General features: G+C 71.0%; 50 protein-coding genes and 1 tRNA gene (2 of these 51 running past the window's edge). 26 read left to right on the top strand and 25 right to left on the bottom strand.

Annotation, left to right across the window (positions count from 1 at the left end; genetic code table 11):
- The 6 genes from ACFU8W_RS27845 to ACFU8W_RS27820 form a co-directional block, all read right to left on the bottom strand.
- Positions 1–452: the 5' portion of a spermidine synthase gene (locus ACFU8W_RS27845; protein ID WP_384042544.1), read on the bottom strand. The gene continues 241 nt to the left of window position 1, outside the view; only the first 452 of its 693 coding nucleotides appear in the window; it begins with the start codon at positions 450–452; its stop codon lies beyond the left edge, outside the window.
- Positions 453–565: 113 nt separating this feature from the next.
- On the bottom strand, positions 566–1174 hold the full coding sequence (locus tag ACFU8W_RS27840) for a hypothetical protein (protein WP_384042541.1): 609 nt from the start codon (positions 1172–1174) through the stop codon (positions 566–568).
- Entirely contained in the window at positions 1171–2478 is a 1308-nt protein-coding gene (locus ACFU8W_RS27835; RefSeq protein ID WP_384042538.1) for a hypothetical protein, read from the bottom strand. The genes ACFU8W_RS27840 and ACFU8W_RS27835 overlap by 4 nt, the downstream gene beginning before the upstream one ends.
- Positions 2475–3278 carry an ABC transporter ATP-binding protein gene (locus tag ACFU8W_RS27830; protein ID WP_384042535.1) on the bottom strand — a complete coding sequence of 268 codons (804 nt, stop codon included), beginning with the start codon at positions 3276–3278 and terminating at the stop codon, positions 2475–2477. The genes ACFU8W_RS27835 and ACFU8W_RS27830 overlap by 4 nt, the downstream gene beginning before the upstream one ends.
- Before the next feature lie 10 nt (positions 3279–3288).
- Positions 3289–4233 carry a hypothetical protein gene (locus ACFU8W_RS27825; RefSeq protein WP_384042533.1) on the bottom strand — a complete coding sequence of 315 codons (945 nt, stop codon included), beginning with the start codon at positions 4231–4233 and terminating at the stop codon, positions 3289–3291.
- Positions 4230–4829, bottom strand: coding sequence for an RNA polymerase sigma factor (locus ACFU8W_RS27820; protein ID WP_384042530.1), 600 nt, complete (start codon positions 4827–4829; stop codon positions 4230–4232). The genes ACFU8W_RS27825 and ACFU8W_RS27820 overlap by 4 nt, the downstream gene beginning before the upstream one ends.
- Before the next feature lie 152 nt (positions 4830–4981).
- On the opposite strand from ACFU8W_RS27820, the gene ACFU8W_RS27815 reads away from it, so the two are divergent.
- Entirely contained in the window at positions 4982–5773 is a 792-nt protein-coding gene (locus tag ACFU8W_RS27815; RefSeq protein WP_384042527.1) for a rhomboid-like protein, read from the top strand.
- Here the strand turns inward: ACFU8W_RS27815 and ACFU8W_RS27810 are convergent.
- Positions 5724–6071: a hypothetical protein gene (locus ACFU8W_RS27810; RefSeq protein ID WP_384042524.1), complete on the bottom strand. Its 348-nt coding sequence runs from the start codon at positions 6069–6071 to the stop codon at positions 5724–5726. The two genes, ACFU8W_RS27815 and ACFU8W_RS27810, sit on opposite strands and share 50 nt — an antisense overlap.
- 160 nt (positions 6072–6231) lie before the next feature.
- Between ACFU8W_RS27810 and lon the strand changes: the two genes are divergently transcribed.
- A complete protein-coding gene (gene lon, locus ACFU8W_RS27805) occupies positions 6232–8652 on the top strand; it encodes an endopeptidase La (protein WP_384042521.1) in 2421 nt (806 codons plus the stop codon).
- Positions 8653–8967: 315 nt separating this feature from the next.
- On the opposite strand, the gene ACFU8W_RS27800 is transcribed toward lon, so the two are convergent.
- Both ACFU8W_RS27800 and ACFU8W_RS27795 read right to left on the bottom strand, forming a co-directional pair.
- The gene (locus ACFU8W_RS27800; RefSeq protein WP_384042605.1) at positions 8968–9648 is read right to left on the bottom strand and encodes a polysaccharide deacetylase family protein; all 681 of its coding nucleotides are present in this window, start codon (positions 9646–9648) and stop codon (positions 8968–8970) included.
- 255 nt (positions 9649–9903) lie between these two features.
- Positions 9904–10755, bottom strand: coding sequence for a lysozyme (locus ACFU8W_RS27795; RefSeq protein WP_345510358.1), 852 nt, complete (start codon positions 10753–10755; stop codon positions 9904–9906).
- A gap of 226 nt (positions 10756–10981) precedes the next feature.
- Here ACFU8W_RS27795 and ACFU8W_RS27790 point away from each other — a divergent pair, with 226 nt between their 5' ends.
- A complete protein-coding gene (locus tag ACFU8W_RS27790; RefSeq protein WP_384042517.1) occupies positions 10982–11479 on the top strand; it encodes a MarR family winged helix-turn-helix transcriptional regulator in 498 nt (165 codons plus the stop codon).
- Positions 11480–11599: 120 nt separating this feature from the next.
- Here the strand turns inward: ACFU8W_RS27790 and ACFU8W_RS27785 are convergent, their stop codons facing one another.
- Positions 11600–12385, bottom strand: a complete 786-nt coding sequence (locus ACFU8W_RS27785) for a hypothetical protein (protein ID WP_384042514.1) — start codon at positions 12383–12385, stop codon at positions 11600–11602.
- A gap of 366 nt (positions 12386–12751) precedes the next feature.
- Here ACFU8W_RS27785 and ACFU8W_RS27780 point away from each other — a divergent pair, with 366 nt between their 5' ends.
- From ACFU8W_RS27780 to ACFU8W_RS27760, 5 genes are read left to right on the top strand one after another with little or no spacing between them, the layout of a single operon-like run.
- Positions 12752–15718: a nitrate- and nitrite sensing domain-containing protein gene (locus ACFU8W_RS27780; RefSeq protein ID WP_384042512.1), complete on the top strand. Its 2967-nt coding sequence runs from the start codon at positions 12752–12754 to the stop codon at positions 15716–15718.
- On the top strand, positions 15715–16197 hold the full coding sequence (locus tag ACFU8W_RS27775) for a roadblock/LC7 domain-containing protein (RefSeq protein ID WP_384042509.1): 483 nt from the start codon (positions 15715–15717) through the stop codon (positions 16195–16197). Before ACFU8W_RS27780 ends, ACFU8W_RS27775 begins: the two co-directional genes overlap by 4 nt.
- Positions 16194–16607, top strand: a complete 414-nt coding sequence (locus tag ACFU8W_RS27770; protein WP_345510353.1) for a DUF742 domain-containing protein — start codon at positions 16194–16196, stop codon at positions 16605–16607. Before ACFU8W_RS27775 ends, ACFU8W_RS27770 begins: the two co-directional genes overlap by 4 nt.
- Positions 16588–17238, top strand: a complete 651-nt coding sequence (locus ACFU8W_RS27765) for an ATP/GTP-binding protein (protein ID WP_345510351.1) — start codon at positions 16588–16590, stop codon at positions 17236–17238. The genes ACFU8W_RS27770 and ACFU8W_RS27765 overlap by 20 nt, the downstream gene beginning before the upstream one ends.
- Positions 17239–17282: 44 nt before the next feature.
- On the top strand, positions 17283–18527 hold the full coding sequence (locus tag ACFU8W_RS27760; RefSeq protein WP_345510350.1) for a styrene monooxygenase/indole monooxygenase family protein: 1245 nt from the start codon (positions 17283–17285) through the stop codon (positions 18525–18527).
- Positions 18528–18629: 102 nt separating this feature from the next.
- On the opposite strand, the gene ACFU8W_RS27755 is transcribed toward ACFU8W_RS27760, so the two are convergent.
- The 5 genes from ACFU8W_RS27755 to ACFU8W_RS27735 form a co-directional block, all read right to left on the bottom strand.
- Positions 18630–19790: an NlpC/P60 family protein gene (locus ACFU8W_RS27755; protein ID WP_384042504.1), complete on the bottom strand. Its 1161-nt coding sequence runs from the start codon at positions 19788–19790 to the stop codon at positions 18630–18632.
- A 192-nt stretch (positions 19791–19982) separates the two neighbouring features.
- Complete coding sequence (locus ACFU8W_RS27750; protein ID WP_384042501.1) at positions 19983–22571, bottom strand: PQQ-binding-like beta-propeller repeat protein; 2589 nt, start codon at positions 22569–22571, stop codon at positions 19983–19985.
- Between the two features lie 249 nt (positions 22572–22820).
- Entirely contained in the window at positions 22821–23087 is a 267-nt protein-coding gene (locus tag ACFU8W_RS27745; RefSeq protein WP_327244355.1) for a hypothetical protein, read from the bottom strand.
- 33 nt (positions 23088–23120) lie between these two features.
- Positions 23121–23873, bottom strand: coding sequence for a TetR/AcrR family transcriptional regulator (locus tag ACFU8W_RS27740; RefSeq protein WP_384042497.1), 753 nt, complete (start codon positions 23871–23873; stop codon positions 23121–23123).
- 87 nt (positions 23874–23960) lie between these two features.
- Complete coding sequence (locus tag ACFU8W_RS27735; protein ID WP_266981509.1) at positions 23961–24896, bottom strand: diiron oxygenase; 936 nt, start codon at positions 24894–24896, stop codon at positions 23961–23963.
- 178 nt (positions 24897–25074) lie between these two features.
- Here ACFU8W_RS27735 and ACFU8W_RS27730 point away from each other — a divergent pair, with 178 nt between their 5' ends.
- Positions 25075–26184, top strand: coding sequence for a ferritin-like domain-containing protein (locus tag ACFU8W_RS27730; RefSeq protein ID WP_345510343.1), 1110 nt, complete (start codon positions 25075–25077; stop codon positions 26182–26184).
- A 295-nt stretch (positions 26185–26479) separates the two neighbouring features.
- On the opposite strand, the gene ACFU8W_RS27725 is transcribed toward ACFU8W_RS27730, so the two are convergent.
- The 8 genes from ACFU8W_RS27725 to ligD all read right to left on the bottom strand — a co-directional run bounded on the left by ACFU8W_RS27725 (position 26480) and on the right by ligD (position 35635).
- Entirely contained in the window at positions 26480–26959 is a 480-nt protein-coding gene (locus tag ACFU8W_RS27725) for a DUF3291 domain-containing protein (RefSeq protein WP_384042492.1), read from the bottom strand.
- 87 nt (positions 26960–27046) lie between these two features.
- Positions 27047–28504 carry a penicillin-binding transpeptidase domain-containing protein gene (locus tag ACFU8W_RS27720; protein ID WP_384042489.1) on the bottom strand — a complete coding sequence of 486 codons (1458 nt, stop codon included), beginning with the start codon at positions 28502–28504 and terminating at the stop codon, positions 27047–27049.
- On the bottom strand, positions 28501–29880 hold the full coding sequence (locus tag ACFU8W_RS27715) for an FtsW/RodA/SpoVE family cell cycle protein (RefSeq protein ID WP_384042486.1): 1380 nt from the start codon (positions 29878–29880) through the stop codon (positions 28501–28503). The genes ACFU8W_RS27720 and ACFU8W_RS27715 overlap by 4 nt, the downstream gene beginning before the upstream one ends.
- Positions 29881–29935: 55 nt before the next feature.
- Positions 29936–31261 (bottom strand): ATP-binding protein, encoded by a 1326-nt coding sequence (locus ACFU8W_RS27710; protein ID WP_384042484.1) that lies wholly within the window; start codon positions 31259–31261, stop codon positions 29936–29938.
- Complete coding sequence (locus tag ACFU8W_RS27705; RefSeq protein WP_384042481.1) at positions 31258–32019, bottom strand: hypothetical protein; 762 nt, start codon at positions 32017–32019, stop codon at positions 31258–31260. Before ACFU8W_RS27705 ends, ACFU8W_RS27710 begins: the two co-directional genes overlap by 4 nt.
- A 115-nt stretch (positions 32020–32134) precedes the next feature.
- Positions 32135–32452, bottom strand: coding sequence for a zinc-ribbon domain-containing protein (locus ACFU8W_RS27700; RefSeq protein WP_345510338.1), 318 nt, complete (start codon positions 32450–32452; stop codon positions 32135–32137).
- A complete protein-coding gene (locus tag ACFU8W_RS27695) occupies positions 32449–34608 on the bottom strand; it encodes a HEAT repeat domain-containing protein (RefSeq protein WP_384042477.1) in 2160 nt (719 codons plus the stop codon). Before ACFU8W_RS27695 ends, ACFU8W_RS27700 begins: the two co-directional genes overlap by 4 nt.
- Before the next feature lie 139 nt (positions 34609–34747).
- Positions 34748–35635 (bottom strand): non-homologous end-joining DNA ligase, encoded by an 888-nt coding sequence (ligD, locus tag ACFU8W_RS27690; protein ID WP_384042474.1) that lies wholly within the window; start codon positions 35633–35635, stop codon positions 34748–34750.
- A 70-nt stretch (positions 35636–35705) separates the two neighbouring features.
- Between ligD and ACFU8W_RS27685 the strand changes: the two genes are divergently transcribed.
- Positions 35706–36764, top strand: coding sequence for a Ku protein (locus ACFU8W_RS27685; protein ID WP_384042470.1), 1059 nt, complete (start codon positions 35706–35708; stop codon positions 36762–36764).
- 126 nt (positions 36765–36890) lie between these two features.
- Here the strand turns inward: ACFU8W_RS27685 and ACFU8W_RS27680 are convergent, their stop codons facing one another.
- Positions 36891–38840, bottom strand: coding sequence for a protease pro-enzyme activation domain-containing protein (locus tag ACFU8W_RS27680; protein WP_384042467.1), 1950 nt, complete (start codon positions 38838–38840; stop codon positions 36891–36893).
- 545 nt (positions 38841–39385) lie between these two features.
- Between ACFU8W_RS27680 and glyA (ACFU8W_RS27675) the strand changes: the two genes are divergently transcribed.
- Positions 39386–40684, top strand: a complete 1299-nt coding sequence (gene glyA, locus ACFU8W_RS27675) for a serine hydroxymethyltransferase (protein ID WP_384042463.1) — start codon at positions 39386–39388, stop codon at positions 40682–40684.
- Between the two features lie 276 nt (positions 40685–40960).
- On the opposite strand, the gene ACFU8W_RS27670 is transcribed toward glyA (ACFU8W_RS27675), so the two are convergent.
- Positions 40961–41032, bottom strand: a tRNA-Arg gene (locus ACFU8W_RS27670).
- A 207-nt stretch (positions 41033–41239) separates the two neighbouring features.
- On the opposite strand from ACFU8W_RS27670, the gene ACFU8W_RS27665 reads away from it, so the two are divergent.
- The 15 genes from ACFU8W_RS27665 to ACFU8W_RS27595 form a co-directional block, all read left to right on the top strand.
- The gene (locus ACFU8W_RS27665) at positions 41240–41722 is read left to right on the top strand and encodes a response regulator (RefSeq protein ID WP_384042460.1); all 483 of its coding nucleotides are present in this window, start codon (positions 41240–41242) and stop codon (positions 41720–41722) included.
- A gap of 55 nt (positions 41723–41777) precedes the next feature.
- The gene (nrtL, locus tag ACFU8W_RS27660) at positions 41778–42842 is read left to right on the top strand and encodes an ArgS-related anticodon-binding protein NrtL (protein ID WP_384042457.1); all 1065 of its coding nucleotides are present in this window, start codon (positions 41778–41780) and stop codon (positions 42840–42842) included.
- 26 nt (positions 42843–42868) lie between these two features.
- On the top strand, positions 42869–44260 hold the full coding sequence (lysA, locus tag ACFU8W_RS27655; protein WP_384042454.1) for a diaminopimelate decarboxylase: 1392 nt from the start codon (positions 42869–42871) through the stop codon (positions 44258–44260).
- A gap of 96 nt (positions 44261–44356) precedes the next feature.
- Positions 44357–45712: a homoserine dehydrogenase gene (locus tag ACFU8W_RS27650; protein ID WP_384042451.1), complete on the top strand. Its 1356-nt coding sequence runs from the start codon at positions 44357–44359 to the stop codon at positions 45710–45712.
- Between the two features lie 6 nt (positions 45713–45718).
- A complete protein-coding gene (thrC, locus tag ACFU8W_RS27645) occupies positions 45719–46789 on the top strand; it encodes a threonine synthase (protein WP_384042449.1) in 1071 nt (356 codons plus the stop codon).
- 259 nt (positions 46790–47048) lie between these two features.
- Complete coding sequence (thrB, locus tag ACFU8W_RS27640; RefSeq protein ID WP_345510317.1) at positions 47049–47966, top strand: homoserine kinase; 918 nt, start codon at positions 47049–47051, stop codon at positions 47964–47966.
- Between the two features lie 384 nt (positions 47967–48350).
- Positions 48351–50351, top strand: a complete 2001-nt coding sequence (gene rho / locus ACFU8W_RS27635; RefSeq protein ID WP_384042445.1) for a transcription termination factor Rho — start codon at positions 48351–48353, stop codon at positions 50349–50351.
- A 371-nt stretch (positions 50352–50722) separates the two neighbouring features.
- Positions 50723–51826: an LCP family protein gene (locus ACFU8W_RS27630; RefSeq protein WP_384042442.1), complete on the top strand. Its 1104-nt coding sequence runs from the start codon at positions 50723–50725 to the stop codon at positions 51824–51826.
- 182 nt (positions 51827–52008) lie between these two features.
- Positions 52009–52233, top strand: a complete 225-nt coding sequence (gene rpmE, locus ACFU8W_RS27625; RefSeq protein ID WP_019764351.1) for a 50S ribosomal protein L31 — start codon at positions 52009–52011, stop codon at positions 52231–52233.
- Positions 52234–52416: 183 nt separating this feature from the next.
- Positions 52417–53493: a peptide chain release factor 1 gene (gene prfA / locus ACFU8W_RS27620; RefSeq protein ID WP_345510314.1), complete on the top strand. Its 1077-nt coding sequence runs from the start codon at positions 52417–52419 to the stop codon at positions 53491–53493.
- Positions 53494–53533: 40 nt separating this feature from the next.
- The gene (gene prmC, locus ACFU8W_RS27615; RefSeq protein ID WP_384042438.1) at positions 53534–54379 is read left to right on the top strand and encodes a peptide chain release factor N(5)-glutamine methyltransferase; all 846 of its coding nucleotides are present in this window, start codon (positions 53534–53536) and stop codon (positions 54377–54379) included.
- A gap of 64 nt (positions 54380–54443) precedes the next feature.
- Positions 54444–55091, top strand: coding sequence for an L-threonylcarbamoyladenylate synthase (locus ACFU8W_RS27610; RefSeq protein ID WP_327244332.1), 648 nt, complete (start codon positions 54444–54446; stop codon positions 55089–55091).
- Positions 55088–55729 carry a protein-tyrosine-phosphatase gene (locus tag ACFU8W_RS27605; protein WP_266981456.1) on the top strand — a complete coding sequence of 214 codons (642 nt, stop codon included), beginning with the start codon at positions 55088–55090 and terminating at the stop codon, positions 55727–55729. The genes ACFU8W_RS27610 and ACFU8W_RS27605 overlap by 4 nt, the downstream gene beginning before the upstream one ends.
- 82 nt (positions 55730–55811) lie before the next feature.
- Positions 55812–57077 (top strand): serine hydroxymethyltransferase, encoded by a 1266-nt coding sequence (gene glyA, locus ACFU8W_RS27600; protein WP_345510310.1) that lies wholly within the window; start codon positions 55812–55814, stop codon positions 57075–57077.
- Positions 57078–57169: 92 nt separating this feature from the next.
- Positions 57170–57671, top strand: the 5' end (the start) of a protein-coding gene (locus ACFU8W_RS27595) for an MraY family glycosyltransferase (protein ID WP_384042433.1). It continues 875 nt past the right edge of the window; only the first 502 of its 1377 coding nucleotides appear in the window; it begins with the start codon at positions 57170–57172; its stop codon lies off the right edge, out of view.

Here is a 57671-nt window from a genome sequence, read left to right as displayed (position 1 = left end):
ATGTCCAGGCACAGTGCGTCGTAACGGTCCGTAGTCGTACGGAGGTACGCAACCAGATCCGTCGCCAGGATCTCGGTCCGCGGATCGGCGAGCGCGGCACCGGTGATCCGGGCCAGCGGACCACCCCGGTGCCAGTCGATGATCGCCTGCTCCCGTTCGACGACCGCGATCCGCCCCCAGCGCGGTTCGGCTGCGGCGTGGGAGAGGGAGAAGCCGACCCCGAGACCGCCGATCAGCACCGCCGGGTCCGGCCGTCCGGCGGGCAGTGCGGCAAGCGCCGCGTCGATCAGCAGCCGCTCGGAGCGACCGTCCGCGGTGTCCATCAGGAAGCAGCCGTTGGCGATGATCTCGAAGTCGTCACCCCGCTCCCGCAGGACGACCTCCCCGTACGGTCCTTCGCGGCGGTCGAGCGTGACGGGGCTGTGGGCGGTGTGGCGGTCGGCGGTGGGCATGTCCTCGGTCTCCGGTGGAGGGTGGGTGAGTCCCTGCCATCCTTGCCCGGCCGCGCGGCCGGGACCAGCGAATTGCCGGATCGGTACGGGGCGCGGAGAGGCGAAAGGCGTGGTCACACGGGCTCCGGCCGTGCGCCGCGCACCACGAGGAGCACCACGCCTGTCACGTACGCCGCCACTGCCACCGCCCACGCCGTCCCCTGCGGCCCCGGCTGCATCGGCCAGGCCCAGACGGCGGCCGCGCCACCCGGGGTGCGGGGCGCCGCCAGGTAGACGGCGCCGCCGTAGACCGTCATCGGCAGCCAGCTCAGCCGGGCACCGATCAGCGCCGCCGACCCGGCCGCCACCCCGGTCGCCCCGAGCATGTTGCGCACCATCCCCGGCGCGCCGAACGCCTCCGGATGCCCCGGCACCGCCAGTGCGAGTGCTCCGGTGACGAACACGGTGAGGGTCAGCAGATGCAGCAGCCGGCGCGGCCACCAGGGGCGTACGGCGGTCCGGTCCAGCTCGGCGGTGTGCGCGTGCATGCCGGTGGAGATCGCGGCGGAGGCGAGCAGCGGGGCGAGCACCAGGACCGGGACGCGCCCGGTGTGGTCGAAGCGGTCCTGCAGCCGGTCCGCGGCCCAGGCGGCGACGAGCACGATGCCGGCCAGGGCGGCGGTGGTGAGCGGGAGGGCGCGCGAGCGGATGTAGAGGAGCGGTCCCGGCGCGGTTCCGTTCACAGGGCCGGCACCTCCGCTGGGTCGCAGCTCTCCCGGGAAGCCAGGTAGCGGCCGAGCCAGGCCCTGCGACCGGTGTCCGGCATGGCTTCGAGACGACCCAGGAGGCCCTTGACCTGTGGGTTCCGGACGGCGGGGTCGTTCACGGGAACCAGCCACTCCTGTACCGCGGAGTCGGTGCGGTGCAGGCGCCGGTATTCCTTGCTCTCTTTTCCGGTCCCCTCCGACGGGCAGTCCCGCCTCATCAGGTTGGCGGCGGCGCCCTGCGCGTACGCACGGGGATCGAGCAGCTTGTTGCGCACGACGTCCCAGCCGAGCGTCAGGCGCGACAGCGGTACTTCGCCGCCGTCGGGGCGTGCACCGTTCTCCACGTACTGGGTCGGTGCGTTCGGGACCCCGTCCAGCCGGGAGAGCATGCCGCTCAGGGCGTCCGACACCTGCGTCAGCATCGGGCCGTCGTGCCCGTTCACACAGATCTGCGGGACGCCGTCCGTGCAGATCCGGCGGGCCACCGTGGGGTCGTCCCGCCACAGCTCCTCGCCGGTCCGGACGATGAGCGACCCGGCGGCGACCGCCACGACGAGCGGTACGACGGCGAGCACCTGGCGCCGTGCCGCGTACCCGAGCAGCACGGTGAGGGCGAGACCGCCCAGCCAGGCCACCATGACCGGGGCGAACCACCACACCGGGACGGATAGTTCGACCTGCTCGCCCGGACCCAGAAAGCGGAACTCCGACTCCAGATAGGTGGGGACGCCCAGCCCGACGTATGTGCAGACCGCCAGGACCGGTGCGGTCAGCCGCCACGGCGACAGTCGCCCGACGACGAAGCCGACCAGTGCGATCGACGCCAGCAGGGAGCTGTCGGAGACGGTGAGGGAGAGGGACGGACCGCGGCCGGTCGCGTACGGCAGGTTCGCGGCCACCAGCACCGCCAGCGCCACGAGATACCCCACCGCTGCCCACAGGGCGACGGGCGCCGCCGCCGTCACGGCCCGGCGCAGCCGGCTGCGGGGGACGGCGGACAGCAGCTCGGTGGTGCGGGCGCGGCGTTCGCGGCCGCCCTGCCAGCAGGCGGCTGCCGCTGTGAGCGGACCGCAGAGCAGCGCGTTCGAGGAGCGCAGCAGCGACTGGGTCTCGCCCCAATCGCCCTGCCACTGGTCCGCCCTCGCGCCCAGGGTGACGAGGAGGGTGAGCGCGACGGCCGCGCCGGTCCACGGCGGGATGCCACGGCGCAGTTCGGTGCGCAGCGGCGTACCGGAGGCCGCGGTGCCCACGTCCCGGATGCGGGTCAGGGTCCCGGTCATCGGCCTGCCACCGCCGTGCGGTGAGCGCGTAGCGCGGCGGTGTAGCCCCGCTCGATCGAGTTGTCGCCGAGGCTGTCGCCCGCTCCGTTGCTGCCGATCGCGGTGAGTTCGGCGGTGGTGCCGCGGTAGGCGATCCGGCCCGCCTCGACGAGCGTCACCTCGGTGCAGGCCGCTGCGACATCCTCGACGAGGTGCGTGGAGACGATCACCGTGGACGTCTCGCCCAGCTCACGCAGCAGCGCCCGGAACTCGACACGCTGCTCCGGGTCGAGGCCGGCGGTCGGCTCGTCCAGCAGCAGGAGGTCCGGATCGTTGACGATCGCCTGCGCGATGCCGACGCGCCGCACCATGCCGCCCGACAGGGTCTTCACCTTCGCATCGATCCTGTCGATCAGCCCGACCCGTGCCACGGCCCGTTCGACCGCCTCCGGGACCTGAGCGGCGGGCATCTCCTTGAGCCAGGCGACATAGCTGACGAACTCGCGGACGGTGAAGCCCGGGTAGTAGCCGAACTCCTGGGGCAGATAGCCGAGACGACGTCGGACGGCCGAGCGGCTGCGGTGGTCCGTCACCGCGCCGACCTCGCTGCCCAGCAGCTCGACCCTGCCGCCGGAAGGTGCGGCGACGGTCGCGAGGACCCGGATCAGAGAGGTCTTGCCCGCCCCGTTCGGCCCCAGCAGGCCATGGACCCCGGGAGCGAAATCGAGGTCGACGGCGTCCAGCGCGGTCCTCTTGCGGTGGCGGACCGTCAGCCCGCTGACGCGGACGGTACGGGCGTTTCGGACCGTCACGGTGCTCATGCGTTCACGCTCACAGCTTCTCCAGGTGGTCGAAGGAACGACGGCGTACGGTCAGCAGCGCGGCGCACAGCAGCGCCCCCGCCGCCCAGCCGCTCTGCGCGAAAGGCCCGGCGAAGTACCGGGCCGCCCCGTCGGCCAGGGCGTCCGGGTCCAGGGCCGGCGTCCCGGCGGACGGCACGACGACGGCAAGGGCCCAGGCCGCGGTGACCGACGAGGCGCCGGTACGGCATCCGGCGTACGAACCCAGCGCCAGCGCGGCCAGGGTCATGGCGAGGGCCGGCACCAACCAGGCGACCGCACCGGGCGCACCCGCCGAGGCGGGCAGTACCGCCCCCGCCGCGGTCAGCAGCGGGACGCTCACGCCGAGGACCGCGCCGGTCCTGATCAGCAGGAGCCGCAGCCCGCCGGACGGGGTGGAGGCGGCGAGTTCGTACACCGGATCCGCGCGCCGCCCGTACGAGACGCCGACCCCGGCGAGCGGCAGCACCGGTGCGATCAGGAGCAGCAGCGGACGGGCCGGGAGACCGGCCTCCGCCCCGGTCCCGCTCCGGGCGCCGTACGCGAGGGCGACGGCCGCGGCCACCACCAGCAGCACGGCCACCAGCCACGGGCCACGCAGCGCGGGTCCGGCGGCGCGGAGAACGGGGGAGAGGAGAGGAACACGGTGGTGGCGGGGTGCGGACGGGGGCACGGATGCCGGGGCCCGAGTGGGTCCCCGCACCGCGGCCGGTCCGCGGACCGCCTCCGTCCCGCCCGCCGCCACGGCGAGCACCGCCGTCCGCACGTCGTCGACCACTGCCGCCGCGGCCCCCTGCCCGCGTACTGCCGCCGACACCCGCGCCGCGCATCCCCCGCACACCTCGATGTGCTTCTCCAGGGACCAGGCATCGGTCTCCGCCAACGTGCCGGACGCGTACCGCCGCGCCGGCTCCTCGCCCACATGCCAGCCCGTCATGCCATGCCTCCCAGCGGTTCGCCGCCCGGCGTCAGCCGGTCCAGGGCGGCGCGCAGTTCGCGTCTGGCGCGCATCGCCCGGGTCTTGACCGTGCCCTCGGGCAGGCCGAGGAGCTGTGCGGTCTCGCGGGTCGTCAAGCCGTCGATGACCGTCGCGCGCAGGACCTCCCGCAGTTCGGGCGAGATCCGGTCCAGTGCCGCGCCCACGTCCGCGTACTCCAGACCGGCCAGCACCCGTTCCTCCGCGGACGGGGCGACGGCGGACCAGTCGGTGCCCCCGGTCTGCTCGGCCCGGGTGGCGCGTTCGGTCCGGGCCTCGGCGCGCCGGGCGTCGACCAGGCGGCGTGCGGCGATCACCCACAGCCAGCCGCCCGCCTGCCCGCCGCGGTGTGCGCCGGCGGACCGCCACGCGGTGACGAACGTGTCCTGCAGTACTTCCCTCACCGTCTCCGGGTCCGCGCACCGGCGGCTCAGCCGGGCGAACAACCAGCCGGCATGCCGGTCGTAGAGCGCGGCGAGGGCCGCCGCATCCCCCTGTGCGACGGCGCGCAGCAGCGCGTTGTCGTCATCGGTCCGGTTCTCCCCCGAGGGGCGCATCAGCCTCACATCCCCTCTATCGGGCCGCGGCCCCTCGCCGGTTCACCGTGTGGCATGCGCCATAGACGGTGCGGACATGATCGCGGAGGGTTGGGTGTTGTTCTTCGGGGGCGTGAGAAAGCCGGGGGCGTGAGATAAGGGAGTCCGGCGGGGTGCACCGGAGTACGCACGGGGCAGCACAGGTACGAAGTGACACGGCCCCGCTGCTCGACGCCGTCCCGGGGCAGCGGTGTACGGAGCGGGCGGCCCCCGTACCGCCGGTCGACCCGCCCGCCCGGTCCCGGTTGTGGAGGCTGCTGCCGACGCCTGCCGGGACACCGTTCACCTTCTGCTATCTGCTGGTGCTCGTCGCGACGTCCCTGTTCACCGCGTACGCCGATCCGGACACCGTCTCCGCCGTGCTGCGCGGATCGAGCACCGACGTCTCGCATCTCACGCGGACGCCGCTGCTCGTTCTCGTCGCCAGCGCCCTGTGGATCACGGGCGGGCTCACCTCTCCGTACGTTCTCGGCTTCGCCCTCGTCCTGACCGCCCTGGAGCGGCGCATCGGCGGGTGGCGCACCGCCGGGGTCTTCCTGCTCGGGCATGTGGTGGCGACGCTCGCCACGGAGATCCCGGTCGGGATCTCCGTGGTGGCCGGCCATCTGCCGGAGACCTCGCTGCACCGGCTCGACTACGGCATCAGCTTCGGTCTGATGGCGAGCGTCGGCGCGCTCGCCGGACTGCTCACCCCACTGGTCCGTGCCCTGGTGCTGGGCGGCGTCGGGGTGATGCTGGCGCACGATCTGCTCGTGTTCACCGATCCGCTCAGCGGCTGGGGGCATCCGCTCGCCCTGCTGCTCGGGGTGGCCTGCTGGCCACTTCTGCACCGGCGCGAGGGTCTGGTCGGTGCGGTCATGGGCGCGGGGCCTTCCCGTCGTCGATCAGGTCGGACGAGTCGTTGAGGGCCGCCTCGACGGACCGGGCCGTGGCCCGGTCGGCCTCGGTGGGTTCGGCGCGCGGGGCGAGCAGTGGGTCCAGACCGAAGACACCGGGAATGGCCGTGCCGCGCGGAATGCTGCCGTAGAGGCAGGCGCTGTGCAGTTGCGTGGCGTCGAATGCGTCGGCGATCCGGGCGCGGGCCCCTTCGACCACTGGGGTGAACGTCGCCGGCAGGCGGCTCAGCGAGGCTTCACGTCGGATCGTCCCGTCGGCGGCCAGTCCTTTGTCGCCGGGAGATCCCCGTCGGCCGCTGTCGGTCATCCGGGCACCGTGCCGGGTCCGCGCCGCGGCTGCCGAGTGGTTTTCGCAGGTGACGGGCTGGTGGAAGAAGATCGCTGAGAGCGAACACAGCCTCGGGAACATATAGTCGCTCAGGAGCATTGAGTCTGCATAGCTCAACTTGACTGCCGAAGGGGAGATCATGGCTACTGAGTCCAATGCGGTCACTCCGCTCACCTTGCCTGTGCTGCCGCTCGACGACGAGGTCGTGCTGCCCGGAATGGTGGTTCCTCTGGACCTGTCCGACACCGATGTCCGGGCCGCCGTCGAGGCTGCCCAGGCCGCCGCCCGTCCGGGTGGTGGCAAGCCCGAGGTGCTGCTGGTGCCGCGGATCGACGGGACCTACACCGGGACCGGTGTACTCGGTACCGTCGAGCAGGTCGGCCGGCTCTCCGACGGGGACCCGGGCGCCCTCATCCGTGGCCGTGACCGTGTGAGGATCGGTGCCGGAACCACCGGACCCGGGGCCGCGCTCTGGGTCGAGGGAACCCGCGTGGACGTCTCGGCTCCCGAGCCGCTCCCCGGCGCCGCCGCCGAGCTGGTCAAGGAGTACAAGGCCCTTGCCACCAGCTGGCTGAAGAAGCGCGGTGCCTGGCAGGTCGTGGACCGGGTCCAGCAGATCGACGACATCTCCGCACTCGCCGACAACTCCGGCTACTCACCGTTCCTCACCACCGCCCAGAAGGTGCAGCTCCTGGAGACCGCCGACGCGGTCGCCCGGCTGAAGCTCGCCATCCAGTGGCTCGGCGAACACCTCGCCGAACAGGACGTCGCCGAGTCCATCGCCAAGGACGTCCAGGAGGGCGTCGACAAGCAGCAGCGCGAGTTCCTGCTGCGGCGCCAGCTGGAAGCCGTACGCAAGGAGCTGTCCGAGCTCAACGGCGACGCGGAGGACGAGTCCGACGACTACCGGGCGCGCGTCGAGTCCGCCGATCTTCCCGAGCACGTCCGTGAGGCCGCGCTCAAGGAGGTCGACAAGCTGGAGCGCTCGTCCGACCAGAGCCCCGAGGGCTCCTGGATCCGAACCTGGCTGGACACCGTCCTCGAACTGCCGTGGACCGAACGGACCGAGGACGCGTACGACATCCGCGCCGCCAAGGAGATCCTCGACGCCGAGCACGCGGGCCTGGAGGACGTGAAGGAGCGGATCACCGAGTACCTCGCGGTGCGCAAGCGCCGTGCCGCACGCGGCCTCGGGGTCGTGGGCGGGCGTCGGGGCGGTGCGGTGCTGGCCCTCGTCGGACCGCCCGGCGTCGGCAAGACGTCCCTCGGTGAGAGCGTCGCGCACGCCATGGGCCGCAAGTTCGTCCGCGTCGCGCTCGGCGGTGTGCGGGACGAGGCGGAGATCCGAGGCCACCGGCGCACGTACGTCGGTGCGCTCCCCGGACGCATCGTCCGCGCCATCAAGGAGGCCGGTTCCATGAACCCGGTCGTCCTGCTCGACGAGATCGACAAGGTCGGCTCCGACTTCCGCGGCGACCCGGCCGCGGCGCTCCTCGAAGTGCTCGACCCGGCCCAGAACCACACCTTCCGCGACCACTACCTGGAGGTCGAACTCGACCTCAGCGACGTCGTCTTCCTGGCCACCGCCAACGTCCTGGAAGCCATCCCGGAGGCGCTGCTCGACCGCATGGAGCTGGTGAGGCTCGACGGCTACACCGAGGACGAGAAGGTCGTCATCGCCCGCGACCACCTGCTCCCGCGCCAGCTGGAGCGTGCCGGTCTGGAGAAGGGTGAGGTGACGCTCGACGAGTCGGCGCTGCGCAAGCTGGCCGGCGAGTACACCCGTGAGGCGGGCGTACGCAATCTGGAGCGGGCCGTCGCCCGGCTCCTCCGCAAGGTCGCGGCCCAGCACGAACTGGGCGACCGGGAGCTCCCGTTCACCGTCACCGACGAGGACCTGAGGGGTCTCGTCGGACGGCCGCACCACGTCCCCGAGTCCGCCCAGGACCCGGCCGAGCGCCGGACCGCGGTGCCGGGCGTGGCGACCGGACTGGCGGTGACCGGCGCCGGTGGTGACGTGCTGTACGTCGAGGCGTCGCTGGCCGACCCGGAGACCGGCGCGGCCGGACTGACCCTCACCGGTCAGCTCGGCGACGTCATGAAGGAGTCCGCGCAGATCGCGCTGAGCTTCCTGCGCTCGCACGGCGCCGAGCTGGAACTGCCCGTCGCCGACCTCAAGGACCGGGGAGCGCACATCCACTTCCCGGCGGGCGCGGTACCCAAGGACGGTCCGAGTGCCGGTATCACGATGACGACGGCGCTGGCCTCGCTGCTCTCCGGACGGCTGGTCCGTACGGACGTGGCGATGACCGGTGAGGTGTCGCTGACGGGACGGGTGCTGCCGATCGGCGGGCTGAAGCAGAAGCTGCTGGCCGCCCACCGGGCCGGTATCACCACCGTGGTGATCCCCAAGCGGAACGAGGCCGATCTGGACGACGTCCCGGCCGAGGTCCTGGAGAAGCTGGAGGTCCACCCGGTGACGGATGTCCGACAGGTGCTGGAGATCGCCCTCGCTCCGGCCACGGCCGGGGCGGAGGAGAGGATCCCGGCCGCGGCGTGAGCGCCATGGCGTGACGGGCGTGGCATGACGTGCGCGGCCGGTCGGACGGCCCGCGCCACCCGGAAGGGAGGTGCGGGCCGTTCCGCGTATCCGGGTGCGCGGACGTGCTGTTCCGCGTCCGGGCGGGACGCGGAAGGGCCACGCTGCTCCCGTGGACCGGCACGCCGCGGTCCGTCGGTCGGACCGCGGTCCCCGTGGACTCCGTGGTGCGGCCGGTGGGCGAGGCGGCGGACGAAGCGGCAGCTCGTGCGGCGCCGGGTGACCCCAAGGGCACCGCTGCACCGGTGATGGGCCCCTGAGCGTGACCGGCCGCACTCAGGGGCGGTAGACGGTCCCCGGCACCGGCTCCGCCGGGGCCATCAGCTGCGGGACCGTCACCAGGGTGTAGCCGCGCTCCTTCAGCGCGTCGATGATGCCCGGCACCGCGGGCACGGTCCCCTTGTAGATGTCGTGCAGCAGGATGACGCCGTCCTTGCTCGCCCGGTCGAGTATCCGCTTCTTGATCAGCGCGGAGTCGGTCGTCGAGTAGTCCTTGGCGGTGGCGCTCCAGAGGATCTGCGAGAGCCCCAGGTCCTTGCAGATGCCGGAGACCGTGTCGTCGGTACGTCCCTGCGGCGGACGCATCAGCCGCGGCTTCCTGCCGGTGATCTTCGCTATCGCGTCCTGCGTCTTCTCCAGCTCGGCACGTATGTCGGCGGGCTTCCGGTCCGTCAGGATCTTGTGCGACCACGTGTGGTTGGCCACCTCGTGGCCCTCCGCCTCGATGCGGCGCACCGTGTCGGGGTGCTTCAGCACGTGGTTCTTGCCGAGCAGGAAGAAGGTGGCGTGCACCTTCTTCTCCTTGAGGATGTCCAGCAGGTGCGGGGTGTCCTCGCCGGGCCCCGCGTCGAAGGTCAGCGCGATGCACTTCGCCTTGCGGCAGTCCACGGGGCCGAACGAGCCCTTGGCGTCGGAGGCTGCGTCCCCCCGCGCCGAGCCCGGGGCCGTGGTCTGCATCGAGCAGCCGCTCAGCGCGAGAGTGACTGCCGTCACAAGAGCGACGCCCAACCCCGTACCGATCGACTTCGTCTCCCTGGGCAAGACGGATCACTCCCTCACGGCTGAACAGCGCACACCGTGTGCGACATTCAGGGACTATACACGGGGTGTATACACCGAGTGCATAGTGGTCGACGGAGGCGGAGCCGACGGTCGAGGCATGCGGGAGCCCCGGTGACCGGGTTCGTCACCGGGGCTCCGGGGAGCGGAGGCTCAGCCGTTGGCGAGTGCCTGTACGCGGTCGAGAGCGCCGTTGAAGTGGTTGTGGTCGCCGACGTACGGGCCGGACGACGTGTACTGCCACATCGTGTAGTAGCCCCAGCCGGCCGGGAGTGTGCCGACCGTGGTGTCGTAACGGGCCACCCACAGCGGGTTGGTGGTGCCGAAGCCCGCGTTGTTCCCGGTGCAGGTCGTCCACCAGCTGGTCGCGGTGTAGATGACCGCGTCACGCCCGGTGCGCGCCTTGTACGTGTTCACGAAGTCGCGGATCCAGGACACCATGCCGGCCTGCGTCTTGCCGTAGCACTGCGCGCCGTACGGGTTCCACTCGATGTCGAGCACGCCGGGCAGCGTCTTGCCGTCCTTCGACCAGCCGCCCCCGTGGTCCACGAAGTAGTTGGCCTGGGTGGCGCCGCTCGTGGTGTCCGGGGTGGCGAAGTGGTACGCACCGCGGATCATGCCGACGTTGTACGAGCCGTTGTACTGCTGCGCGAAGTAGGGATTCGTGTAGTACGTGCCCTCGGTGGCCTTGGTGTAGGCCCAGCGGACGCCGCTGTTCCAGAGAGTCGCCCAGTTGACGTTGCCCTGGTGACTGCTGACGTCCACGCCTTCGGTCTGGGCGACAAGCGTGCCGCCCGGCAGGCCGCCCCGGCCGTCGTGGGCGATGACGCCCATGCCCATCGTGGCCGAACCGCGCGCGGGCTTCTTGGCGGCGGCCGTGGGGGAGTCGGCCGCGGTGGCCGCCCCGGGCAGGGTGAGCAGAAGCGAAAGTGCTGCGAGGAGGGTTCCCAGCGCCGCCAAGCGCGAGCGGCGGGTCGTTCCGGATCCGGATCTGTGCACGGGCATGTGCGTGCCTCCGAGGCCTCGGTGGGGGGATCTGCAGACCCAGGGGGGCGGCTCGGCGCACCCCTGTGGCATGTCATGGTGTGAACATGCCAGGAATGACGCTACGCACGTAGACCCGCGCGGCGGAAGAGGGCCTGGGCGGTGCCGTTGGTCTACGCCTGCGAAATACTGGCGGAGCTGCGGCGATGACCAGCGGCGAAAGAAACTTTCAGCGGCAGGAAAGCTCATGAGGGGTGTTGACGTGCACGGGAGCGAAAGCGGTAGTGAACCCGGCGCGGCCGGAGGAAGTGGTGTGGACCACGAATTCCTGGCACTGGAGCGGGAATTGGCCGTATTTCTGCGCCGCGCGCGGGCCAATTCCGGTGAGATGGCGCGGGAGGTCCATCCCGAGCTGGAGGCCGCGGCGTACGGACTCTTCGTACGGCTGGAGTCGGTGGGGCGGCAGCGGGCCACCGATCTCGCCGCGTACTTCGGCGTCGGGAAGGCGACCATGAGCCGGCAGCTGCGCGCCCTGGAGGAACTCGGACTGGTGGCGCGCGAGCCCGATCCGGCCGACGGGCGGGCCTTCCTCGTCCATCTCACCGACGAGGGGCTGGCGCGCTTCCGCAGCGTCCGCGATGCGCGCCGCGACCGGTACGTGAGGAAGCTCGCCGACTGGGACCGGACCGAGGTGGCGGAATTGGCACGGCTGCTGCACCAGTTGAACGCCCGGGCCGAGGACTGACGCCGGCCGCCCGAACCCGGCCGGGCCCGGCCCCGGCCAGGCGTCCCCGGGTGCTCTCGGACCCCGCCCGGTGGAAACCACCCACGCCGCCGGCGCGGGCCGACCCCGTACCCGGCTGACCTACGGCACCACGTAGACCGCTGTCGCGTCGTCGTGCGTCTTGCTGCGCCGCAGATACGTACGCTCCGTGTCCGCGTCCTCCAAGGACCTGACCCGGTCGATCAGACCCTGTGTGCCTTCCTTGTGGAGTACCGCGAGGCAGGCCGCCCAGTCCCCCTCGTGGAACATCTCCGTCCAGCGGCTCGCCCCGTCCGTCAGCGCGGCCACCGCCCGCACCTCGACGAGTGGCGTCCGCCCGGTCACGGCGCGGACCGCGACCCCGGGGTCGGCGGCGGCGGTGAAGAAGCCGCCCTCCTTGTTCCGTACCTGCGCATCGGCGATTTCGTCGGTGGCCAGGGAGCCCGGCGGCAGCCGGTCGAGCCGGTCGTCGAGCAGCGCGCGCACCGATCCGTCCGGCGACTCGAACAGCAGTACGGAGTCGGAGAGCACCAGGTGCTCGATCTCCTCCGCGCCCCAGCGCACCACGACGACGGTCGCCTGAGGAGTGCGCACGTGAGAAAGGTCACACAGGGAACGATGCATGTCGGCGGTGCGCCGGATGGACTCGGTGAGGATGTCGGTGAGCGTCAGATCCCGCCGCGAACCCGACAGTTCGACCAGTGACCCGCCCAGCCGCGCGGTGAACCAGGGCACGGAGTGCACACAACCGTCGTCCCCCTGCGGCGGAGTGACTCCGTCGAGCAGAACCAGCGTCCCACCCGCGCCGGAAGCGGGAAGCGCGGTGGCTGCCCAGTCCTCGTTGGGACGCTCGGGGCTGCCGGGGGCCGTGGCGAGTTCGATGCGCATGCGGCCAGTCTGCACGATGCCTTCACGGGGCCTGCACGATCGAGGCGTTGGACCGTACCGGCAGGTCAGTGGGGTGGCCGGAGCGGAAGGAGTGGCTCCGTGCCGGGTGCGGGCGGGCATCCTGCCAAAGCCCGGGCGGAAGTTCCAGCCGATGGTCCAGGTGTGGGCTGCGGCGCCCGGGGGGAGACTTGTTCGTCAACTCCGGAGTGATGTTCACTCGTTCAGGTGGCGGAGCGGTTGATGCGCGCCCCCCTCTCAAAAGCACTGGAATGGTCAGAAGCCGTACCAGGGGTCGGGGTGTCCTTCCAGATATGACCGCGTGTCACCTCTGCTTCAAGGGTGGACGAGTCAAGATTGCGAGCACCGGTGCAGAAGAAGCGGCCTCGGAGCAAAGACAGCGAGCGAAGCGATACCGGGGCGACACCCCCGGCGCCGAGCGGGAGTGAGCCGACCCGGCGCACCGTCCGCGTACGCAGCCGGCTGGTCGCCGGCGTCGCGGTCGTCGGCATCACGGTCATCGCCGCGGGCGCACCCGCGGCCCTCGGCGCCTCCTCCGAACTGACCGAGTCCCAGCGGCTGGTCACCCTTGCCCAGCTGAACCAGCAGGCGGTGGCCCTCGCCCACTCCCTCGCGGACGAGCGCGACGAAGTCACCGCCTACATCGCGGGCGGCCGGGACGGGAAGTCCGACGCGAAGAAGGACGGCCCCAGCGCCCGCGTCGACCAGCAGATCGACGAGATCCGCGACACGGCCCCCGCCGCGCTGCGCCGCGACCTCTCCACGATCCCCTCCCTGCGTCGCACCGCCCTCACCGGCAAGGGCTCGGCACTCGCCGCCCACCAGGCGTACTCCGAGGTCATCGCCAAGCTCCACGACCTCGCCGACGAACTCGCCGAGAAGACCCCGCCGCGCGCCGCCGAGGCCACCCGTGCGCCCCTCGCCCTCGGCCAGGCAGCCGATCAGGCGTCCGCCACCCGCGGGCTGCTGATCGCGGCGCTCTCCGTGCCCCGCAAGGAGGCCACGGTCCCGCAGATCGACCCGTTCACCGGGCTGCCCGTCCAGACCCAGGACAAGGGCAGCAGCGAGGACGACCGCAACCGTGACGAGCTGAGCGCCGCCGCCCAGCAGGCCAGGGTCCGCGAACTCTCCTCGCTCGCCGACTTCGACCAGGCCGCGGGCAGCGCCGCCCGCGAGAAGCTCTCCTCCACCGTCACCGGGCCCGACGTCAACCGCGCGGAGAAGTACCTCGCCGCACTCACCGACCGTCCCGAGCTGTCGGACTCCGACCAGAAGACCGACCGGAAGAAGGTCGAGGCGGCACTCTCCGCCCGCATCGACCGGATGCGCAGCGTCGAGTCCGCCCTCGGCACCACCCAGGTGCGACGCATGGAGCAGCTGCGCGACGACGACGTCACTGCCCTCGAACTGCGCATCGCACTCCTCGGCGGCTGTCTGCTGATCGCCGTCGGCGTCTCCACCGCCGTGGCCCGTACGCTGACCCAGCCGCTCGCCGTCCTGCGGATCGGCGCCGCCCGCCTTGCCGCGGAGCCCGCCACCGCCGAGCCGGTCCGCTACACCGGCCGCAACGACGAGTTCGCCCAGGTCGTTCGATCCCTCAACGCCCTGCACGGCAACCTGCACGGGCTGCTCCAGGAGTTCAACGGCCGGTTCGAGAACCTGGAGAACGAGCGCGGCGAACTGATCGCCGGACGCGAGGCCCTCACGCTCCAGCGCGCCGAACTCCAGGTCCGCACCGCCGATCTGACCGCCCAGCTGGAGCGGCTCAAGAACACGGTCCACCACACCTTCGTCAACCTCTCGCTGCGCACCCTCGGCCTCGTCGAGCGCCAGCTCGGCGTCATCGAGAGCCTGGAGGAGCGCGAGCAGGACTCGGAGCGGCTCGCCACCCTCTTCAAGCTCGACCACATGGCCACGGTCATGCGGCGCCACAGCGAGAACATGCTGGTCCTCGCGGGCGCCGAGCACGGGCACGGACACTCCGGCCCGATCCCGCTGGTCGACGTGTTGCGTGCGGCCGTCAGCGAGATCGAGCGGTACGAGCGGGTCACCATCCAGTCCCTGCCGCCGCACGCCCAGATCGCCGGTTTCGCCGCCGACGACCTCAGCCACCTGGTCGCCGAACTCCTGGAGAACGCGACCTCCTTCTCGCCGCCCGATTCGCAAGTCGAGCTCTCCGGCTGGCTGCTGGAGACCGGTGAGGTGATGCTCTCCGTGCAGGACGAGGGCATCGGCATGTCGTCCGTACGGATGGGTGAGCTCAACGCCCGCCTGGCCGACCCGTCCTCGTTCGAGGCGGGCGAGCGGAACGCCGACGGCGCGGGCCTCGGACTCCAGGTGACGTCGCTCCTCGCGGCGCGCCACGGCGTGAGGGTCCAGCTGCGCGAGCAGAAGGGCAGCGGGGTGACTGCGGTCGTCGTGCTGCCGCAGGCGTTGCTGCCGAAGGCGCCCCCCGGTGCCACGCCGCCGCCCGTGACCGCGCCGGGGGACGCGCCTGCGGTGAACCTGCCCGGATCGGTCGCCGAGGCGAACTCCAATGCCCTGCCGGGCCGGATGCTCGCGCTGCCCGGTGACCCGCTGATCGCCGCCGCCGAGCAGACGATCCGCGAGTCGGCAGCGGACCCGGCCCGGACGGAGGCACCCGCTCCGGCGGAGGTGCCTGCTCCGGCGGAGGTGCCTGCTCCGGCGGAGGTGCCTGCTCCGGCGGAGGTGCCCGCTCCGGCGGAGGTGCCCGCTCCGGCGGAGGTGCCCGCTCCGGTGGCACCCGAGCCGGCCGCCGCCGAGTCCGAGGCCGAGACCACGATGCAGGTCCGGCTCCCGGAGCTCCGGGACGTCCCCGCGGCTCAGTCGGTCCCGTCGGTCGCACCGGCCCACGCGACCCCGGCACCCCCCGACCCGTACGCGATCGGCCCCGACCGCCACGAGCGCACCGCGGACGAGACCCCGGAGCCCTTCACCGCCCCGGCTCCCTCCCCGGTGCCCGCCGTCGAGGCCTTTCCCGGCCCCCGGCAGCCGGAGCCGCAGGCCGAGCGCATCACCGACAAGGGTCTTCCCAAGCGCACCCCCAAGGTTGTCAAGCCCGCCGCCGCCCCCACCGCCGAGCGCAAGGGCAACCTGGACAAGGACGCGCTGCGTCGCCGCCTCGGCGGTTTCCACCAGGGGGCGAAGGACGGCCGCCGCGACGTCGAGGCGGAGATCGCCGACGGTGCCGTCACCGGTGCCGGCACCGCACTGACCGAGCAGACCGAGCGGGCAGACCGTCTCGGTGGTCGAACCGATGAGACGGGGGACACAGTCGAGGAGGCACGCAGTTGACTGCGCCCAGCACATTCGGGCTGAGCACCGAGGCCCGGAACCTTCACTGGTTGCTGAGCAATCTCGTGGAGGAGGTGCCAGGGGTCCATTCGGTCACCGTTGTCTCGTCCGACGGACTGATGCTGCTCTCCTCCGACCCCGGCCGTCAGACAGCCATGGCGACAGACGGTCGGCAGGACGGCCCCCGGGGTTCCAGCGCCGACCTGGCGACCATCGTCTCCGGCATCGGCTCCCTCACCGTCGGCGCCGCGAAACTGATGGACGGCGGCGGCGTCAAGCAGACCATGGTCGCCATGGACGAGGGCAGCGTCTTCGTCATGTCGATCAGTGACGGTTCGCTGCTCGGCGTGCACGCCACCCCCGACTGCGACATGAGCGTCATCGCGTACCACATGGCGCTCTTCGTCGGTCGTGCCGGACACGTACTCACCCCCGAACTCCGCAGTGAACTGCGCAAATCGATGGAGAGCGCCCAGTGACGCCCGCTGCTGAACCCGCCCGCAGGCTCCCGGTCCGCGGGTCCGACCGACGGCCCGCCCGGGTCCGCCCGTACTCGCTCACCGGCGGCCGCACCCGCTTCGGTCACGTCCTTCTCGTCGAGACGTTCGTGGCCGCGCTGGAAGCGCCCGAGGAGCGCCGCGAGCTCACCAACGGCAGCCTCGCCACGCGGGTGATGCCGGAGCTCCGGGCCATTGTCGAAATCTGCCGCCGCATGCGTACGGTCGCGGAGATCTCGGCCCTGTTGAAGATGCCGCTCGGCGTGGTCCGAGTGCTGCTCAGCGACTTGGCCGACCAGGGAAAGATCCGTGTGTACGGGACCGGTCACGGCACCGGCCAGCCCGACCGCGCACTGCTCGAAAGGGTGCTGAATGGACTCCGTCGTCTCTGATCCGCTCCTGTCCGCCCCGCGTCAGCCGGGACCGGAGGACCAGGCCGAGGAGTCGCTCCAGGCCTGGCAGTTGGATCACACCAGGGCCCCCACCGCCACGAAGATAGTGGTCGCGGGCGGGTTCGGGGTCGGCAAGACGACCTTCGTGGGATCGGTCTCCGAGATCACCCCGCTGAAGACCGAAGCGCTGATGACCCAGGCCAGCGAGGAGACCGACGACCTCACCGCGACGCCCGACAAGGTCACCACGACCGTGGCGATGGACTTCGGCCGTCTCACGCTCGACGACGACCTCGTGCTGTACGTGTTCGGCACACCCGGACAGCAGCGCTTCTGGTTCATGTGGGACGACCTGGTGCGCGGCGCGATCGGTGCGGTGGTGCTCGCCGACACCCGGCGGCTCTCCGACTGTTTTCCCGCACTCGACTACTTCGAGAGCTGCGGACTGCCGTACATCGTGGCCGTCAACCACTTCGAGGGGACGCCCGGTTACGAGGCGGAGGACGTCAGGGAAGCCCTGACCGTCCCTCCGGACGTACCTGTTGTGATCATGGACGCGCGTAACAGGATCACCGTCGTCGAGTCGCTGCTGGCCCTCGTGGGTCACGCTCTCGACGCGACCCCCGCCTAGACACACCTCGCGCACGTACCACGTAGACGTAACGGAGAACCGCGATGCGGAAGATACTCATAGTCGGAGCCGGCCAGTCCGGTCTCCAGCTCGCCCTCGGACTGCAGTCCAGTGGGTACGAAGTCACCCTGATGTCCAACCGCACCGCCGACGAGATCCGGTCCGGCCGGGTCATGTCCACGCAGTGCATGTTCCACACCGCGCTGCAGCACGAGCGTGACCTCCAGCTCAACTTCTGGGAGTCCCAAGCCCCACGCATCGAGGGCCTCGGCGTGTCGGTCGCCGCCCCCGACTCCTCGCGCGCCGTCGACTGGGTCGGCAAGCTGGACGGCTTCGCCCAGTCCGTCGACCAGCGCGTGAAGATGGCCGGCTGGATGGAGACGTTCGCCCAGCGCGGCGGACAGCTCGTCATCCACGGGGCGGCCGTCTCCGACCTCGACTACTTCTCCCGCACCTACGACCTGGTGATGGTCTCCGCGGGCAAGGGCGAGCTGGTCTCCATGTTCGGTCGGGACGCGTCCCGTTCGCCGTTCGACGCCCCGCAGCGCGCCCTGGCCGTCGCGTACGTCCACGGCATGGGTCCGCGCCCCGAGCACCCCGAGTTCGACGCGGTCCGCTGCAACCTGGTCCCCGGTGTCGGCGAGCTCTTCGTGATGCCGACCCTGACCACGTCCGGCCGCGCCGACATCCTGTTCTGGGAGGGCGTCCCGGGCGGCCCGCTGGACGTCTTCCAGGGCATCAAGGACCCCTCCGAGCACCTCGCGAAGACGCTGGAGCTCATGGAGCAGTTCACGCCGTGGGAGTACGCGCGTGCGACCAAGGTCGAACTGACCGACGCCAATGGAACCCTGGCGGGCCGTTACGCCCCGACCGTGCGCAAGCCGATCGGCCGGCTGCCCGGCGGCGGCCTGGTGCTCGGAGTGGCTGATGTCGTCGTCGCCAACGACCCGATCACCGGCCAGGGCTCCAACTCCGCCTCCAAGTGCGCCGACGCGTACTTGAAGTCGATCATCGAGCACGGCGACCGGCCGTTCGACGCGGACTGGATGCAGTCCACGTTCGACCGCTACTGGGACACCGCGCAGCACGTGGTGAAGTGGACGAACGCCATGCTCGGTGTACCGCCGGAGCACGTGCTGAACCTGATCGGCGCCGCCGGTCAGCTGCAGCCGGTCGCCGACCGGTTCGCCAACGGGTTCAACAACCCGGCGGACTTCGACAACTTCTTCTTCGATCCCGAGAAGACGAACGCGTACCTCGCGCAGGTCTCGGAGGCAGCGGCGGCCTGACCGTCGTACCGCCAGGACAGACACGACAGCCGGGCCGGTTCCCGTCGGGAGAGCGACGGCGTGCGGCCCGGCTGACGTGTGTACGGGGGGTAGTGCGTGCGGCTACTCGTCGCCGGGCGCGGACGAGGAGTTGTACCCGGCATCCGAGCCGCTGGACGCGTCCGGGGCCAGCTCCGGGAGGCTGTAACTGCTCAGCGACGGGCTCTTCGGATCCGGACGCACGGCGCCCAGCAGCGGATTCGACGCCAGCGGCGAGACCTTCACCTGCGACCCGGGCCGGGGCGCCTGCACCACCAGGCCGTTGCCGACGTACAGGGCCACGTGCGTGGCCTTCGGGAAGTAGATCACCAGGTCACCCGGGCGCAGCGCGTTCAGCGGTACCTTCCGCAGCTGCCGCCACTGCTCCTGCGAGGTCCGCGGAATCGTGCGCCCCGCGTTCGCCCAGGCCTGCGAGGTGAGCCCGGAGCAGTCGAACGACCCCGGACCCTCCGCGCCCCACACATACGGCTTGCCGAGCTGCCTGACCGCGTACTTCACCGCGTCGTCGCCCTCCTGAGACGGCGGTCGGGCCGAGGACAGGGCGCCCGAGGTGACCAGCGTGCCCTGGGCCTTGTCCGTGGCCTGCTGCTCCAGTCGGGACACCTTGGCGATCTGCTCGGCGGTGAGCTCGGCCAGCAGCACCTCCACCTTCCTCAGCCGCGACTGCACGGTGTCGCGCTGCTTCTTCTGCCGCGCGGCCAGCACTCGCTGCTTCTCGAGCACCTTGCGGGACGCGGAGGCCAGGGCGTCCGCGCGCTTCTCGGCGCCGGTGAGCCGCTTCACGGTCGCGGCCCGGCCGGCAGCCACCCGCCGGATCACGTGTTCCTGGTCCAGGGCGTGCTCGGGATCGCGGGACAGCATCAGCTGGACGTACGAGGAGAAATCGGACTGCCCCTGGTACTGCTCCCGGGCCAGCCGCCCCGCGTCGTTGCGGCTGTGGCCCAGCGCGGTCCGCGCCACGACGAGAGCGGTGTCCAGCTTCTTCGCCTCCGCCTGCCTCTTCTTCAGCTTCGCCGTGGTTCCGTTGTACGCCTCGCTGGCCTCCTCGGCCCGCTGATACAGCTTCTTGAGCTCGGTCAGCAGCTCGGCGACGCTCTTCGTGGCGCGTGGCTCACGGGCGGGGCCGGGACTGCTCGGCTCCGCGGCGGCGGCGACGGCGGGTGAGGCCGCGACCACCGCGGCGAGTGCCGCCGCGCAGAGGGTGCGCAGAACCCTGGACGACACGGGATCACCTCCGATGACGGGGCGATCGTGGGACTCCCCATGAGTGAGCGCAACTCGTCAATACGGTCACTCGGGCGCGGGCGATGCAAGAACCGTGCGACGTGGCGGCGCCCGGATTCGCCCGGACGGCGGGACGACCCGCGAGGGGTCCGGCGGATCACGGCCGGGGCCCTGATCCGACGGCCCCCGAGGTCACTTCACGGGGAACGCGTAGAACATCCGTTCCCGCTGGACGACGGCGGACTCCCCGAAGGCCAGCACCCGGTACGGGGCGGTGACCGTGGCGCCCTTCGGGTCCTGCACCCCGATGTCCTGGAACTTCCACAGTCGCCGGCCGTCCGCCGCGGCGAACGCGGTGACCTGCGCGTCCCCGGCCGCCAGCACGGTCCTGCCGCTGGAACTCACGGTGACGACCGGCGTCGATGCGCCGGGCACCGCCTCGGTGGACCGCCGCCAGCGCAGCTTTCCGGACTCCCGCTCGACCGCGCCCACTTCCTGGTTGCGGCTGGTGGTGTGCAGCAGGGCCCCGGCCGGGACCGGTGTCCCGAACACCGACCCGGGTGTGCCGTTCAGCGTCCACTTCGGCTTGCCCGTGGGCATCTCGAACGACTGGAGGGCGTCGCCCGCCGCCGCGTACAGCAGTCCCTGGTCATCCCCGACGGCTGCGCCGTCCGGACCGACCGTGCCGAACGACTTGGTCCACAGCAGCTTCCCGCTCTTGCGGTCGAACCCACGGAAGACCGCCTTGCCCTTGGCGGCCTTGACGTCGCCGGGGGTGAGCGTCGCGCTCTTCTGGCGTACGACGATGTCGTCGGGGCGGACGGCGATCAGCTGGTAGGCGGGGGGCGTCGATTCCCGGCCGGTGGGTACAGGGGTCCGCCACAGCTCCTTGCGCCGCACGATGTCGTACGCGAACAGGAACGACGTGACGACCTGTGTGTCCTTCCCGCGCTTCTTGCCCTTCTTCGGCTTCTCGGCCTTCACGGTGACCTTGCGCGAGCCGGTGAACCAGATCGCCGGACCGGACTGGCCGATGACGTCGGACACCGTCAGGAACGGTGCACCCTCGAACTCGTTCTCGTACGCCACCCGGTGCGCGACCGTTCCGTCCTTCGGCGACAGCCAGAGGAACTCGGACGGCCCGGCGACGAAGCAGAACGCGTCACCGGCAGCCAGGGCCGCCTGCCCCTTCGCCGCGTCAGGGCACTCCCAGAGGCGGCGGCCGGTCCGCAGATCGACGGCGGAGGCCTTCGTCTCACCGGTCAGCACGAGCAGCCGGTCGTGCCAGAGCGCGGCGGTGAGCGGCGCGGGTTCGGCCTCGGGGTGCCCGTACACCCAACGCGGCTGCGGCGGCAGCCCGGCCACGGTGGGGCCGCTGGGGGACGGGGCGGGCTTGCCGTCGTCCGGGGCGTCGGAGCCGTCGGACCCGAGGGCGAGCACACCCCCACCGCCGACGATCAGGCCGGCCGCGCCGGCGGCCGCACCGAAGAGCAGGGTGCGACGGTCGAGGGCGGCGAAGGGGGACGAGGAAGAGGAAGGCGCGGGCGTGGGCGTCACGGGCGGCGGGGGCGGGGCGGTCATTGCCGCTGCCGGGGCCGGGAGCGGGCGCGGCACGAGCGGCGCGACGGGCGGCAGGCCGACGGGCAGCCGATCGGGGGGACCGGTCCGTTCACGCGGGATGGACAGCTGGGTGGTCGGCCGGTCGGGCTCCGGGGCGCGGGGGCTGCCGACGCTTCCGATCCGGGTGGTCCGAGTGTCCTCCCCGAGGCCGCCGTCGCCGGGCGCGCCGGTGGCGGGGCTGTCGGGCGTGGCGTCGGCAGGTTCGGTGAGCGAACCGCGCGGGGCTGTGCCATCGGGGCTGTCCGCCGGCTCGTCGGCCGCCCCTTCGGACACCAGCTCCCTGACGCGGGACTCCTGTTCCGCAAGCGCCTTCGACAGCTGCTCCGGCAGCCAGCCGCCCCTCGCGAGGCCCGCCGCGCCCTCCAGTGCCAGTTCCGCCGCCACCGTCCCGGAGCTCGGCCGCTCGGCCGGGTCCTTGGTCAGGCAGCGCGCGATCAGCCCGCGCAAGTCCTCCGGGACCGCGCCCAGTTCCGGCTCGGCGTGGGCGATCCGCTCGGCCGCCTCCGCCGCCGGGCCGTCCGCGAGCGGGGTCGTGCCGGTCGCCGCGTACGCCAGCAGCAGACCGAGCACGAAGAGGTCGGAGGCCGGTCCCGCCGTCCCTCCCTCGACCTGCTCCGGGGTGAGATATCCGAGCCGCACGGAGAGCTGCCCGCCCGTTCTGGCCTCGGCTTCGGCCGCAGCGCCCAGCGGGCCGAAGGCGGTGAGCCGCGGTCCGTCCCCGGCCAGCAGCACGGTCCCCGGGGCGAGCCCCTCCAGCACGGCCCCGGTGGCGTGCACCCGGGAGAGCGTCTCGGTGATGCCCGCACCCAGTATCCGCACGGCACGCTCGGGGAGGGGCCCCGCGGCGTCGATCGCCTCGGCGAGCGTCAGCGCCGGTACGTACGCCACGGCCGTCCACAGCTCCCCGTCATCCGTACGGGTGGCGAGCTGCGGCTGGACCCAGCCACCCGCCAGCCGGTCCGCGGTGCGTGCCTCCGCCTCGAAGCGGCGGCGGAAGGCGGGCAGTGCGGCAAGCTCGGGCCGGGCCGCGGTGATCACGACGGTGTGGTCCGCGCTCGCGTCGTGCGCGAGGTACTGGACAGCGCTCGCCGTCTCGCGGAACCGCGCCAGCACGGTGTACGGACCGAAGCGGCGTGGATCGTCCTGACGCAGCGCCTCCATGGCGCACCCCCTTGTGACCGTTCTCGTGACCATGGATCCGTCGATCTTAAGGGCTGTCCCGTAATCCCTGGTGGATCAGCGCGCGGCGTCAGATGCGGTGCATCGCAAGGCGGATGGGCCTGTTCGGGCGTTCCGACAACGCAGCGAGGTGCCGTGGCTGTCGTCGTGCGCCCGCCAGGGATGACGGGACAGCCCTTGGGGCGTCCGGCAATCGAGAGGCGGGCGACGCACCCCGCCCGGACCAGCGGGTCAGCTCGGTTTCGACCAGGGCCACTTGAGAGTGTGGCGCTCGCGGCCCTCGGGGGCGTACTCGTACACCCAGCCGCGCTGCACACCCAGCCGCTTGGAGTATCCGGCCGGGACCCGCCGGTACGCGTACACGGTGGCCGGCCCGCCGTCGGCGTCCGGCACCGGGACCTCGTACCACTTGGGCGGATGGCCGGTCGAGCCGACGAGGACGGGGAGGACCCGCCCGTCCAGCGGGCCGCCCCTGAAGGTGGTGTTCTCGCTTCTCACGTCCCCAGTCTGACCCAGGGTGTGTTCCGGGGCTCAGTCCGGCGGCAGCAGGTGGGCCGCCCCGCCGAGCACGGGGACCAGTCGGGCCGCCAGCTTTCCGGCAGGACCGGATGCGGTCTCCAGCGACAGCAGTGCCGCCACCACGGACGCCGCCTCCCCGTCCGTCGCCGCGGTGGCCGCGAGCAGGGCGATCAACTGGTCGACCAGCCAGTCGCGCAGCTCGTCGGCGACGGGCTGTTTCTCCTCGTCCAGCCAGATCAGCGAGGCCGCCTCGACGGCTGCGATCCAGGTCCGCACCAACATCCGCAGCCGGGGCCCGGGCGCACATCCGTCTCCCCGGCCCAGATGCAGCAGGATCTGTTCGGCCGCCGCCCGCCGCACCTCGTCGACGATCGCCGTCGTCCGGGACGTCTCGGCGACGCTTCCGCCGCGCAGCAGGGCGCTGAACCCGGTGTCGTGCTCGTCGACGAACCTGAGGTAGCGGCCGAGCACTCGCGTCACCCGTTCCGTGGGCGGGCCCTCGGCCGGCTCGGCGAAGCAGAGTTTCAGTTCGTCCGCCGCGGACCGGAGCGCCGACTCGTACAACTGCTGCCGCCCACCGGGGAAGTAGCGGTAGACGAGCGGACGGGAGACACCGGCCACCGCCGCGACCTCGTCGAGCGAGACCTCGTCCGGCGCCCGGTGCGCGAACAGGGTGAGGGCGGCGCCCAGGAGTTGCGTGCGACGCTCCTCGACGCTGAGCCTTCGGTACGCGCGGTTCGGCGGGGCTGCGGCGGCAGAGGTCATGCCTCGAAGCCTAGGGGGTGTCCGGCGGCTCCCGGCCATGATCCGCCGGACACCCCCTGCGGCGCTCCCTCCGCCGCGGAAGCCGGCTCAGGCCAGCAGACCCGAGCTCTTCCACAGCTTGCGCCCCACCCCGTTCAACACGCCGATGTCGTCGAGGAAGTCCGTCAGCCGCTTCGCACCCGACTGCATGACCTCCGCCCGGTGGCCGCTCGCCTTCACCTGGGCGACGGCCTCGCGGCGGTCCAGGCCGACGTTCTCGTACACCTGCGGGTTGATGAAGCAGACGGAGAAGACGCGCGCCGCCTCCCCGCAGCTCAGCCGGGTGAACTCGCGCTCCCAGCGAGGTGCCGTGACCATCTGGCGGCGCAGCTCCTCGCGGGCGTAGCGCACGTGCCGTGCCTCCTCGACCACATGGATACGGGTCACGCCGCGCACCAGCGTCTGGACGCGCTCGTCCGGGAACGTCAGCCGCTGCATCCAGTCGAGGATCTCCTCGCCGAGCAGGGTCGCGGCGAACGAACCGGGCGTCGTGGAGACGGTCTTCAGGACCCGCGCCAGGTTGTGGTAGACGCGCGGTACGGGATAGCTGGGCGCCTGCCCCCACTGGATCATGCGGCCGAACATCATCGAGTGCCGGCACTCGTCGGCAATCTCGGTCAGCGCGTAACGGACATGATTGCTGGTCACCGGCTTGTCGTAGATGTGCCGGACCAGCAGCTGCATCAGGATGATCTCGAACCAGATGCCGAGCGACGCCAGCGACGCCGCCTCGTGCCGGGCCAGGTCCATCCGCTGCTCCTCCGACATCTTCCGCCACAGCGGGGTGTCGTAGAGGGAGACGAGCTCGGGCGGCCAGAACCACTTTCCGTCCTCGACCGCCGCATCCCAGTCGAGTTCGGTGTCCGGATCGAAGGAGTGCTTGGCCGAGGACTCCAGGAGGCGCTCGGCGATCTGCTCGCGGTCCCGGAGCGGGCCGAGTGCGTCGCGGAGCACCTGCACGTCGCGTTCGGTCACTGTCGTCATGGCTGGGGGCACCTCACACGTGGGTTACCGGGGGTCACTCCTTATGAGACTGCTCGTCAGTAAGGCAGTCAATCCCTCGCGCGCGACTTGTTGACTCGGCGTCTACCAACGTGTGAACCTGCCAACTGACCCAACCGCAGCGGAACTTGTCCGAGCATGCGAGGCGAAGGAGCCGTCCGTGTCGACACACGACCTCTACACCACCGCCCCCGACACGCCCCTGTGGCAGGTGCCCGCCTCCGGCGCCGCCCGCTTCAGCTGGGACTACGACGACGGCCGTGAACGCCTTCTCGCCCTCTACCAGAAGGGCAAGGACAAGCAGTGGGACGGCAACAAGCGCATCGACTGGTCCCTGGAGGTCGACCCCGCCGATCCGCTGGGCACCCCCGACGAGGCCCTCACGCTGTACGGCACCCCGCACTGGGCCAAGATGACCGAGAAGGACCGGGGCGAACTGCGCAAGCACTACACCTCGTGGCAGTTCAGCCAGTTCCTCCACGGTGAGCAGGGCGCGATGGTCTGTGCGGCCCGGATCGTGGAGTCCGTCCCCGACCTGGACGCGAAGTTCTACTCCGCCACCCAGACCATGGACGAGGCCCGGCACGCGGAGATATACGGCCGGTTCCTGCACGAGAAGGTGCAGATGCTCTACCCGATCAACGACAACCTCCAGGGCCTGCTCGGCGACACCCTGCGCGACTCCCGCTGGGACATGCCCTACCTGGGCATGCAGGTCCTGATCGAGGGCCTGGCGCTGGCCGCGTTCGGCATGATCCGCGACACCACGACCAAGCCGCTGCCCAAGCAGATCCTCGCCTACGTCATGCAGGACGAGGCCCGGCACGTCGCCTTCGGCCGGATGGCGCTGCGCGACTACTACAAGCAGCTGAGCGACGCCGAACTGCGCGAGCGCGAGGAGTTCGTCATCGAGGGCTGCTATCTGATGCGCGACCGTCTCAGCGGCGTCGAGGTGCTGGAGAACTTCGGCATAGGCAAGCAGGAGGCCAAGGACCTCTCCGAGCACTCGGAGTACCTGCAGCTCTTCCGCAAGCTGCTGTTCAGCCGCATCGTGCCGTGCGTCAAGGACATCGGTCTGTGGGGCGAGCGGCTGCAGAAGGCGTACGTCGACATGGGCGTCTTCGAACTCGGCGACTCCAACCTCGACCTGCTCATGGCCCAGGACGAGGAGATAGCCGAGCAGCTGGACCGGGACCGGTTCGCGGCGGAGGAGCAGGCGCGGGTCGCGGAGGTCGAGGAGGCGATAGCGGAGGGCGCTGCGCAGCACTAGAGGATGCCGTCGGCCCGGTGCGAGGGTCTTCGACGGCCGGCGCCCAGAGGCCGGCCGTGAAGCCGCGCACCGGCTCCGCCACCCGCACCGGAGCCTCCGGCGGCGTGGTGTGCGTCGCCGCGATGCCCGCGGCGGTGACGCACGCCTCCGGGCCACGACAGAGGGCTTCGGCGGCGTCGACACGACCCCCGCCGTCACCGGCGGGTCGTCGAGCGCCAGGTCGCGCCGCAGAGCTGAATCAGCCGGCGGCGGACACCGTCGGCGTCCGTGCCGAGTCGCGCACGCCGATCGGCGATCAGTCCGCGACGGGGGTGGGCGCCGGGAAGCTGGTCCGCAGCGTGAAAGCCCTCTCCGTCGGGCCGTGTTCGCGCAGGATCCGCAGGCGCTCCTCGGCGTCCTGCACCGTCGGGCGCTCGCCCGCCGGAACCCACCACAGTGCGGTCATCGCCTCCTCCACCCGCTCGAACCATTCGCGGCGCCGGGCGAGGAGTTCGCGATGCTGCCCCTGGTACATGAAGGCCGTCAGTGCGTCCGTGTCGCGCCACACCGACATGTTCACGATCAACCAGGAGTCTCCGAAAACCGGTACGTCGGTGGCGTTCCCGGTTTCGCTCTGCAGCCTCCAGATGAACCCCGCGGCTCGGTCGGCGACCGCGTTGACCGGATCGAGGGCCTCGACAAAGTCTTTCAACTCGGGTGAGTCCAGCGGGAATCTGAGCCGGGCGATGTTCACCTGGGCGAGTTCGTGGCCGTTCTCCGATGTCATGGATGTCATGGCCGCACAGTAATCAGCGTGTGCCGCGCCGTACGGGCCGTTCCGAGCGGCGAGACGGCCCGGATGGAGGTGCGCCCCTGCGTGCCGTCAGCCGCGCAGCGCCGCCTCCATGACGGCCCGGGCGATCGGCGCCGCGCTGCCGCCCCCGCTGATGTCCGCCCGCTTCGCGGCGGCGTCCTCGACGACCACCGCGACCGCGACCGCCGGCCGGCTCGCGTTCGGCGCCTGTGCCCAGGAGATGAACCAGGCATACGGGGTGCCGGAGTTGTCGATGCCGTGCTGAGCGGTGCCGGTCTTGCCGCCGACCGTCGCCCCGTCGATCGCGGCATTGGACCCCGTGCCCTGCTCGACGACGTCGATCATCATCTGCCGCAGCTGCGTCGCCGTCCGCGGGCTCATCGCCTGGTGGTAGGGGCGCGGGCCGTTCTGATGGACGGTGGTGCCGCTCCTGGTCGTCGTACGGTCCACCAGGTACGGGTACTTGAGGTCACCGCCGTTCGCGACGGCCGACGCCACCATGGCCATCTGCAGCGGTGTCGCCGTCGTGTTGAACTGTCCGATCGACGACAGGGCCAGCTGGTCGTTGCTCATATCGGTGTCGAAGTTGCTTCTGGCCACGCCGGACGGGATCCTCAGCCCGCTGTCGTTGAAGCCGAACTTCCGCGCCGCCTTCACCATCCCGTCGAGTCCGACGTCCACCCCCAGATGGGCCATCACGGTGTTGCACGACACCCGGATCGCCTCGGCGAGCGACGCGTACTCGCAGCCGCGTGCCTCATTGGGGAGCGTGGTGCTGGTCCCCGGCAGGACGTACGGGGACGGGGTGTCGGTCTCCGCATGAGGGTCCTCGACCACATCCGCGTCGAGCGCCGCAGCCGCCGTCACGATCTTGAAGGTGGAGCCCGGCGGATAGGTCTGCCGGATCGCCCGGTTGAGCATCGGCTGGCTCCTCGCCCTGTTGAACTGCCGCCAGGCGTCGGTGACCGACGAGCCGGTGCCGGAGAGCCGTTCGGGGTCGTACGAAGGGGTCGAGACCAGCGCCAGGATCTTGCCGGTCGACGGTTCGAGGGCGGCGACCGCACCCCGCCGCCCGCCCAGCCCGGCGTACGCGGCGCGCTGCATGGAGTCCTTGACGGTCGTTGCGACGTTGCCGCCGGGCTGCCGGCTGCGGGTGATCTCGTCCCACAGCGGCAGCGGGGCGAGCAGCGGATCGGTGCCGGAGAGGATGTCGTCCTCGGCGTTCTCGATGAGCGTCGTGCCGTACGTCTGCGAGGCGTACCCGGTCACCGGCGCGTACAGCGGCCCGTCAATGTAGGTGCGCTCGTAGGTGAGCCGCTCGTCCGTGTTCTTGGAGCCGGTGACCGATTTCCCGCCGACCAGGATGTTGCCCCGCGGCTGGTCGTAGCGGTCGATCGTCCGGCGGCGGTTGGCGGGGTTGTCGTCCAGTTGGTCCGCCTGGAAGACCTGGATGCGGGCGGCGTTGAGCAGCAGCGCCACGAGCAGCAGCAGGCAGAACGCGGCGGCCCGCCGGATGTAGCGGATCACGACGGGTCCTCCACGATCGGTGCGATGTCCCCGGTCTCCACCCGGTCGGGGTGGGGGGTGCGGGCGAGGTCGCTGATCCGGATGAGCAGCGCCACGATGATCCAGTTGGTCACGACGGACGAACCGCCCTGGGCGAGGAACGGCATCGCCATGCCCGTCAGCGGGATCAGTCCCATCACGCCACCCGCGATCACGAAGACCTGGAGGGCCAGGATCGAGGCGAGCCCGATCGACAGCAGCCGCCCGAAGGGGTCTCGCAGGGCGAGCCCGGCCCGGTAGCCGCGTGCGACCAGCAGCGCGTACAGCAGGAAGACCGCGGTCAGCCCGGAGAGCCCGAGTTCCTCGCCCGCCGTGGCCAGGATGAAGTCGGACTTGGCGGCGAAGCCGATGAGGATGGAGTGGCCGAGACCGAGCCCGGTGCCCAGCATCCCGCCCGCGGCGAACGCGAAGAGCGACTGGGCGAGCTGGCTCGGTCCCTCGCCCGCGTCGATGGAGGCGAACGGATCGAGCCAGTCCTGCACCCGGCTGTGCACATGGGGCTCGAAGGAGCCGACGGCGAACGCGCCGACGGCGGCGAGCAGCAGCCCCACCGCGATCCACCCGGTCCGGCCGGTCGCCACGTACAGCATGATCACGAAGAGGCCGAAGAAGAGCAGCGAGGTCCCAAGATCGCGCTCGAGGACCAGCACCCCGACACTGAGCAGCCAGATCGCCACGATCGGGCCGAGCACCCGGCCGGTGGGCAGTTGGAGTCTCCAGATCCTGCGTCCCGTGTAGGCGAGCGCGTTGCGGTTCGCGGAGAGGTACGCGGCGAAGAAGACGGCGAGCAGGATCTTGGCGAACTCGCCCGGCTGGAACGAGAATCCGCCGATTCGGATCCAGATCTTGGCACCGTTCACCGCGGGGAAGAAGATCGGCACGATCATCAGGACGAGCGCTGCGGCGACCGACAGGTACGCGTACCGCTGGAGCACCCGGTGGTCGCGGAGGAAGACGACGACCACGATGAAGAGCGCGACCCCGAGCGTCGACCAGATCAGCTGGGTGGGCGCCGCCTGGTCCTTCGGGGTCTCCAGGTCGAGCCGGTAGATCAGCACCAGCCCGAGGCCGTTGAGCAGGACGGCGATGGGGAGCAGCAGCGGATCGGCGTGCGGGGCACGGAAGCGGACGGCGAGATGGGCGAGGAGTGCGAGCAGCCCGAGGCCGGCACCGTAACCGGCGACATCGGGCGGGATCGCGTGGTCGTGCGCGAGGCCGACGGCGGCGTAGCCGTAGACGGAGATGAGGACGGCTCCGACGAGGAGCGAGAGCTCGACCCCGCGCCGCTTGGGCAGGCGTAGCTGCGGCGGGGGTGCGTCCGTCCTCGTTGCGGTCATGCCCCGCAACGTAGCAAGAGGTGCACCATATTCCCCTTATGCCAGTTAATTTCCCTTACATCGCCTCTGTCTGGTCGTCATGGCCGGGCGGTTCGCCGCCGTCGAGCCGTACGTACTCAGGGAGCGTCAGCCGCGCCACCGCCCCGCCGTCCTCCGCGTTGGCGAAGACGAGCTCGGCGCCGATGACCGCCGACTGCCCGACGGCGATGGTCAGTCCGAGCCCGTGACCCTTGCCGCCGCCCTCGGTACGGAACCGCTGAGGACCACCGGCCAGCAGATAGTCCGGGAACCCCGGACCGTGATCGCGTACGGTCACCACCGGCCCGTCGACCGTCACGACCACCGGCGGCCGGCCGTGCTTGTGCGCATTGGCGATCAGATTACCGAGGACCCGCTCCAGCCGCCGCTTGTCGGTCTCCACACGCACGGGCCTCGCCCCGGTTCCGGCTTCCGCCCCCAGGATGCGGACCTCGGTCTCCGTTCCCGAGGCGCCCGCCACACGAACGGCGAGCGGAGCCAGTTCGTGAACCGCGAGATCGACCTCTTCCGTCCGGGCGTCGAGCCGGGAGATCTCCAGCAGATCCTCCGTCAGCGCCCGCATCGTCCGCACCCGGTCCCGCACCAGCTCAGCCGGGCGGCCCGCCGGCAACAGCTCGGCCGCGGCCGAGAGACCGGTCAGCGGGGTGCGCAGCTCGTGCGCCACATCGGCGGTGAAGCGCTGCTCGGCCAGCAGCTTGCGCTGGAGCGTGGACGCCATGGTGTCCAGCGCACCGGCGACGATCGCCACCTCGTCCTGCGGGCGCGACGGGTCCCGGGTGCGGGGATCGTCGACGCGGGCGTCGAGATCGCCCGCACCGATCCGGCGGGCCACCCGGGCGGTCTGGTGCAGCCGACGGGTGACCCGGGTGACGGCGAACGCGCCGACCAGCAGCGTGGCGCCGATCGCCAGCAGCGAGGAGCCGACGATCGCCCGGTCGAGGCTGTTGATCACGTGGGCGCTCTGGCTGTAGTCGACCGCGGTGGCCAGCGCGCGGCCGTCGGCCGGGCCTGCCGCCCACATGGTCGGACGCCCGTGGCGGCGGGCGACGAGCGTGCCCTGACGCCCGCTCACGGCGAGGGCACGCAGGGACGCGGGCAGCCCGGGCGGATCGATACCGGAACCCGGCGGGAGCGCCTCGCCCGCCTTGTACGCCGCGGTGACGTCGTCCAGCCGGGAGAGCGCCTCGGTGCGGGCCTCGGCGACGGTCTCCCGGGTCACCGCGGTGTGCACCAGTGCGCCCAGCAGCGCGGCGAGTGCGCAGCACATCACGGTGATGAACACCGCCGCTTTCCAGGTGAGCGTCGCGGTCCACGCGGGCGCGCGCAGTCTCCGTCGCCTCATCGCCGCCCCGCGGAGGCGGTGACCGTCGGCGGCGCCATGGTCGGTTCAGGGCTGGGCTCCGCGCTCGGCCGGCCGCTGGGCGCCGTCTCCGGGGCCTTCCGCAGGATCTCGTCCCGCGTCGGCAGCATCGCCCGCTGGTGGTCGTCCCAGGACCAGGCCGTCCGGTATTCGTATCCGGCGATCGCCGATGGCACTCGCATGATCACGTCCCACCCGGCCAGCTCCACGCTGATCACGGAGTCCGAGACGGCCATGATCCGGGTCAGCCTGCCCGCCTCCGCCATGTAGACGCGCACGGAGAGCCGCCCGTCGCTCCGCCGCACGCCGAGCACCATGTCGTCCCTGCCGTCGCCCGTCAGATCGCGGTAGTACGGCTGCAGGACCGGGCAGGCGGCCGGCGCGGTGCGGCATGCGGTGATCTTCCGGACCGTGTCCGCGGGGAGCTCGTCCGAACCGATGGACCGGCTGGTGGTGGCCAACAGGTCGGCCTGCACCACGGCGACCGGATCCACCTCGCGCACATCGTCGTGCGGGACCGTGATCCCGAGGATGCGCGCCGTCACGCCCTCGCCGTAGTCGTACGGGGCGGCGGAGGCGGGCGGCAGCTGCGGCCAGAGCCGGGCGGGCCCGATGGCGGTCGGGGCCCTTCCGGCACTCCTCAGCTCGCCGCCGACGCCGCAGCCGGCCAGCAGCGCGGTGCCGAAGCCGGCCACGAGGGCCGCCTTCGCGCGGCGCGTCACCCGGCGATGCGGGCGCATGACTCCCTCCCTTCCCGGACGTCCGAGGTCATGGGTCTGCCGACCCGTGACCCATCGACCTTATGCGGAAGGAAGTCCCTTATGTCTTTTTGCTACCGGTGCTGCCGGAGGTGTATCAGCGCTGGTAGGGGTTCTGTCCGTCCTGGGCATACCCCGGCTGCTGCTGGGCCTGTCCGAACGGGTTGCCGTCCTGCGACGCCACGTGCTGCGCCAGCAGTTGGTCGGCCTGCTCCTTCGGGATCTTCTGCTCCCCGCCGCAGAACGTGCACTGCGTCGCGTACTTCGTCGAGAACGGGAACAGGGGAACGAAGAACAGCGTGAACTTCGTGACCCGCTTCCGCAGCGTGTGCGCGGACGGATTGCCGCACCAGCCGCAGACCAGAGTCAGAATGGCCAGTTGGTACAGATAGCCTCGCGTACCAAAAATGATCATGTCGTGGGCCCCTTCCCCGTTGCTTCGTGAAGCGCTCGCCGGCAGAGCACCAGCAGCTTTTCGTCCTCGTATGTGTCGTGGCTGCCGTACCCGCCGTCCATGGCGTTGTGACGTCGTACGGAGGCGAGTTCGGCACGCAGCACATGTGCCGCATCCGACCCTGCACCAGCAACACCCATCAGCGCCAGGCATTCCGCCACCCGGACCCTGACATGACGGTTCTTCTCCCAGGCGGCCAGCATGACCGGTACGGACTCCTCGGACCGCCCCGTCACCTCCCACAAGGCGATCGCCGCATCCACCCGCAGCCACAGCTCGTCGTGGAGCAGCAACGCCCGCAGCCGGGGCGCCACCGCGGCCGCGTGCGCACCCAGCTCGCCCAGCGCGCTCACCGCCGAGCGCCGCTCGTGCACGTGCTCCGCCCCCAGGCCCTCGATCAGAACCGGCAGCACGGCCTCCGCGTCCCCCTCGACCGCCCACAGCGCCTGAGCCGCTTCCGTCGCCGCCGGGGTCCCCGGGCGGCGGATCAGCGCCCGCAACTCCGGGACGGCGCACCGGGCGGCCGGACCGAACGAGCCGAGTGCCCGCAGTGCCGAGGTCCGCAGCCACTCCCCGCGGTACTCCGGCGCCCCGCGCAGCACCCGCAGCACCTCCGGCGCCGCCTCGCCCGCCCGCAGCGCGGTCAGCCCGCCGAGCAGCGGACTCGCCCGGTCGTACACCCCTTCGTCGAGATCGAGCCCGCCCAGCCTGCGCCGCAGCGCTCCGGCGAGCGGGGCCGCGGCCGCGCCCAGATGTCCGATGGCGAACCCCACGTCGTGCGGCACCTCGGGCCGCTCCAGCGCGGCGGCCAGCGCGGGCACCGCACGGGCGTCACCCAGCCGGGCCAGCGCCTTCACCGGGCTGCCGAGCCCCGGCGGCTCGCTCTCCCACTCCTTCACCCAGGACCCGGGATCCGACGCCACCCGCGCAGCCAGCGCGTCGGCGGCGGGCGCGGCCAGCCCGAACAGATCCTCCAGCATGTGCGAGGCGGCCTCGGCCAGCCGCGGCTCGGGGTCCGCGAGTTGAGCACCCACGAGGCGGACCAGCTCCTCGTACGAGCCCCGCCAGGCCCGTATCAGCCCGCTGCTCATCCGTACCGCATCGATGCGCTGCCAGCGGTCGGGGCTGCGCAGTTGGTCGATCAGCAGCGCGCTCCGGTCGGCGACCCGGTCGTCGAGCCCGACATGCAGCGTCCGCAGCAGATCCGCCGTCCAGGGGGCGCTGCGCCCTGCGGATTCCGCCGCGGACAGTGCCCGCACCTGCCCCACCAGGGTCACCGGCGCACCCCGCTCATCGGCGGGTTCGCCCGGACTCGGCTCGTCGACCTGTGCGGCGGTGCCAACCGGGTCCGGCACGCCGACCGATGTGCCGGGTGTCGAGCGCAGCTCCGTCAGCAGCCCCGCCACCATCCGTACGACATCGCCCGGTAGCGCGTCCGGCGCACAGCGGGCCAGCTGGGCGAGGGCAGCCAGCCGCAGCGCCGGGGCGTACGCCTCCGCGGCGAGGCGGCTCAGCCAGTCCGCCGCCTGCCCGGCCAGCGGGCGGTTCCGCAGTGCGACCCGACCCGCCGCCTCCACGAGCGCGAGCCGCACCTCCTCGTCCGGCTCCACCGGCAGCCGCTCCCGCAGCAGCGCGAGGACCCGCACCGGGTGGCTGTGCAGCGTGGCGAGTGCCAGCGGCGCGGCGAGTCGTACCCCCGGGTCCTCGTCGGCGATGAGCTCGAAGAACGCCCCGGCGCCGGCGGTGACGGCCGAGGCCGCCATCGCGTAGTTCGCCGCGTCCTCGATCTCCTCCTCGTCGGTCTCCTCCTCGTCGAACTCCTCGTCGTCGTCCTCGTCCAGATCGATGCCGCCGATGCTGGTGAGCAGCTCGACGATGCTGCCCCGGTCGTGGATCCCCGGGTCCACGACCAGCTCGAAGAGGAAGGGAATGCAGGCGAGTGTGCAGGCGTACACATCCCCCTGGTGGTGAACGGCCCCGTACATGCCGTCCAGCGCCTGTTCGCGCTCGGCCGGATCGGCGGACGCGAGCCCCCGGAGGAGGCCCGGCACGTCGTCGGCAGGCCCGTAGGCATGCTCCATCGAGGCCCAGTCGACCTCGTCGATCCCCGCCAACATGCCATCGCCTCCCCGCGGATTCACGTGATTGCAGTGCCTGCGCAGAGTGTGCACCACGGCCCGGGCAATCCACCCGCCACATGCAGCCTTTTGCTCGCAGGCATGACAACGGCCGGATGTGTGCGCCACGACTCGGGCATCAGGGCAGCGGCCGGGCCCGGTTCGGATTGATGAGCGGGCCGAGCAGATCCCCGTACCGCTCCAGCCGCCCGGCCATGTCGTCGGCCAGAAAGATCAGCTCGGCGGGGCTCCGGCAGTCCTCGATCTCGGCCCAGGCGACGGGCGCGGACACGGTCGGCTCGGCCCTGGCGCGCAGCGTGTACGGGGTGGCGGTGGTCTTCGCCGCCGCGTTCTGACTGAAGTCGACGAACACCTTCCCGGGCCGCAGCGCCCGCGTCATCCGGTGCACCACCAGCTTCGGAAGGGCCCGCTCCGCCTCCACCGCCAGCTGTTTGGCGTACGCCGACACCCGGTCGGAGGAGGCCGGTTCCAGTGGTACGAGAACATGCAGCCCCTTCGATCCGGAGGTCTTCCCGTACGCGAGCAGCCCGTCCGTCGCCAGCCGGTCGCGCAGCCACAGGGCCACCGCGCAGCACTCCACGACAGTTGCCGGAGCCCCCGGATCGAGGTCGAACACCATCCGGTCGGCGATGCCCGGGCTGTCGGCCTGCCACTGCGGCGTATGGAACTCCACCACCAGGTTCGCCGCCCACATCAGCGACGCCAGATCCTGGATGAGCACCTGTCCGGCCTGCTGCGCCATGTGCCGCGGCACCTCGGCGATCCTCACCCAGGACGGGGTGCCCGGCGGGGGGTTCTTGGTGAAGAACCGCTGCCCGTCCGGCCCGTCCGGATAGCGCAGGAAGGACACCGGCCGGTTGTACAGATGCGCGAGCAGGGCCCCCGCCGCCGTGGCCGCGTAGTAGTGCAGCACCTCGCCCTTGGTGGTTCCGGTGGCCGGATACAGAACCTTGTCGAGATTGCTGAGCGCCAGGCGCCGCCCCTCCACCTCTGTGATCGGCGTCATACGATAAGAATCACATGAATTCGGGATCAACGGTGATCTATCGGTATCTCCATGAACAAAGGGGTGAACGGTGAGGTCCATCTGGAACGGCGCGATCTCCTTCGGGCTGGTCAGCATCCCCATCAAGCTGGTCAACGCCACCGAGAGCCACTCGATCTCCTTCCGCCAGATCCACCTGGCCGACGGCGGCCGGATCCGCTACCGGAAGGTCTGTGAAATCGACGAGCAGGAAGTGACAGCCTCCGAGATCGGCAAGGGGTACGAGGACGCTGACGGCTCGATCATCCCGATCACCGACGAGGACCTCGGCTCGCTCCCGCTCCCCACCGCGAAAACGATCGAGATCGTCGCCTTCGTGCCCGCCACCGAGATCGACCCGCTCCAGATGGACACGGCGTACTACCTCTCCGCCAACGGAGTCCCCGCCGCCAAGCCGTACACGCTGCTGCGCGAGGCGCTGAAGCGGAGCCAGAAGGTGGCCGTCGCCAAGTACGCGCTCCGCGGCCGGGAACGGCTCGGCATGCTGCGCGTCGTCGACGACGTGATTGCGATGCACGGTCTGCTCTGGCCCGACGAGATCCGCGCCACCGACGGTGTGGCCCCGGAGACCGACGTCACGGTCCGCGAAGCCGAACTCGACCTGGCCGACGCGCTGATGGCCACTCTCGGCGAGGTCGACATGGACACCCTCCACGACGACTACCGCGAGGCGGTCGAGGCGCTGATCGCCTCGAAGGCCTCCGGCGAGGCCCTCGAACCGGCAGCGTCCGGCGACACCGGCGGCGGCAAGGTCATCGACCTGATCGCGGCGCTGGAGAACAGCGTCCGGGCGGCGAAGAAGGCCCGCGGCGAGGAGGCGGAAGAGGCAGAGGAGTCCGAGAGCGCACCGGTGGCCGAGGTGACGTCGCTCGCCGCCCGCAAGAAGAGCGGCGGAACCGGCGCGAAGAAGAAGGCCTCCGCGACCGCCACACCCCGGAAGACCACCGCGAAGAAGTCGACGCCGGGCAGAGCCCCGGCGAAGAAGACCGCCGCGCGGTCGACCACGAAGTCGACCGCGAAGACGGCGACGAAGAAGACCGCGAAGACGACGGCCAAGAAGGCAACACCCAAGAAACGCGCCTCGGCCTGACGGGACGCCGGCAGTCACTGCGACTGCCCGCGGGGACATGGCGCTGCCGACCTGTCCGCAGGGGCTGCCGCACAGGACTGCCCCGGAGCCGAAGCCCCGGGGCAGTCACCGCATCGAGCCCGTGCCTCAGTACCGGCGGTACGAGTTCACGTATCCGGCTGCCGGAGTCCCGACACCCGTCACGTCGTCGTATCCCCTGACCGCCTTCAGCGAGGCGTCCTTGCCGAGGCTGCGCACCGACGTCAGCAAGCCGTCCGCCGCGTCGGCGCCGTTGGCGAAGTCGACGCGGGCGACCGCGAGGTCACGGTCGGCACCCAGCGGGTGGTCGGTGACGTCGTGGTACGCCGTCGAGCCGTACCGGGCGTAGATCGCCGGGTTGGCGAAACCGAGCGGGCCGCCGTGCTGGGCCTGCTGCGCGAGCGCCTGGACGCCCGCGATGACCGGCGCCGCCAGCGACGTACCGCCGATGCGGTACTCGTCGTAGCCGAGGGAGCCGTCGGGCAGTGTCTGCGTCTGGCCGACCAGGAAGCCGGTGTTCGGGTCGGCGACGGCCGCGATGTCCGGGGCCGTGCGCATCCGCTTCTTCCCGTTCGCCTGCGCGAGCGAGTCCGGGACCACGCCGCGCTGGTAGAACGGCTGCTTCACGGTCGAGCTGGTGCCGCCGCCCGCGCCGGACGTGTACGCGCCCGGGAAGCCGGTCCAGCTCCTGCCGTCGGCGGCGAGGTTCGCCTTCAGCGTGCCCCAGCCGGTCTCCCACTGGTACGTGTCGTTCTTGCCGACGGCCAGGGAGGTGCCGCCGACCGACGTCACCCAGGCGGAGTTGGACGGGACGTCGATCTGCTTCGTGCCCGTGGATGCGACGTTGTCGCCCGCGTCACCGGATGAGAAGTAGAAGCCGATGCCCTCGACCGCGCCCATCTTGAAGACCTGGTCGTACGCGGCCGCGACGTCCGGGGTCTCGTTGGCCTCGATGTCGCCCCAGGAGTTGGAGACGATGTCGGCGAGCCGATGGTCGACGATCTTGTTGAGCGAGTCCAGCAGGTCGGCGTCGTAGCAGGACGCGCCGCCCACGTAGACGATGTCGGCGGAGGGCGCGACCGCGTGCACGGCCTCGACGTCGAGGGTTTCCTCGCCGTACCAGCCGGAGGCCCCGCACTCCTCGGTCTTCGTGTAGTCGTCCGGCAGGACCTGGCTGAGCTGGCCGCGCCTGTACGGGGCGTCGCCGTTGCGCGCGGCGTACTCGGCAGCGTCCTTCGCGATGGTCGGCGAGGCGTACGCGTCGGTGATCGCGACGGTCACGCCCTTGCCGGTCCAGCTGCCCGCACCGTAAGCGGCACGCAACTGCTTGCCGGTGTAGCCCTTGATCGCGTACGGCACCCTGGAGCCGTAGGCGCTCGGCAGCGTCGAGGCCGTCCTGGAGCCGAAGTACGAGGAGAACGGACCGGAGTTGCGGAACACCGCGTCCGGCGGCGGCAGCGTCTCGTCGTGACTCGACCTGTGCGGCGCGTTGTCCAGACCGGAGACGGCGAGGACGGCGTCGCTCAGCGCGGCCGGGACGGAGGCCGTGGAGGACGGGGCGCGGTAGGTCCGGCTGCCCTTGCGGTAGTTGCGCAGCTGGGTGCTGAACGCCTTCTCGGCCGCGGCGACGTCACCGGTGGCGGAGACGTAGTGCTGATGGGCGCCGGTGACGGTCAGACCGCTCGACTTCAGCCACTGGACCACCTGGTCGATCTGCTGCTGGGTCGCCCCGAACCGGGCCTGCGCCTCCTTGGCGCTCAGGTACTTCCCGTACGAGGGTGACGCCGGGTCGGACACGGCGGCGGCGTAGGCCGTCAGCCCCTTCGCGTCCCTGCCGGCCAGATGGACCCGGACACTCACCTTTCCGCTGTCGGCGGTGGCGCCCTGGTCGGCCTTGGCCGTGGCCCAGACCGGCTTGCTGCCCTGCAGAGCGTCGCGACCCGCGGGTGCGGAGTCCGCGCTGGCGGACGGTATGCCGAGCGCGAGTGCACCGGCGAGCAGCGGCAGTGTCGCTGCCATGCTCAGACCGGCGCGACGCCTGGCGCGACTGGTTCTCATGTAACCCCCTGCGATGTGGGTCTTCGCGTGCGGAGCATGTGCCGGATGATGTGCACATGTAAGCCGCCACTCTGGCGAGGAACCCTTTACGTAAGGGGCATGCATTCGCCAAGAAACTGTCAAGAGGGGGCAACTGAAGGGGAGTTAGAGGTGAAAGGTCGGAAATGAGCGCAACCGGGAAGGTGCTGCTCCGACCGCCCTGACCGGTTGTCTGTGCGCGCCCCCGGAAGTCGGCCATTGCCTCGCGGACGGGTCTGCTCCGCCGGACCGCAGGGGAGTCGGCGAGGGCGGCCCCGGCCCGTACGAGCGCTCCACCGCCCTCGCGGCCACCAAGGGTGTCAATCAGGGCGAACATCCACGAACGGCCCATCCGACAGCCACCCGGGCCGCCCCCGTCGGTAGACTGGGAGGCGCCGCGACTGGCGCGCATCCCGGCAGGGGTGCTCCGTGGAACCGACCACGAGGAAGCGGCACACTCCGGGCCTGCCCGGAGGCGTCACCGCCGGAGAGCCGTCCGCCTGGGCATCCGGGTCCACGCCGCAGCAATGCGCCAGACCCGGGAGGATCCCGTGACGACACCCGAAAACCGCCGCCCCGCACTCACCGCCACCGACCCGGAACTCGCCGCCCTCGTCACCGCGGAGGAGCGGCTCCAGGCCGACACCCTGCGCCTGATCCCCAGTGAGAACTACGTCTCCGCAGCCGTGCTGGAGGCCTCCGGCACGGTGCTCCAGAACAAGTACTCCGAGGGCTACCCCGGCAAGCGGTACTACGAGGGCCAGCAGATCATCGACCAGGTGGAGACGGTGGCCGTCGAACGGGCCACATCCCTCTTCGGCATGGACCACGCCAATGTGCAGCCGTACTCCGGCTCGCCCGCCAACCTCGCGGTGTACCTGGCTTTCCTGCAGCCGGGCGACACCGTGCTCGGCATGTCGCTGCCGATGGGCGGCCACCTCACCCACGGCTGGGGCGTCTCCGCGACCGGCACCTGGTTCCGCGGTGTGCAGTACGGCGTCCGCCGCGACACCGGCCGTATCGACCTGGACGAGGTCCGCGACCTGGCCCTCGCCGAGCGCCCCAAGGTGATCTTCTGCGGCGGTACGGCAGTGCCCCGGGAGATCGACTTCGCCGGCTTCGCCGAGATCGCCGAGGAGGCCGGCGCGGTCCTGGTCGCCGACATCGCCCACATCGCGGGCCTGATCGCGGGTGGCGCCCACCCCTCGCCCGCCCCGTACGCCGACGTGGTCTCCACCACCACCCACAAGACCCTGCGTGGTCCGCGCGGAGCGATGCTGCTGAGCCGGGCGGAGCACGCCCGCGCCATCGACCGCGCCGTCTTCCCCGGCCTCCAGGGCGGCCCGCACAACCAGACGACGGCGGCGATCGCGGTGGCCCTCAAGGAGGCCGCGACCCCCGGCTTCAGCGCCTACGCCCATCAGGTCGTGGCCAACGCCCGCGCCCTGGGAGAGGAGTTGGCCTCCCGCGGCTTCGACCTGGTCTCCGGCGGCACGGACAACCACCTCCTGCTGATCGACCTCACCGGCAAGGACGTACCCGGCAAGATCGCGGCGAAGGCCCTGGACCGGGCCGGCATCGTCGTCAACTACAACGCCGTCCCGTACGACCCCCGAAAGCCGTTCGATCCGTCCGGCATCCGCATCGGCACCCCCGCCCTGACCTCCCGCGGGATCCCCGCCTCCGAGATGGGCACGGTCGCGGAGTGGATCGACCGGGTGGTCGTGGCGGCGCGCACCGGTGACGAGACCGTGGTGGAGAAGGTGCGCGCAGAGGTGAGGACCCTGATGGACGCGTACCCGGCGCCGGGGCTGCCGGTGGGCTGATCAGGGCCCGGCCGTTCTGCCGGAGGTCCGGCGTCTGCGACGGAACGGCCGAATCCGCCCCTTGCCGGGGCACCGCGTTCTGTCCTCCACCGGTTCCGCCTGGGATCGACGGCGATGCGGGGCAGGGGTCCATCCGGGGCGGCGTGTCCGACCCCGGATGGACCGCTTCCGCGAGTGGAGCCGCGACCCTCCGGCTGCGGATCGTCGGCAGAAACGCCAAGACCCCGCCCCAGCGAGTTCGCTGATGGCGAGGTCTGTTCGGCACTTCCTGCGAAGTGCCCCCGGCAGGATTCGAACCTGCGCACCCGGCTCCGGAGGCCGATGCTCTATCCCCTGAGCTACGGGGGCGTGTCGCCGTCTTGCTTGGCGACGAATGAAACACTACCAGCTTCTGGCGGGTGTCCGTGAACAGGTATTTCCGTGCGGTCACCGTCGCACGTCGCCCCCCGTGCCCCGGCGCCGCCGTCCTCCGCGTCGCCGGCGCGCTTGCGCGCCCGTCCGCCGGGACGCCGTGTCGGCCATGTGCCCCCGCCGACCACCCGTCCGGGGCCGGAAATGGGCAAAACCCGGACGCAGCCCCTACGCCCGACCTACCCTCGGAGTGTGTCAGGGGCGTGTGGCCGCGTGCTTGTTGTCGACGACAACAAGGTCATCCGGCAGTTGATCAGGGTCAATCTCGAGCTTGAGGGCTTCGAGGTCGTGACCGCGGCCGACGGTGTCGAGTGTCTGGATCTGGTGCATCAGGTCTGTCCGGATGTGATCACTCTTGATGTCGTCATGCCCCGGCTCGACGGTCTGCAGACCGCCACCCGGCTCCGTTCCGATCCCCGGACCAGCCATCTGCCCGTCGCGATCATCAGCGCCGGTACGCAGTACGAAGTGGACAACAGTGTCGCCGCCGGGGTCGACGCCTTCCTGGCGAAGCCCTTCGAGCCGAGCGAGCTGGTGCGGCTCGTACGACAGTTGGCGAACAGGGAGGCCCCGCCGTCGATCGACGGCAGACACCCTGCCGGGAGGGCGGAGAGCGCCGCGGGCTGACCGTATGGCGAAACCGGGTCGCGAAAGGCCCCCCTCCCTCCCCTACGCTTGTCCCGTGACCCCCGCCGATCTCTCCAGGACCGTGCTGCACGCTGTGCGCCGCGCGGTCGACGAGGACGTCCTGCGCGCGCCCGTGCCCGCGCGGGTGCGGGTGGAGAGGACCAGGCCCGGCGGGACCGGGGACTACGCCTGTGCCGTCGCGCTGCAGTTGGCCGGCCCTGCCGCGCGTCCGGCCAGGGAAGTGGCCGAGATCCTGCGGGACCGGGTCGCCGGTGCACCCGGGATCGGGCGGGTCGACGTCACCGGGCCAGGGTTCCTGAGCTTCACCCTCGACGCGTCGGCCGATGTCCGGGCGCGCGAGGCACTCGTCCGCGAGGTGCTGGCGCGAGGGACCCGGTACGGACACGGGGACACGCTCGCCGGAGACATCCTGCAGTTCAGTCATGCCCGCGAGGTCCGGGCGGCGGTCACCACCCACACGCTGCGCGCGATCGCGCGCACGCAGGGCGCGCTCGTGCGTACCGGCTGCGACGGGACGCCCGACCCGGACTGGGCACGGCTGGGTGTTCACATCGACGCACACGGGAAGCCGCCGGCTCCGCTCACCGCCATCCGGCCCGTTCCCGCCGGCGCCGGCGCGGGGGAGCTGCTGCGGCGGCTCGGTCCCGACGCCACCCGGTGGGGACTGCTGCGGCCGGCCGGACACGACCACGCCCCGCTCGGTGCGGAGCTGCTCGTCCAGGGCGCCGGCAACCCGCTCTTCCTGGTCCGTTACGCCCACTCCCGGGTCTGCGCCCTCACCCGCGGCGCAGCCCTGCTCGGATTCACCGGGACGTACGACGACGACGTCGACGCCCCCGCACTGCTGCGCACGCTGGCCGACTACCCCCAGGCTCTCGCCGCCGCCGCCCGTCACCGCGCCCCCGACCGGCTCGCCCGGCAGCTCGAAGAGGTTGCGCACGCCTTCTTCGACTTCCACGACGCCTGCCCGCCGCTGCCCATGGGTGACGAGAAACCCTCGGCCGCCCACCGCTCCCGGCTGGCCGTTGCCGAAGCTGCCGGGGCGGTGCTCGCAGGCGGCCTGTCCCTGCTCGGCATCAGCGCACCCGAAGTCCTCTGAGAGACCTGAAAGAGCAGAGCAACACCATGAGCCGATCCGCACACCCCGCCGGTCCCCGTCACGCCGACGTCCTGACCGAGGGCCACTACGCAGCCCCGCCCGCCGACCTCAACGCCCTCGACGAGAAGGTCTGGGCCCGCACCGTCTCCCGCAACGACGACGGCGTCGTCGCCGTCGGCGGGATCGAAGTGACCCGGCTGGCCGAGGAATTCGGGACGCCCGCCTACTTCCTCGACGAGAGCGACTTCCGCGCCCGCTGCCGCGCCTGGGCCGACGCCTTCGGGCGGGACGCCGACGTCTTCTACGCCGGAAAGGCCTTCCTGTCGCGGGCCGTGGTGCGCTGGCTCCGGGAGGAGGGGCTCAACCTCGACGTCTGTTCCGGTGGTGAGCTGACCACCGCGCTCGGCGCCGGGATGCCCGCCGAACGCATCGCCTTCCACGGCAACAACAAGACCGTCGCCGAGATCGAGCGCGCCATCGAGGCCGGCGTCGGGCGGATCGTGCTCGACTCGTTCCAGGAGATCGTCCGGGTCTCGCACGTCGCGCAGCGGCTCGGCAAGCGGCAGCGCGTACAGATCCGGGTGACCGTCGGCGTCGAGGCGCACACCCACGAGTTCATCGCCACCGCGCACGAGGACCAGAAGTTCGGCATCGCGCTGGCCGGGGGAGAGGCCGCCGAGGCGGTCCGCCGGGCGCTCGCCCTCGACGGGCTCGAACTCATCGGCATCCACTCGCACATCGGCTCGCAGATCTTCGACATGGCCGGCTTCGAGGTCTCCGCCCGACGGGTGGTCCAGCTCCTCGCCGAGGTGCGCGACGAGCACGGCATCGAACTGCCGGAGATCGACCTCGGCGGGGGTCTCGGCATCGCGTACACCTCCGACGACGACCCGCGCGAGCCGCACGAGATCGCCAAGGCGCTCAGCGACATCGTGACCCGCGAGTGCGAGGCGGCCGGGCTCGCGACCCCGCGGATCTCGGTCGAGCCGGGGCGCGCCATCGTCGGACCCACCGCGTTCACGCTGTACGAGGTCGGCACCCTCAAGCACCTCGAAGGGCTCCGTACGTACGTCAGTGTCGACGGCGGCATGTCGGACAACATCCGCACCGCGCTGTACGACGCCGAGTACTCCGTTGCGCTCGTCTCCCGCCGCTCCGACGCCGAGCCGATGCTCGTCCGCGTCGTCGGCAAGCACTGCGAGAGCGGCGACATCGTGGTCAAGGACGCGTTCCTGCCGTCGGACCTCGCGCCCGGCGACCTGATCGCGGTGCCCGCCACCGGCGCCTACTGCCGCTCCATGGCGAGCAACTACAACCACGCGCTGCGCCCGCCCGTCGTCGCCGTGCGCGACGGAGAGGGGCGCGTGATCGTCCGGCGCGAGACGGAGGAAGATCTCCTGCGTCTTGATGTCGGCTGATGAAATAGATGTCTCAGGATCCGGACGGGTGACAGAAACGCCCGTCCGGTGAGTGAGACTGGTCCACACATGAGCATGTATGAGAAACGAGGTCGGATGATGCGTACGCGTCCGCTGAAGGTGGCGCTGCTGGGCTGTGGAGTGGTCGGCTCAGAGGTGGCGCGCATCATGACGACGCACGCCGACGACCTCGCCGCGCGCATCGGCGCGCCCGTGGAGCTCGCCGGCGTCGCCGTCCGCCGTCCTTCCAAGGTGCGCGAGGGCATCGACCCCGCACTCATCACCACCGATGCGACCGCCCTGGTCAAACGGGGCGACATCGACGTCGTCATCGAGGTCATCGGCGGCATCGAGCCCGCCCGCACGCTCATCACCACCGCCTTCGAGCACGGCGCGAGCGTCGTCTCCGCCAACAAGGCGCTGCTCGCCGAGGACGGCGCCGCACTGCACGCCGCCGCCGAGCAGCAGGGCCGGGACCTCTACTACGAGGCAGCCGTCGCCGGTGCCATTCCGCTCGTACGGCCGCTGCGCGAGTCCCTCGCCGGCGACAAGGTCAACCGGGTGCTCGGCATCGTCAACGGCACGACCAACTTCATCCTCGACAAGATGGACACCAGCGGCGCGGGCTACTCCGAGGCGCTCGACGAGGCCACCGCCCTCGGGTACGCCGAGGCAGACCCGACCGCCGACGTCGAGGGCTTCGACGCCGCCGCCAAGGCCGCGATCCTTGCCGGGATCGCCTTCCACACCCGGGTGAAGATCGGTGAGGTGCACCGCGAGGGCATCACCGAGGTCACCGCCGCCGACATCGCCTCGGCCCGCCGCATGGGCTGCACCGTCAAGCTCCTCGCCATCTGCGAGCGGGCCGCCGACGGGCAGTCCGTCACCGCGCGCGTGCACCCCGCGATGATCCCGCTCAGTCACCCGCTGGCCTCCGTCCGCGAGGCGTACAACGCGGTCTTCGTCGAGGCCGAGGCCGCCGGGCAGCTGATGTTCTACGGCCCCGGCGCCGGTGGCTCGCCGACCGCCTCCGCGGTCGTCGGCGACCTGGTCGCGGTCTGTCGCAACAAGCTCGGCGAGGCCACCGGTCCCGGTGAGTCCGCGTACACGCGTCTGCCGGTCAGCCCCATGGGCGAGGTCGTCACGCGGTACCACATCAGCCTCGACGTGGCCGACAAGCCTGGCGTACTCGCCCAGGTCGCGACGGTCTTCGCCGAACAGGGCGTATCCATCGATACGGTTCGCCAGCAAGGCCGAAATGCAGGCAGCGGCGACGACGTCGCCATCGAGCAGGGTGGCGGCGGGCGACGGGCGGGCGGAGGCGGCGAGGCATCCCTCGTCGTCGTCACCCACCGCGCGCCCGACGCCGCCCTCTCGGCGACCGTCGAAGCGCTGCGCAAGCTCGACACCGTGCGCGGTGTCGCCAGCATCATGCGTGTTGAAGGGGAGTAAGGACCCATGACCACCAAGGGCACCCACCAGTGGCGCGGCATCATCGAGGAGTACCGGGACCGTCTCCCGGTCACGAGCACGACGCAGGTCGTCACGCTTCGTGAGGGTGGTACGCCGCTCGTTCCCGCTCAGGTCCTCTCCGAGCGTACGGGCTGCGAGGTGCACCTCAAGGTGGAGGGCGCCAACCCCACCGGGTCCTTCAAGGACCGCGGAATGACGATGGCGATCACCCGGGCCAAGGAGGAGGGCGCACGGGCGGTCATCTGCGCCTCCACCGGCAACACCTCCGCCTCCGCCGCCGCGTACGCGGTGCGGGCCGGTATGGTCTGCGCCGTCCTCGTGCCGCAGGGCAAGATCGCCCTCGGCAAGATGGGCCAGGCGCTCGTCCACGGCGCCAAGATCCTGCAGGTCGACGGCAACTTCGACGACTGCCTGACGCTGGCCCGCTCGCTCTCGGACAACTACCCGGTGGCGCTGGTCAATTCGGTCAACCCGGTGCGGATCGAGGGCCAGAAGACCGCGGCGTTCGAGATCGTCGACGCGCTCGGCGACGCCCCGGACATCCACGTCCTGCCGGTCGGCAACGCGGGCAACATCACCGCGTACTGGAAGGGTTACACGGAGTACGCGGCGGACGCGATGTCCACGCACAAGCCGCGCATGTGGGGCTTCCAGGCCTCCGGCTCCGCGCCCATCGTCCGCGGCGAGGTCGTCAAGGACCCGTCGACCATCGCCACCGCGATCCGGATCGGCAACCCGGCCTCCTGGCAGTACGCGCTGGCCGCGCGGGACGAGTCGGGCGGCTTCATCGACGAGGTCACGGACCGTCAGATCCTGGCCGCCTACCGGCTGTTGGCCTCACAGGAGGGCGTCTTCGTCGAGCCCGCCTCGGCCGCGTCGGTCGCCGGTCTGCTCAAGGCCGCCGAAGAGGGCAAGGTCGACCCGGGCCAGAAGATCGTCTGCACGGTCACCGGCAACGGCCTGAAGGATCCCGACTGGGCCGTCGCAGGCGCCCCGCAGCCGGTCACGGTACCGGTCGACGCGGCCACCGCCGCGGAGAAGCTGGGCCTCGCGTAACCGGAACAACAGCAGCTCAACCGCCCCTTTTCGGGGCGGAGAGCGCATGGGAGGCGTGCGACACGCATCGTGCGCCTCCTGTGCGCCCTATGTCGCGACAGAACCTTCCTTCGATAAGCTGTACCCAACCTGCCACGCCGCACCTGCCGCGGTGCTGCCGTCGTGGCCATCGGGTTCTCCACAGGCTTACGAAAGATTCACCGCCACAATCCCCACCGCAACACATCCCCGCTGCCTCACAAGGAGAGTCGTCGAAGCGATGGCCGGTCCCGCCTTCCGAGCCGCCGCCGTCCGGGTGCGCGTCCCTGCTACCAGCGCCAACCTGGGTCCGGGCTTTGACGCCCTCGGCCTGTCGCTGGGGCTCTACGACGACGTCGTCGTCCGCGTCGCCGACTCCGGCCTGCACATCGACATCGCCGGCGAGGGTGCCGACACCCTGCCCCGCGATGAGAGTCACCTCCTCGTGCGCTCCCTGCGAACCGCCTTCGACCTGCTCGGCGGACAGCCCCGCGGCCTGGAGATCGTCTGCGCCAACCGCATCCCGCACGGGCGCGGCCTCGGCTCGTCCTCCGCCGCCATCTGCGCCGGCATCGTCGCGGCCCGCGCCGTGACCACCGGCGGCGACGCCCGGCTCGACGACGCGGCCCTGTTGGAGCTCGCCACCGAGATCGAGGGCCACCCCGACAACGTCGCCGCATGCCTGCTCGGCGGCTTCACGCTTGCGTGGATGGACGGCGGATCCGCACGGGCGATCAGGATGGATCCCTCTGATTCCATCGTTCCGGTGGTTTTCGTCCCCGGCAAGCCGGTCCTCACCGAGACGGCCCGCGGACTGCTGCCGCGCACCGTCCCGCACGTCGACGCCGCGTTCAACGCAGGCCGTGCCGCGCTCCTCGTCGAGGCCATGACACGGCGCCCCGAGCTGCTGCTCGCCGCGACCGAGGACCGACTGCACCAGGAATATCGCGCCCCGGCGATGCCGGAGAGCGTGGAACTTGTGAACCGACTGCGCGCCGACGGCGTCCCTGCAGTCATCTCCGGTGCCGGGCCGACCGTGCTCGCGCTGGCCGAGGACGGTGCGGCCGACAAGGTCGCACGGCTGGCGGGCGAGGGATGGGCGGCCAACCGGCTCACTCTCGACGCCTCGGGTGCGAGTGTTTTGCCACTCGCTCCGTAGCGAGAAGTGATTGCCGGTGAGGGAGAGGGGGAATGTTTGTTGGAGCCGGTAGTGTTAACCTCAAGTCTGCAACCGACGTCTATGTGGCGCGTTGCTTCGTGTCCCTTTCCGGGGCCACCATTTCTTCCGAGAGCCTCCCCAACTGCCTGAGCAGCCTGCCTGAGCAGTTTTGAGCACGCTCCGGAACCGGCACGACACCCCTCGCTTGTCCAGGAGTGGGCCGAGCAGGGGGATGCTCGCGCCGGACCCTTGCACATTCATCTCTCCGCCGTACCCGGCGGACCACCGCCCCGGCACGGTCCGCAAGATCAAAAGACCGCAGTCGGACAGCACAACCGGTCGCCGAGCCAGAAGGCCGACGTCCGCTCCAGGGAAGGACCCTTCGTGAGCGACACCACCGATCTGATGGGCGTGACTGCCGACAAGACCGTCGACAGCGCCGCGCCCGCCGAAGGTGCTGCCACTGGCACCACCGCACGGCGCCGCCGCTCCGGCACCGGCCTCGATGGCATGGTTCTGGCCGAGCTGCAGCAGGTCGCGTCCGGCCTCGGCATCAAGGGCACTGCGCGGATGCGCAAGAGCCAGCTGATCGAGGTCATCAAGGAGGCGCAGGCCGGCACTGCTGCGCCCAAGGCCGCTGCCGCCGACGCCGAGACCAAGCCCAAGCGGCGCGCCACCTCCAAGTCGCGCACCGGGGACGAGCCCGCCGCCGCGCCCGCCGAGAAGGCCACGGCTCAGCAGCAGATCGACATCCCCGGCCAGCCGGCCAGTGACGACCAGCCCGCGGGCGAGCGTCGTCGGCGCCGTGCGACCGCGCAGGCGGGCAGCCCGGAAACCAAGGCGGAGCCCAAGGTCGAGGCCAAGGCGGAGACGCAGGCCGAGCCGAAGGGCGAGGACCGCTCCGAGGCGAAGGCCGAAGCCGCCGTGGACACCGCCGAGGGCCGCCGTGGCGACCGTGGTCAGCGCGGTGAGCGTGGCGACCGCGGTGAGCGCGGCGACCGCCGTGACCGTCAGCGCGACCGCCGTGGCAAGGGCGACGAGCAGGGCGGTGGCCAGGGGCAGCAGGGCGGCCAGCGCCAGCAGCGCCAGGGGCAGAGCCAGCAGGGCGGCGGCGGCCCGCAGGACGACGGTTACGACGACGAGGCAGGTGGCCGTCGCGGTCGTCGTGGCCGCTACCGCGACCGCCGTGGCCGTCGTGGCCGCGACGACTTCGCGAGCGACGCACCGCCGGTCACCGACGACGACGTCCTGATCCCCGTCGCGGGCATCCTGGACATCCTCGACAACTACGCGTTCATCCGGACCTCCGGCTACCTGCCGGGCCCGAACGACGTGTACGTCTCGCTCGCCCAGGTCCGCAAGAACGGCCTGCGCAAGGGTGACCACGTCACCGGCGCGGTGCGCCAGCCCAAGGACGGCGAGCGCCGCGAGAAGTTCAACGCGCTCGTCCGCCTCGACTCCGTCAACGGAATGGCGCCGGAATCCGGCCGCGGCCGTCCGGAGTTCCAGAAGCTGACCCCGCTCTACCCGCAGGACCGGCTCCGTCTGGAGACCGACTCCAACGTCCTGACGACGCGGATCATCGACCTGGTCGCTCCCATCGGCAAGGGCCAGCGAGGCCTGATCGTGGCCCCGCCGAAGACCGGCAAGACCATGATCCTGCAGGCGATCGCGAACGCGATCACCGTCAACAGCCCCGAGTGCCACCTGATGGTCGTCCTGGTCGACGAGCGTCCGGAAGAGGTCACCGACATGCAGCGGTCGGTGAAGGGCGAGGTCATCTCCTCGACCTTCGACCGTCCCGCCGAGGACCACACCACCGTCGCCGAGCTGGCCATCGAGCGCGCCAAGCGTCTCGTCGAGCTGGGTCACGACGTGGTCGTCCTGCTGGACTCGATCACCCGCCTCGGCCGCGCGTACAACCTCGCGGCCCCGGCATCCGGCCGCATCCTGTCCGGTGGTGTCGACTCGACCGCGCTGTACCCGCCGAAGCGATTCTTCGGTGCCGCGCGCAACATCGAGGACGGCGGCTCGCTGACCATCCTGGCCACCGCGCTCGTCGAGACCGGCTCGCGCATGGACGAGGTGATCTTCGAGGAGTTCAAGGGCACCGGCAACATGGAGCTCAAGCTCGACCGGAAGCTCTCGGACAAGCGCATCTTCCCGGCGGTGGACGTCGACGCGTCCAGCACCCGTAAGGAAGAAATCCTGCTCGGCAGCGACGAGTTGGCGATTGTCTGGAAGCTGCGCCGGGTGCTCCACGCGCTCGACCAGCAGCAGGCGATCGAGCTGCTCCTGGACCGGATGAAGAAGACCCAGTCCAACGCGGAGTTCCTGCTCCAGATCCAGAAGACGACGCCCGCTCCGGGCAACGGCAACGACTGACCTCGTACCGTCCCGGCAGTCCTGGACCGCCGGTCGTCAAAAGGGCCGACCCCGTCACTTCCGTGACGGGGTCGGCCCTTTTTCCGGTCTTTTCCCCGAACCACCCGATCCGAGACCTTCGCCACACCGGCGACCGTTTCGCTTCCGCGCCCGATTTGGCTGTAACAGGCAAGAAACCGCAGGTGGGCGCGGGATCACCGGCTGTTCACCAGCGCTGCGCGCGGGGTCCGTCCTCACACGGGCGTCACAGGTCGCTGTGCAACCCTTCAACGAGTCACGACGTCGTACGACGTGGCGACAAGGCGACACAACCAGTGCCCGAACACCACAGCAGGGGGTAGCCGGGAGCAAGCGAGGATCGAGGGAGACGGATGAGCGGGCAGAGCGGCAGCACCACCCGGATACGCGCCACCGGCAAGCGCCGGAGGAAGCCGTCCCGCCGCCGCAGGGCCACGGTCATGGCCGCCTGGACCGCGGCCGGTGTGGTCGTCGTCGGCGGTGCCGGGCTGGGATACGCGTACGTCAAGCTCAACGACAATCTCAAGGCCGTCGACATCAACGCCGCGCTCGGCAAGAACCGCCCCGTCGACGTCGACAACGGCTCGCAGGACATCCTCGTCCTCGGCTCCGACTCCCGCTCCGGCGCGAACTCCGCGTACGGCGCGGACGAAGGCACCGCCCGCTCGGACACCGCGATGGTCGTGCACGTCAACAAGGGCCACAAGACGGCAAGCGTCGTCTCCATCCCGCGCGACACCCTCGTCACCCGCCCCGCCTGCACGAGCGACACCACCGGTGAGACGGTCGCGGGCGAGCAGCGCGCGATGTTCAACACGGCGTACGAGGTCGGCGGACCGGCCTGCGCGGTCAAGACCGTCGAGTCGATGTCCGGCATCCGCATGGACCACTACGTCGAGGTCGACTTCACCGGCTTCAAGAAGCTCATCGACCAGCTCGGCGGCGTCAAGATCACCACCACGCAGGCGATCGACGACTCCAAGAGCCATCTGCATCTGCAGCCCGGCACCCACACCCTCGACGGCGAGCAGTCGCTCGGACTGGTCCGCACCCGCAAGAGCGTCGGCGACGGCAGCGACCTCGGCCGCATCCAGCTCCAGCAGGCGTTCATCAAGGCGCTGATGGAACAGGCGAAGAGCGTCGGGGTGTTCTCGAACCCCAAGACCCTGTTCGATCTCGCGGACACGGCGACGAAGGCCGTCACCACCGACTCCGACCTGGGTTCGGTCAAGAAGCTCACCGGCTTCGCCACCGGTCTCAAGGGGCTCGGCTCGAAGAACGTCACCATGGTGACGATGCCCGTGCAGTACGACCCGGCCGACCCGAACCGCGTCATACCGCTGGAGGAGTCCGCGCAGCAGGTGTGGACCGCCCTCAAGCACGACAGGCCGATCCCGGCCTCCGCCACCGAGAAGTCGGCGGGCGACAAGGGCGAGGCCGGCAAGGTCGTCCAGTAGACCTCCGCCACATCAGTAACAGGACAGTCACGATGTGTTCCCGAACGGTCGGGAATAGTTGCGACCCGCCCCCGGTTTTGGGAGATACGGCCGGTCCTGGCAGACTGGTACGTCGGCCCCGGTTCACGGACGCGCAAATCCGCGCGTGCGACCCGGTGCCCTCCCGAACCTAGGAGACACCCTTGAAGCGCGACATCCACCCCGAGTACGTCGAGACGCAGGTCAGCTGCACCTGTGGCGCGTCGTTCACCACCCGGAGCACCATCGACGGCGGCACCATCCGCGCCGACGTCTGCTCCGAATGCCACCCGTTCTACACGGGCAAGCAGAAGATCCTCGACACCGGTGGCCGTGTGGCCCGCTTCGAGGCCCGCTTCGGCAAGGCTGCAGGCTCCGCCAGCAAGTAGCGAGCTCATGCGCCGGTCCTTGGCGCCCTCTTCCGGGGGCGCCAAGGCCGGCGTTTTTTTCCGGCCGGGTGTACGGGTCCCCCGCACCCCGCCCGGACAGCACGGCGCCGTGCAGCAGGCATATCGAGTAACTTCCCCGAGCTCTTGATGAGCAGGGGATACCCCACCCCCCAGGAGCCCCCGATGTTCGAGGCGGTCGAGGAACTGATCGGCGAACAGGCCGATCTTGAGAAGAAGCTCGCGGATCCCGCGGTCCACGCCGACCAGGCCAACGCGCGCAAGCTCAACAAGCGCTACGCCGAGCTGACCCCGATCGTCGGTGCGTACCGCTCCTGGAAGCAGACCGGTGACGACATCGAAACCGCCCGCGAGCTCGCCGCGGACGACCCCGAGTTCGCCGCCGAGGTCAAGGACCTGGAGAAGCAGCGCGAGGAGCTCACCGAGAAGCTCCGCCTCCTCCTGGTCCCCCGCGACCCCAGTGACGACAAGGACGTGCTCCTGGAGATCAAGGCGGGCGCGGGCGGCGACGAGTCCGCCCTCTTCGCCGGCGATCTGCTGCGCATGTACCTGCGGTACGCCGAGCGCATCGGCTGGAAGACCGAGATCATCGACTCCACCGAGTCCGAGCTCGGCGGCTACAAGGACGTCCAGGTCGCCGTGAAGACCAAGGGCGGCAACGGTGCCATCGAGCCCGGCCAGGGCGTGTGGGCCCGGCTGAAGTACGAGGGCGGGGTGCACCGCGTGCAGCGCGTGCCGTCCACCGAGTCGCAGGGGCGCATCCACACCTCCGCCGCCGGTGTGCTCGTCACGCCCGAGGCGGAGGAGGTCGACGTCGAGATCCACGCCAACGATCTCCGTATCGACGTCTACCGCTCCTCGGGCCCCGGCGGCCAGTCCGTCAACACCACGGACTCCGCCGTCCGCATCACGCACCTGCCGACCGGTGTCGTCGCCTCCTGCCAGAACGAGAAGAGCCAGCTCCAGAACAAGGAGCAGGCGATGCGTATCCTGCGTTCGCGACTGCTTGCCGCGGCCCAGGAAGCGGCCGAGCAGGAAGCCTCGGACGTCCGACGCAGCCAGGTGCGTACCGTCGACCGTTCCGAGAAGATCCGTACGTACAACTTCCCGGAAAACCGGATCTCGGACCACCGCGTCGGCTTCAAGGCGTACAACTTGGACCAGGTGCTCGACGGGGAGCTGGACGCCGTGATCCAGGCCTGTGTCGACGCCGACTCCGCCGCCAAGCTCGCCGCCGCATAAGAACGCCAGCCCCGCCCGTAAACCCGTACGGAGAACCGCGATGAACCTGCTGCTCGCCGAGGTGGCCCAGGCCACCCAGCGGCTGGCCGACGCCGGTGTACCCTCGCCGCGATTCGACGCGGAGGAACTCGCCGCGTTCGTGCACGGCGTCAAGCGGGGCGAGCTGCACCAGGTGCCGGACGAGGACTTCGACGCCCGGTACTGGGAGGCCGTCGCCCGCCGCGAGGCCCGTGAACCGCTCCAGCACATCACCGGCCGCGCCTTCTTCCGCTACCTGGAGCTCCAGGTCGGCCCCGGTGTCTTCGTGCCCCGCCCGGAGACCGAGTCGGTCGTCGGCTGGGCGATAGACGCCGTTCGCGCGATGGATGTCGTCGAGCCGCTGATCGTCGACCTGTGCGCGGGATCGGGCGCCATCGGCCTCGCCATGGCCCAGGAGGTGCCGCGCTCGCGCGTGCACGCCGTGGAGCTCTCCGAGGACGCCCTCAGATGGACGCGGAAGAACGCCGAGGGGTCTCGGGTCACCGTGCACAGCGGAGACGCTCTGACGGCCCTTCCCGAGCTTGACGGCCAGGTCGACCTGGTCATCTCCAACCCGCCGTACATCCCGCTCACCGAGTGGGAGTACGTGGCACCCGAGGCCCGTGACCACGATCCGGAGATGGCGCTCTTCTCCGGCGAGGACGGCCTCGACACGATCCGCGGCATCGAACGCACCGCGCACCGCCTGCTGCGCCCCGGTGGCCTCGTCGTCATCGAGCACGCCGACACCCAGGGCGGCCAGGTGCCGTGGATCTTCACCGAGGAGCGGGGCTGGGCCGACGCGGCCGACCACCCCGATCTGAACCGACGTCCCCGGTTCGCGACGGCCCGCAAGGCCATGCCGTGACCGGCGCCCCGCACCCGCACGACCCGTACCCGTCATACCCGTACATGCTTGAGGAGGCCGGCTGATGGCACGGCGATACGACTGCAACGACGCGACCGACCGTACGACGGGTCTGCGTGAAGCCGCGTCCGCCGTCCGCCGCGGAGAACTGGTCGTGCTGCCCACCGACACCGTGTACGGGATCGGTGCCGACGCCTTCAGTGCCGAGGGCGTCGCCGACCTGCTCGACGCCAAGGGCCGCGGCCGCAACATGCCGACCCCTGTCCTGATCGGCTCCCCGAACACCCTGCACGGCCTCGTGACGGACTTCTCCGAGCAGGCCTGGGAGCTCGTCGACGCCTTCTGGCCGGGAGCACTCACGCTCGTCGCCAAGCACCAGCCCTCGCTCCAGTGGGACCTCGGCGACACCCGCGGCACCGTCGCCATCCGGATGCCGCTGCACCCGGTCGCCATCGAACTGCTCACCGAGGTCGGCCCGATGGCCGTCTCCAGCGCCAACCTCACCGGACACCCGGCTCCCGAGGACTGCGACGCCGCCCAGGAGATGCTCGGCGACTCCGTCTCCGTCTACCTCGACGGCGGCCCGACGCCCGGCATCGTGCCGTCCTCGATCGTCGACGTCACCGGCAAGGTCCCGGTCCTGCTGCGGGCCGGAGCCCTCTCCGTGGAGGAACTCCGCAAGGTGGTACCAGACCTCGAGGTGGCCAATTGACCGCCCCTGAGGGGCGTGGCATAGCGGGGCGGACCGACACTTTCCGCATCCTCCACGTCAGCACCGGCAACGTCTGCCGCTCGCCGATCACCGAGCGGCTGACCCGCCATGCCCTGGTGGACCGGCTCGGCGACCCGCTCAGCGGCGGCCTGATCGTGGAGAGCGCGGGCACCTGGGGGCACGAAGGCGCCCCCATGGAGGCCAACGCCGAGATCGTCCTCGCCGACTTCGGCGCCGATGCCACCGGCTTCGTCGGCCGCGAGCTCCTCGACGAGCACGTGATCCGCGCCGACCTCGTCCTGACCGCCACCAGGGACCACCGCGCCCAGGTGATCTCGATGGGTCACTCGGCCGGCCTGAGGACGTTCACGCTCAAGGAATTCACCCGGCTGGTCCGGGCCATAGACCCCGCGACGCTGCCCGACGCGCGCGACGAGGGCGTCGTCGAACGCGCCCGTGCGCTGGTCCGTGCGGCCGCCGCGCTGCGCGGCTGGTTGCTGGCCCCCACTGCCGAGGCGGACGAGGTCTACGACCCGTACGGCGCCCCGATCACGTTCTTCCGTTCCATCGGCGACGAGATCAACCAGGCGCTCGATCCGGTGGTCACCGCACTGACGGGCGTACCGGCCCCGCACTGATGCGCCCGGGCAGTGGGCGGGCGCGCGCGTACCGGCCTACATTGGATCCGACGCCAACCCTCCCCAGGCCCGGAGCCGTCAGATGTCGGTCACCACTCCCGCCGCACCGTCCTCCGCCCCCGTCACCGCCCTGCCGCAGGACTTCGGCGCCCTGCTCCGGGGGGACCCGGAAATCGCCGACGTGCTGCTGGGGGAGCTGCACCGGCAGTCGACCACGCTGCAGCTGATCGCCGCCGAGAACTTCACCTCGCCCGCGGTCCTCGCCGCCCTCGGCTCGCCGCTCGCCAACAAGTACGCCGAGGGCTACCCCGGCGCCCGCCATCACGGCGGCTGCGAGCTGGCCGACGCCGCCGAACTCATCGCCGTCCAGCGGGCCACCACGCTCTTCGGAGCCGAGCACGCGAACGTTCAGTCGCACTCCGGCTCCTCGGCCGTCCTGGCGGCGTACGCGGCCCTGCTGCGCCCCGGTGACACGGTCCTCGCGATGGGACTCCCGTACGGCGGACACCTCACCCATGGCTCGCCCGCCAACTTCTCCGGCCGATGGTTCGAGTTCGTCGGGTACGGGGTCGACTCGGAGAGCGGCCTGATCGACTACGAGCAGGTGCGCACCCTGGCCCGGGCACACCGGCCCAAGGCGATCGTCAGCGGTTCGATCTCGTACCCCCGCCATCCCGACTACGAGGCGTTCCGCGAGATCGCCGACGAGGTCGGCGCGTATCTGATCGCCGACGCCGCGCACCCGATGGGCCTGATCGCCGGGGGAGCGGCGCCCAATCCCGTGCCGTACGCCGACGTGGTGTGCGCCACCACGCACAAGGTGCTGCGCGGGCCGCGCGGCGGCATGATCCTGTGCGGAGCGGAGCTGGCCGAGCGGATCGACCGGGCGGTCTTCCCGTTCACCCAGGGCGGCGCGCAGATGCACACGGTCGCGGCGAAGGCGGTCGCGTTCGGCGAGGCGGCGACACCGGCGTTCACCACGTACGCCCATCAGGTGGTGACACACGCCCGGGTGCTGGCGGCCGGCCTGGAGGCCGAGGGGTTCGAGGTGACCACCGGCGGCACGGACACCCATCTGATCGTCGCGGACCCGGCGCCCCTGGGCGTCGACGGCCGCACAGCCCGCGAACGGCTCGCGGCGGCGGGCATGGTCCTGGACACCTGCGCGCTGCCCTACGGGGACGCCCGGGGCATCCGGCTCGGCACGGCCGCGGTCACCACCCAGGGCATGAACGACACCGACATGGCGCGGCTCGCGGTGCTCTTCGGGGCCGCGGTACGTGCGGAAGGCGACGTCCGTGCCGAGGTGAGGGAACTGGCCGGGAAATATCCTCCCTATCCGGGGTAGACGCGGTCCATGCAACCATCACCCGTACCTCCGTGTCCTCAACCATGAGGCCGACGTAGTTAAGGTGTGGGCTGAGATGGCCGGCGATATCTGTGGGGCAGCCCGTGCGTGATTACTTGCTGACACTCTGTGTCACGGCCGCGGTGACCTATCTGCTCACCGGCCCGGTGCGAAAGTTCGCCATCGCGGTCGGGGCGATGCCCGCGATCCGTGCGCGTGACGTCCACCGAGAACCGACACCGAGGCTCGGTGGCATCGCCATGTTCGGCGGGTTGTGCGCCGGACTGATCGTCGCGGCCCATCTGTACAACCTGGACAGTGTGTTCCAGCTCTCCAGCGAACCGCGGGCGCTGCTCTCCGGTGCCGCGCTGATCTGGCTGATCGGCGTCCTCGACGACAAGTTCGAGATCGATGCGCTGATCAAGCTCGGCGGGCAGATGATCGCCGCCGCGGTCATGGTCATCCAGGGTCTGACGATCCTGTGGCTGCCGATCCCCGGTATCGGCACGGTCGCGCTCACCCAGTGGCAGGGCACGCTGCTCACCGTCGCGCTGGTCGTCATCACGATCAACGCGGTGAACTTCGTCGACGGCC

The sequence above is a fragment of the Streptomyces sp. NPDC057565 genome (genome assembly GCF_042801455.1).
Classification (GTDB): Bacteria; Actinomycetota; Actinomycetes; order Streptomycetales; family Streptomycetaceae; genus Streptomyces; species Streptomyces yanii.
This window is presented reverse-complemented; position numbering and strand designations above follow the sequence as displayed.

Excerpts from the sequence above, each read along its gene's own strand:
- ACFU8W_RS27650 (WP_384042451.1), top strand. The coding sequence starts at position 44,357 with ATGATGCGTACGCGTCCGCTGAAGGTGGCGCTGCTGGGCTGTGGAGTG.
- ACFU8W_RS27715 (WP_384042486.1), bottom strand. The coding sequence starts at position 29,880 with ATGACCGCAACGAGGACGGACGCACCCCCGCCGCAGCTACGCCTGCCC.
- ACFU8W_RS27710 (WP_384042484.1), bottom strand. The coding sequence starts at position 31,261 with ATGAGGCGACGGAGACTGCGCGCGCCCGCGTGGACCGCGACGCTCACC.
- ligD (WP_384042474.1), bottom strand. The coding sequence starts at position 35,635 with ATGACGCCGATCACAGAGGTGGAGGGGCGGCGCCTGGCGCTCAGCAAT.
- ACFU8W_RS27800 (WP_384042605.1), bottom strand. The coding sequence starts at position 9,648 with ATGCAGACCACGGCCCCGGGCTCGGCGCGGGGGGACGCAGCCTCCGAC.
- ACFU8W_RS27820 (WP_384042530.1), bottom strand. The coding sequence starts at position 4,829 with ATGCGCCCCTCGGGGGAGAACCGGACCGATGACGACAACGCGCTGCTG.
- ACFU8W_RS27680 (WP_384042467.1), bottom strand. The coding sequence starts at position 38,840 with ATGAGAACCAGTCGCGCCAGGCGTCGCGCCGGTCTGAGCATGGCAGCG.
- ACFU8W_RS27790 (WP_384042517.1), top strand. The coding sequence starts at position 10,982 with ATGAGGGGTGTTGACGTGCACGGGAGCGAAAGCGGTAGTGAACCCGGC.
- ACFU8W_RS27705 (WP_384042481.1), bottom strand. The coding sequence starts at position 32,019 with ATGCGCCCGCATCGCCGGGTGACGCGCCGCGCGAAGGCGGCCCTCGTG.
- ACFU8W_RS27610 (WP_327244332.1), top strand. The coding sequence starts at position 54,444 with ATGGCACGGCGATACGACTGCAACGACGCGACCGACCGTACGACGGGT.
- ACFU8W_RS27765 (WP_345510351.1), top strand. The coding sequence starts at position 16,588 with ATGGACTCCGTCGTCTCTGATCCGCTCCTGTCCGCCCCGCGTCAGCCG.
- prfA (WP_345510314.1), top strand. The coding sequence starts at position 52,417 with ATGTTCGAGGCGGTCGAGGAACTGATCGGCGAACAGGCCGATCTTGAG.
- ACFU8W_RS27700 (WP_345510338.1), bottom strand. The coding sequence starts at position 32,452 with ATGATCATTTTTGGTACGCGAGGCTATCTGTACCAACTGGCCATTCTG.
- ACFU8W_RS27785 (WP_384042514.1), bottom strand. The coding sequence starts at position 12,385 with ATGCGCATCGAACTCGCCACGGCCCCCGGCAGCCCCGAGCGTCCCAAC.
- ACFU8W_RS27750 (WP_384042501.1), bottom strand. The coding sequence starts at position 22,571 with ATGGAGGCGCTGCGTCAGGACGATCCACGCCGCTTCGGTCCGTACACC.
- ACFU8W_RS27825 (WP_384042533.1), bottom strand. The coding sequence starts at position 4,233 with ATGACGGGCTGGCATGTGGGCGAGGAGCCGGCGCGGCGGTACGCGTCC.
- ACFU8W_RS27795 (WP_345510358.1), bottom strand. The coding sequence starts at position 10,755 with ATGCCCGTGCACAGATCCGGATCCGGAACGACCCGCCGCTCGCGCTTG.
- ACFU8W_RS27735 (WP_266981509.1), bottom strand. The coding sequence starts at position 24,896 with ATGACGACAGTGACCGAACGCGACGTGCAGGTGCTCCGCGACGCACTC.
- lon (WP_384042521.1), top strand. The coding sequence starts at position 6,232 with ATGGCTACTGAGTCCAATGCGGTCACTCCGCTCACCTTGCCTGTGCTG.
- ACFU8W_RS27830 (WP_384042535.1), bottom strand. The coding sequence starts at position 3,278 with ATGAGCACCGTGACGGTCCGAAACGCCCGTACCGTCCGCGTCAGCGGG.
- ACFU8W_RS27630 (WP_384042442.1), top strand. The coding sequence starts at position 50,723 with ATGAGCGGGCAGAGCGGCAGCACCACCCGGATACGCGCCACCGGCAAG.
- lysA (WP_384042454.1), top strand. The coding sequence starts at position 42,869 with ATGAGCCGATCCGCACACCCCGCCGGTCCCCGTCACGCCGACGTCCTG.
- ACFU8W_RS27725 (WP_384042492.1), bottom strand. The coding sequence starts at position 26,959 with ATGACATCCATGACATCGGAGAACGGCCACGAACTCGCCCAGGTGAAC.
- prmC (WP_384042438.1), top strand. The coding sequence starts at position 53,534 with ATGAACCTGCTGCTCGCCGAGGTGGCCCAGGCCACCCAGCGGCTGGCC.
- ACFU8W_RS27810 (WP_384042524.1), bottom strand. The coding sequence starts at position 6,071 with ATGACCGACAGCGGCCGACGGGGATCTCCCGGCGACAAAGGACTGGCC.
- glyA (WP_384042463.1), top strand. The coding sequence starts at position 39,386 with ATGCGCCAGACCCGGGAGGATCCCGTGACGACACCCGAAAACCGCCGC.
- thrC (WP_384042449.1), top strand. The coding sequence starts at position 45,719 with ATGACCACCAAGGGCACCCACCAGTGGCGCGGCATCATCGAGGAGTAC.
- ACFU8W_RS27760 (WP_345510350.1), top strand. The coding sequence starts at position 17,283 with ATGCGGAAGATACTCATAGTCGGAGCCGGCCAGTCCGGTCTCCAGCTC.
- ACFU8W_RS27835 (WP_384042538.1), bottom strand. The coding sequence starts at position 2,478 with ATGACCGGGACCCTGACCCGCATCCGGGACGTGGGCACCGCGGCCTCC.
- ACFU8W_RS27695 (WP_384042477.1), bottom strand. The coding sequence starts at position 34,608 with ATGTTGGCGGGGATCGACGAGGTCGACTGGGCCTCGATGGAGCATGCC.
- ACFU8W_RS27740 (WP_384042497.1), bottom strand. The coding sequence starts at position 23,873 with ATGACCTCTGCCGCCGCAGCCCCGCCGAACCGCGCGTACCGAAGGCTC.
- ACFU8W_RS27665 (WP_384042460.1), top strand. The coding sequence starts at position 41,240 with ATGGGCAAAACCCGGACGCAGCCCCTACGCCCGACCTACCCTCGGAGT.
- thrB (WP_345510317.1), top strand. The coding sequence starts at position 47,049 with ATGGCCGGTCCCGCCTTCCGAGCCGCCGCCGTCCGGGTGCGCGTCCCT.
- glyA (WP_345510310.1), top strand. The coding sequence starts at position 55,812 with ATGTCGGTCACCACTCCCGCCGCACCGTCCTCCGCCCCCGTCACCGCC.